Annotated in this window: 46 protein-coding genes and 1 tRNA gene (1 of these 47 running past the window's edge); 25 read left to right on the top strand and 22 right to left on the bottom strand. The window is 64.8% G+C overall.

The genetic code is table 11. From position 1 onward, the window contains the following. A protein-coding gene (locus EWV37_RS13870) for a PDDEXK family nuclease (RefSeq protein WP_095796818.1) crosses the window boundary here: on the bottom strand, positions 1-268 show its 5' end (the start). Its footprint begins 389 nt before the window's first position; 268 of the gene's 657 nt are visible here — the first part of the coding sequence; the start codon lies at positions 266-268; its stop codon lies beyond the left edge, outside the window. 915 nt (positions 269-1,183) lie between these two features. Here EWV37_RS13870 and rsmA point away from each other — a divergent pair. The 4 genes from rsmA to EWV37_RS13850 are packed head-to-tail and all read left to right on the top strand — an operon-like array spanning position 1,184 to position 5,035. Continuing rightward, complete coding sequence (gene rsmA, locus EWV37_RS13865; RefSeq protein ID WP_129702297.1) at positions 1,184-2,176, top strand: 16S rRNA (adenine(1518)-N(6)/adenine(1519)-N(6))-dimethyltransferase RsmA; 993 nt, start codon at positions 1,184-1,186, stop codon at positions 2,174-2,176. Continuing rightward, positions 2,173-3,186 carry a 4-(cytidine 5'-diphospho)-2-C-methyl-D-erythritol kinase gene (locus EWV37_RS13860; RefSeq protein WP_129702296.1) on the top strand — a complete coding sequence of 338 codons (1,014 nt, stop codon included), beginning with the start codon at positions 2,173-2,175 and terminating at the stop codon, positions 3,184-3,186. Before rsmA ends, EWV37_RS13860 begins: the two co-directional genes overlap by 4 nt. Before the next feature lie 43 nt (positions 3,187-3,229). Next, on the top strand, positions 3,230-4,735 hold the full coding sequence (locus EWV37_RS13855; protein ID WP_129702295.1) for an RNB domain-containing ribonuclease: 1,506 nt from the start codon (positions 3,230-3,232) through the stop codon (positions 4,733-4,735). Between the two features lie 6 nt (positions 4,736-4,741). Then, positions 4,742-5,035: an antibiotic biosynthesis monooxygenase family protein gene (locus EWV37_RS13850; protein ID WP_095796814.1), complete on the top strand. Its 294-nt coding sequence runs from the start codon at positions 4,742-4,744 to the stop codon at positions 5,033-5,035. Positions 5,036-5,078: 43 nt separating this feature from the next. On the opposite strand, the gene EWV37_RS13845 is transcribed toward EWV37_RS13850, so the two are convergent. Then, complete coding sequence (locus EWV37_RS13845; RefSeq protein ID WP_129702294.1) at positions 5,079-6,041, bottom strand: GlxA family transcriptional regulator; 963 nt, start codon at positions 6,039-6,041, stop codon at positions 5,079-5,081. 107 nt (positions 6,042-6,148) lie between these two features. Between EWV37_RS13845 and EWV37_RS13840 the strand changes: the two genes are divergently transcribed. Next, a complete protein-coding gene (locus EWV37_RS13840) occupies positions 6,149-6,787 on the top strand; it encodes an HD domain-containing protein (protein WP_129702293.1) in 639 nt (212 codons plus the stop codon). A 29-nt stretch (positions 6,788-6,816) separates the two neighbouring features. Here the strand turns inward: EWV37_RS13840 and EWV37_RS13835 are convergent, their stop codons facing one another. Together EWV37_RS13835 and EWV37_RS13830 are read right to left on the bottom strand one after the other, a co-directional pair. Then, on the bottom strand, positions 6,817-7,701 hold the full coding sequence (locus EWV37_RS13835) for an alpha/beta fold hydrolase (RefSeq protein ID WP_129702292.1): 885 nt from the start codon (positions 7,699-7,701) through the stop codon (positions 6,817-6,819). A gap of 39 nt (positions 7,702-7,740) precedes the next feature. After that, positions 7,741-9,585, bottom strand: a complete 1,845-nt coding sequence (locus EWV37_RS13830; RefSeq protein ID WP_129702291.1) for an ABC-F family ATP-binding cassette domain-containing protein — start codon at positions 9,583-9,585, stop codon at positions 7,741-7,743. 67 nt (positions 9,586-9,652) lie between these two features. Here EWV37_RS13830 and EWV37_RS13825 point away from each other — a divergent pair, with 67 nt between their 5' ends. From EWV37_RS13825 to EWV37_RS13810, 4 genes are all read left to right on the top strand, one after another. Further along, positions 9,653-10,381: a hypothetical protein gene (locus EWV37_RS13825; RefSeq protein ID WP_129702289.1), complete on the top strand. Its 729-nt coding sequence runs from the start codon at positions 9,653-9,655 to the stop codon at positions 10,379-10,381. A gap of 81 nt (positions 10,382-10,462) precedes the next feature. After that, positions 10,463-10,534, top strand: a tRNA-Gln gene (locus EWV37_RS13820). A gap of 65 nt (positions 10,535-10,599) precedes the next feature. Beyond that, complete coding sequence (gene glmU / locus EWV37_RS13815; RefSeq protein WP_129702287.1) at positions 10,600-12,075, top strand: bifunctional UDP-N-acetylglucosamine diphosphorylase/glucosamine-1-phosphate N-acetyltransferase GlmU; 1,476 nt, start codon at positions 10,600-10,602, stop codon at positions 12,073-12,075. An 86-nt stretch (positions 12,076-12,161) separates the two neighbouring features. Continuing rightward, complete coding sequence (locus tag EWV37_RS13810) at positions 12,162-13,142, top strand: ribose-phosphate diphosphokinase (RefSeq protein ID WP_095796808.1); 981 nt, start codon at positions 12,162-12,164, stop codon at positions 13,140-13,142. Positions 13,143-13,240: 98 nt separating this feature from the next. On the opposite strand, the gene EWV37_RS13805 is transcribed toward EWV37_RS13810, so the two are convergent. Together EWV37_RS13805 and EWV37_RS13800 are read right to left on the bottom strand one after the other, a co-directional pair. Continuing rightward, positions 13,241-14,914: a GH25 family lysozyme gene (locus EWV37_RS13805; protein ID WP_129702285.1), complete on the bottom strand. Its 1,674-nt coding sequence runs from the start codon at positions 14,912-14,914 to the stop codon at positions 13,241-13,243. A gap of 253 nt (positions 14,915-15,167) precedes the next feature. Continuing rightward, complete coding sequence (locus EWV37_RS13800; RefSeq protein WP_129702284.1) at positions 15,168-16,646, bottom strand: sugar transferase; 1,479 nt, start codon at positions 16,644-16,646, stop codon at positions 15,168-15,170. Positions 16,647-17,087: 441 nt separating this feature from the next. Here EWV37_RS13800 and EWV37_RS13795 point away from each other — a divergent pair, with 441 nt between their 5' ends. The 4 genes from EWV37_RS13795 (at position 17,088) to sufU (ending at position 20,491) form a co-directional block, all read left to right on the top strand. After that, positions 17,088-17,720, top strand: coding sequence for a 50S ribosomal protein L25/general stress protein Ctc (locus EWV37_RS13795; RefSeq protein WP_129702282.1), 633 nt, complete (start codon positions 17,088-17,090; stop codon positions 17,718-17,720). A 238-nt stretch (positions 17,721-17,958) separates the two neighbouring features. Further along, positions 17,959-18,543, top strand: coding sequence for an aminoacyl-tRNA hydrolase (gene pth / locus EWV37_RS13790; RefSeq protein WP_129702280.1), 585 nt, complete (start codon positions 17,959-17,961; stop codon positions 18,541-18,543). A gap of 170 nt (positions 18,544-18,713) precedes the next feature. Then, positions 18,714-20,009 carry an aminotransferase class V-fold PLP-dependent enzyme gene (locus EWV37_RS13785; RefSeq protein WP_129702278.1) on the top strand — a complete coding sequence of 432 codons (1,296 nt, stop codon included), beginning with the start codon at positions 18,714-18,716 and terminating at the stop codon, positions 20,007-20,009. Beyond that, complete coding sequence (gene sufU, locus EWV37_RS13780; RefSeq protein WP_129702276.1) at positions 20,006-20,491, top strand: Fe-S cluster assembly sulfur transfer protein SufU; 486 nt, start codon at positions 20,006-20,008, stop codon at positions 20,489-20,491. The genes EWV37_RS13785 and sufU overlap by 4 nt, the downstream gene beginning before the upstream one ends. A 120-nt stretch (positions 20,492-20,611) precedes the next feature. Here sufU and nhaA read toward each other — a convergent pair whose 3' ends face one another. Both nhaA and EWV37_RS13770 read right to left on the bottom strand, forming a co-directional pair. Continuing rightward, on the bottom strand, positions 20,612-21,892 hold the full coding sequence (gene nhaA, locus EWV37_RS13775) for a Na+/H+ antiporter NhaA (protein WP_238663288.1): 1,281 nt from the start codon (positions 21,890-21,892) through the stop codon (positions 20,612-20,614). A gap of 121 nt (positions 21,893-22,013) precedes the next feature. Beyond that, positions 22,014-22,511, bottom strand: a complete 498-nt coding sequence (locus tag EWV37_RS13770; protein ID WP_129702273.1) for a DUF2505 domain-containing protein — start codon at positions 22,509-22,511, stop codon at positions 22,014-22,016. A gap of 303 nt (positions 22,512-22,814) precedes the next feature. Between EWV37_RS13770 and EWV37_RS13765 the strand changes: the two genes are divergently transcribed. From EWV37_RS13765 to EWV37_RS13755, 3 genes are read left to right on the top strand one after another with little or no spacing between them, the layout of a single operon-like run. After that, positions 22,815-24,209, top strand: coding sequence for a glycosyltransferase family 4 protein (locus EWV37_RS13765; protein WP_238663287.1), 1,395 nt, complete (start codon positions 22,815-22,817; stop codon positions 24,207-24,209). Positions 24,210-24,250: 41 nt separating this feature from the next. Continuing rightward, positions 24,251-26,023, top strand: a complete 1,773-nt coding sequence (locus tag EWV37_RS13760; protein WP_238663286.1) for an alpha/beta hydrolase family protein — start codon at positions 24,251-24,253, stop codon at positions 26,021-26,023. Then, the gene (locus EWV37_RS13755) at positions 26,016-27,536 is read left to right on the top strand and encodes a lipopolysaccharide biosynthesis protein (protein WP_238663285.1); all 1,521 of its coding nucleotides are present in this window, start codon (positions 26,016-26,018) and stop codon (positions 27,534-27,536) included. Before EWV37_RS13760 ends, EWV37_RS13755 begins: the two co-directional genes overlap by 8 nt. Positions 27,537-27,542: 6 nt before the next feature. Here the strand turns inward: EWV37_RS13755 and EWV37_RS13750 are convergent, their stop codons facing one another. The 4 genes from EWV37_RS13750 to EWV37_RS13735 are packed head-to-tail and all read right to left on the bottom strand — an operon-like array spanning position 27,543 to position 31,842. Then, positions 27,543-28,619 (bottom strand): glycosyltransferase, encoded by a 1,077-nt coding sequence (locus EWV37_RS13750; protein ID WP_129702271.1) that lies wholly within the window; start codon positions 28,617-28,619, stop codon positions 27,543-27,545. After that, positions 28,594-29,976, bottom strand: coding sequence for a hypothetical protein (locus tag EWV37_RS13745; RefSeq protein ID WP_238663284.1), 1,383 nt, complete (start codon positions 29,974-29,976; stop codon positions 28,594-28,596). Before EWV37_RS13745 ends, EWV37_RS13750 begins: the two co-directional genes overlap by 26 nt. Then, the gene (locus EWV37_RS13740; protein WP_129702269.1) at positions 29,973-31,202 is read right to left on the bottom strand and encodes a glycosyltransferase; all 1,230 of its coding nucleotides are present in this window, start codon (positions 31,200-31,202) and stop codon (positions 29,973-29,975) included. Before EWV37_RS13740 ends, EWV37_RS13745 begins: the two co-directional genes overlap by 4 nt. After that, on the bottom strand, positions 31,192-31,842 hold the full coding sequence (locus tag EWV37_RS13735) for a YveK family protein (protein ID WP_238663283.1): 651 nt from the start codon (positions 31,840-31,842) through the stop codon (positions 31,192-31,194). Before EWV37_RS13735 ends, EWV37_RS13740 begins: the two co-directional genes overlap by 11 nt. A gap of 249 nt (positions 31,843-32,091) precedes the next feature. On the opposite strand from EWV37_RS13735, the gene EWV37_RS13730 reads away from it, so the two are divergent. From EWV37_RS13730 to EWV37_RS13720, 3 genes are all read left to right on the top strand, one after another. Next, a complete protein-coding gene (locus EWV37_RS13730) occupies positions 32,092-33,123 on the top strand; it encodes a glycosyltransferase family 2 protein (RefSeq protein WP_129702267.1) in 1,032 nt (343 codons plus the stop codon). 137 nt (positions 33,124-33,260) lie between these two features. Continuing rightward, complete coding sequence (cobA, locus tag EWV37_RS13725; RefSeq protein ID WP_095796796.1) at positions 33,261-34,397, top strand: uroporphyrinogen-III C-methyltransferase; 1,137 nt, start codon at positions 33,261-33,263, stop codon at positions 34,395-34,397. Further along, complete coding sequence (locus EWV37_RS13720) at positions 34,394-35,281, top strand: sirohydrochlorin chelatase (protein WP_238663282.1); 888 nt, start codon at positions 34,394-34,396, stop codon at positions 35,279-35,281. The genes cobA and EWV37_RS13720 overlap by 4 nt, the downstream gene beginning before the upstream one ends. 80 nt (positions 35,282-35,361) lie before the next feature. Here the strand turns inward: EWV37_RS13720 and EWV37_RS13715 are convergent, their stop codons facing one another. Further along, positions 35,362-36,204: a uroporphyrinogen-III synthase gene (locus EWV37_RS13715; RefSeq protein ID WP_095796795.1), complete on the bottom strand. Its 843-nt coding sequence runs from the start codon at positions 36,202-36,204 to the stop codon at positions 35,362-35,364. A 104-nt stretch (positions 36,205-36,308) separates the two neighbouring features. On the opposite strand from EWV37_RS13715, the gene mfd reads away from it, so the two are divergent. After that, positions 36,309-40,040 (top strand): transcription-repair coupling factor, encoded by a 3,732-nt coding sequence (gene mfd / locus EWV37_RS13710; protein ID WP_095796794.1) that lies wholly within the window; start codon positions 36,309-36,311, stop codon positions 40,038-40,040. Here mfd and EWV37_RS13705 read toward each other — a convergent pair. After that, the gene (locus EWV37_RS13705) at positions 40,031-40,273 is read right to left on the bottom strand and encodes a hypothetical protein (protein WP_129702263.1); all 243 of its coding nucleotides are present in this window, start codon (positions 40,271-40,273) and stop codon (positions 40,031-40,033) included. The genes mfd and EWV37_RS13705 overlap by 10 nt on opposite strands. A gap of 248 nt (positions 40,274-40,521) precedes the next feature. Here EWV37_RS13705 and EWV37_RS13700 point away from each other — a divergent pair, with 248 nt between their 5' ends. From EWV37_RS13700 to EWV37_RS13690, 3 genes are read left to right on the top strand one after another with little or no spacing between them, the layout of a single operon-like run. Then, positions 40,522-41,106: an FAD synthase family protein gene (locus EWV37_RS13700; protein ID WP_238663281.1), complete on the top strand. Its 585-nt coding sequence runs from the start codon at positions 40,522-40,524 to the stop codon at positions 41,104-41,106. Positions 41,107-41,128: 22 nt separating this feature from the next. After that, the gene (gene rfbB, locus EWV37_RS13695; protein ID WP_095796792.1) at positions 41,129-42,127 is read left to right on the top strand and encodes a dTDP-glucose 4,6-dehydratase; all 999 of its coding nucleotides are present in this window, start codon (positions 41,129-41,131) and stop codon (positions 42,125-42,127) included. Further along, positions 42,124-43,566, top strand: a complete 1,443-nt coding sequence (locus EWV37_RS13690) for a sugar nucleotide-binding protein (RefSeq protein WP_129702261.1) — start codon at positions 42,124-42,126, stop codon at positions 43,564-43,566. Before rfbB ends, EWV37_RS13690 begins: the two co-directional genes overlap by 4 nt. Positions 43,567-43,928: 362 nt before the next feature. On the opposite strand, the gene EWV37_RS13685 is transcribed toward EWV37_RS13690, so the two are convergent. Both EWV37_RS13685 and nirB read right to left on the bottom strand, forming a co-directional pair. Further along, positions 43,929-44,306: a hypothetical protein gene (locus EWV37_RS13685; RefSeq protein WP_095796790.1), complete on the bottom strand. Its 378-nt coding sequence runs from the start codon at positions 44,304-44,306 to the stop codon at positions 43,929-43,931. A gap of 92 nt (positions 44,307-44,398) precedes the next feature. Further along, positions 44,399-47,065, bottom strand: a complete 2,667-nt coding sequence (gene nirB, locus EWV37_RS13680; protein WP_129702259.1) for a nitrite reductase large subunit NirB — start codon at positions 47,063-47,065, stop codon at positions 44,399-44,401. A 233-nt stretch (positions 47,066-47,298) separates the two neighbouring features. Here nirB and nirD point away from each other — a divergent pair, with 233 nt between their 5' ends. Next, positions 47,299-47,631, top strand: coding sequence for a nitrite reductase small subunit NirD (nirD, locus tag EWV37_RS13675; protein ID WP_095796788.1), 333 nt, complete (start codon positions 47,299-47,301; stop codon positions 47,629-47,631). Between the two features lie 137 nt (positions 47,632-47,768). Here the strand turns inward: nirD and EWV37_RS13670 are convergent, their stop codons facing one another. Continuing rightward, the gene (locus EWV37_RS13670; RefSeq protein WP_129702257.1) at positions 47,769-48,587 is read right to left on the bottom strand and encodes a purine-nucleoside phosphorylase; all 819 of its coding nucleotides are present in this window, start codon (positions 48,585-48,587) and stop codon (positions 47,769-47,771) included. 746 nt (positions 48,588-49,333) lie between these two features. Here EWV37_RS13670 and EWV37_RS13665 point away from each other — a divergent pair. After that, on the top strand, positions 49,334-50,767 hold the full coding sequence (locus EWV37_RS13665) for an NAD(P)H-quinone dehydrogenase (RefSeq protein WP_095796785.1): 1,434 nt from the start codon (positions 49,334-49,336) through the stop codon (positions 50,765-50,767). A gap of 92 nt (positions 50,768-50,859) precedes the next feature. On the opposite strand, the gene EWV37_RS13660 is transcribed toward EWV37_RS13665, so the two are convergent. The 5 genes from EWV37_RS13660 to exaC all read right to left on the bottom strand — a co-directional run bounded on the left by EWV37_RS13660 (position 50,860) and on the right by exaC (position 57,522). Further along, complete coding sequence (locus tag EWV37_RS13660; protein WP_095796784.1) at positions 50,860-52,278, bottom strand: MFS transporter; 1,419 nt, start codon at positions 52,276-52,278, stop codon at positions 50,860-50,862. 213 nt (positions 52,279-52,491) lie between these two features. Continuing rightward, a complete protein-coding gene (locus tag EWV37_RS13655) occupies positions 52,492-54,270 on the bottom strand; it encodes an acetyl/propionyl/methylcrotonyl-CoA carboxylase subunit alpha (protein WP_129702301.1) in 1,779 nt (592 codons plus the stop codon). Positions 54,271-54,412: 142 nt separating this feature from the next. Continuing rightward, on the bottom strand, positions 54,413-55,051 hold the full coding sequence (locus tag EWV37_RS13650) for a Maf family protein (RefSeq protein ID WP_095796783.1): 639 nt from the start codon (positions 55,049-55,051) through the stop codon (positions 54,413-54,415). 449 nt (positions 55,052-55,500) lie between these two features. After that, positions 55,501-55,971: a DUF779 domain-containing protein gene (locus tag EWV37_RS13645; RefSeq protein ID WP_129702255.1), complete on the bottom strand. Its 471-nt coding sequence runs from the start codon at positions 55,969-55,971 to the stop codon at positions 55,501-55,503. A gap of 27 nt (positions 55,972-55,998) precedes the next feature. Next, entirely contained in the window at positions 55,999-57,522 is a 1,524-nt protein-coding gene (gene exaC, locus EWV37_RS13640; protein ID WP_129702253.1) for an acetaldehyde dehydrogenase ExaC, read from the bottom strand. Between the last annotated feature and the right edge of the window lie 149 nt (positions 57,523-57,671).

Here is a 57,671-nt window from a genome sequence, read left to right as displayed (position 1 = left end):
CCAGAGCTCGATGAACCTCTCTGACGGCACGAGATGCAGGCGGTAGTAACTCCAAAGCCTCTCGGATGGATTCGACCGTGAAAACATCCGGCTCAGAAGTTCCAAGGGGCTTCAGTCGGTCGATGCAGAGCATCGCATCGAGAGCAGCCGTGATGGACCATCGATCCATCATGGGCGCCGCGACCACCAGCGCCTCGACCGGATGAACAATGACCGAATCCCACGGGCCCTGATACGAACCAAGACTGTAAGACTTGGTCAACTTCACGTCAGGCAGGGAAGTGCGCCTCCGACCACCGTTCCACGACAATTGGTGAAGGTGTTTCTGATGGCGGCGAAGTTCACCACCGCGAAGTGGTTCGGGATGAGCAAAGATCCGGTTGGCCCAGGGGTAATGGTCCCCGTCGGGCAGTTTCAACAACTTGAGTGCGGTTGTACCGGTGATTCGGACGGTAGAACTCGGCGTACCCAAATGCCTTTGTAACAGCACGGTCCGCTGTAGGTGACTGACCGGCGCGTCTGCTCGGAACCAGTGACCGTAGGCGAGTTGGTGCATCTCCGGATCTCGGTGTAATCGTTCCGTGCGATTAGACCACCGGGCCGTTTCCGCCACGAGCGGCCGAGGTCCGCGATACAAGGTGGTTACATCAGAGCGGTTTGAGGGAGTGGAATCGGGCATGACCAGAATCTACGGAGTGAGCCACGACGATAGGTGTTTTCCACAGGTTCCGACCGCCCGAGTGGGGCCTGAACGGACCGGACTCGACACGTCCAGCTCAACAGCCCCAACGACCAAGCCCCGAGAGCCAAGCCCCAGCTCAACAGCCCCAACGACCAAGCCCCGAGGGGCAAGCCTCAGCTCCCCAGCTCCAATGACCAACCAACGATATTTATCCGTGAGTGCTGCTGACATCTCCGGAAAAGTAGCGCAGCGCGCGGAGGACACGAACATCTGAGGTCGAAGATCACGAAGATACCCGCGGTTTTACGACGATCCTCTGCCATGGGTGTATCGGCCCCAGAATCGCTACGAACCTCTTCCCCAGATGTTCACGGCTGCGGAACATCCCGCGAACTTGTGCCTCAAATGTCGCTCCCCGAGATGTCACTCTCTACACGTCGTTGCCCGCCGGGGCACCCCACCACCCACAACCCGACCACCCATTCAACGTAGGATGAACCGGTGACCGACCAGAGCCTTGACGGCCCGCTCCTGGGCCCCGCAGAAATTCGAGAACTGGCCGAGCGTGCGGGGATTCGCCCCACCAAGACGCTCGGTCAGAACTTCGTGATCGACCCCAATACCATTCGGCGGATCGTGGCTACGGCGCACCTCACCTCGGACGATCATGTCCTGGAGGTGGGGCCGGGACTGGGGTCGTTGACGCTGGGTCTGCTGGCGGCGTCGTCGGCGGTGACGGCCGTGGAAATCGACCCGCCGCTCGCGGCCCAGCTCCCGGAGACGGTCGAGCGTTTCTATCCCGAGGCCGCCTCGCGCCTCAACATGGTGCTCGACGACGCCGCCCGCGTCACCGCCCTGCCCGGCGACACCCCGCCCACGGCGCTCGTGGCCAACCTGCCGTACAACGTGGCCGTGCCGGTGCTGCTGCACATCTTGGAAATGTTCCCCACCGTGCGCCACGGACTGGTCATGGTGCAGGACGAGGTCGCGGATCGACTGGCCGCTGGACCGGGATCGCGGGTTTACGGAGTGCCTTCGGTGAAAGCGAATTGGTACGCGGCGGTGTCCAAGGCCGGTGTGATCGGTAAGAACGTGTTCTGGCCGGCGCCCAAGATCGCGTCGGGGCTGGTGCGCTTCGAACGACGTGACCCGCCGGCGGACGAGTCGCTGCGCAAGGAAGTCTTCGCCGTAATCGATGCCGCTTTCGCTCAGCGGCGCAAAACCCTGCGTGCGGCGCTGAGCGGCTGGGCCGGATCCGGTGCGAGGGCGGAAGAGATCCTGCGTAACGCCGGAATCAACCCGAGTGAGCGCGGCGAGAAACTGGACGTCAAAGCTTTCGCGCGCATCGCCCAGGCCGCGGCGACGATCGCACAGGCACAGGCACAGGCACAGACAAAGACACAAACACAGGCAGCAGCGCAACCGGATCACGAACGGAAAACTCCCGCCACGCCTGAGACGCAGCCCGAACCGACCACGGAGAACCCCGCATGAGCCCCGCCGGACTGCGGGCATCGGCATCGGCCCCCGCGAAAACGAACTTGGCGCTGCACGTTGGCGACCCCACACCGGACGGGTACCACCCGCTGGAAACCCTGTTCATCGCCGTGGACGTGCGCGAAACCGTGACCGCGTCGATCAACACGCACGTGGCCCGGCGGGGGAGCGGCGTAATGGTCACGGTGTCCCCGGCACCCGGCAGTGAGTACGCGGAGATGATCCAGTCCGGTACGGCGCGGCTTTCTGACATCCCGCTGGACGATTCGAACCTTGCGGTGCGTGCCGCGCTCGCGGTGAGTGAGGCCCATGGCGACAATCCGGGCATCGAGTTACGCATCGACAAGGCGGTACCCGTGGCCGGCGGCATGGGCGGCGGTTCCGCTGATGCCGCGGCGGCACTCGTGGCCGTGGATGCATTGCTCGCCAAGCACCTCGATCAGCCGCGGCTCGGGCGTCATAGGCTCATGAACATCGGGTCGACTCTCGGCGCAGATGTTCCTTTCATGATCCTGGGCGGCCTGGCCGAGGGCCGAGGCAAGGGCGATGACCTCCGCACCGTCGAGACCGATGATCAGCTGCATCTGGTGTTCGTTCCCCAGGATCAAGGGCTGGCCACTCCGGCGGTGTTCCGGCAGTGGGACCACGCGCACCGCGTTCATACGGCGCACAGATCACAACGCGCACCGGACCCGCTGAACCCCGCTCTCGTACGTGCTGCCGCCATCGGCGATGCTCCAGGTGTGGCCACTTGGGTCCGCAACGATCTTCAATCGCCCGCCCTGGAGTTGCTGCCGGAGTTGGCTACACTGCTCAACCACGGCGTGGACCTCGGTGCCCTTGCGGGTTGGGTCTCCGGCTCGGGCCCCACGGTGTGTTTCCTCGCGGAATCTGCGGAGGCCGCGGAGAACCTGGTCAATGGCCTACGCCGCGAGCATCGCCACGCTTTTTCGACCACCGGGCCCGTGGTGGGTGCCCAACTGATCCCCGAGTGGGGCACAATCTAGAACAATGCGCCCGCGGACGCGGACCTTGATGTGAGGAGACAGCATGCCTATTCGTCCCCACCAGGTTCAAGCCGTGCCCAAGCCACTGGTCGAAGGTTTGGAGAAACTTCGCCAGGACCTCGACATTCCCGAGGACTTTTCGCCCGAGGTTCACGACGCCGCTCAGCACGCCGCGCGACATCCTCGCCTTCCCCAACTGGATCGGACCGATCTGGACTTCGTGACGGTTGACCCTGAGGGGTCCCGGGACCTGGACCAGGCGGTGTTCATCGAGGCGACGGAGCCGGGCTTCACCGTCTGGTACGCCATTGCGGATGTTGCCGCTTTCGTGAGCCCAGGGGATCCCATTGACCTGGAAGCCCATGCCCGCGGGCAGACCTTGTACGGACCTCATCAGCGCACGCCGCTGCATCCGCCGGAGCTTTCGGAGGATGCAGCGAGTCTGCTGGAGAACGAGACTCGTCCCGCGGTGCTGTGGCAGCTCACCTTGGATGCGACAGGACATCAGACGGCGCGCACCGTGCAGCGAGCCTTGATCCGCAGCCGCGCACAGCTCACCTATCGCGAGGTGCAGGACGCACTGGATCATGGCACCGCCTCCGAATCCTTGCAACTCCTCAAGACCGTGGGTCAACTCCGCGAGCAGATCGAACACGAGCGCGGCGGCGTGAGCCTGCAGATCCCAGAGCAGGAGGTGGAAACCTCCAACGGAGAATGGCACATCGTGCATCGCTCCGCCTTGCCGGTCGAGGGCTGGAACGCGCAGATCTCGCTGCTCACGGGCATGGCCGCCGCGGAGATCATGCTCGAAGCCGGCGTCGGTTTGCTCCGCACGTTGCCACCCGCCGACGCCGCGTCCTTGCGCAAGTTGCGCGAGACCGCCAAGGCCCTGCTGATTGAGTGGCCGCCCGAAATGGACTACCCCGAGTTCGTGCGCACCCTGGACCCGGAACGCCCCGATCACGCGGCCATGCTGTACTCGTGCACCCTGTTGTTCCGCGGTGCCGGATATCTGGCCTTCAATGGTCAGACACCGGAAAACGCCCAACACGCCGCCCTGGCCACCCACTACGCCCACGTGACCGCTCCGCTGCGTCGGCTGGTCGACCGCTATGCGAGCGAAGTGTGCCTGGCAGTGTGCGCTGGGGAACCGGTTCCCGATTGGGTCACGGATGCCCTGCCCCAGCTGCCCAAGGAGATGGAAGCGTCCAACCGGAAGGCGTCCGCCTACGAGCGCGGCATCGTGAACATGGTGGAGACTTTCATGCTCTCCCCGCACGTGGGTCAGGAGTTCACGGGAACGGTGGTCGAGGTCGACGAAACCGGTGAGAAGGGTCGTTTCATCATCAGAAACCCCGCCGTGGAAGCCAGCGTCAAGGGCACGGGATTGCCGCTGGGGCAGGAGATTCGTGTGCGGCTGGTCGAGGCGGACACGGCAAACGCCCAATCGCGATTCGAGCTCGTGGAAGCCATTGATGGTGCGCCGTCGTACAGCGCGGCTTCATCCGCCGCAGCTAGTGTCGGAAGCACATCCACAACTGAAAGGTAGGCGTCAATGTCCGTCGTCAAGATCAATGCCATCGAGGTTCCCGAAGGTGCCGGCCCCGAGATCGAAAAGCGCTTTGCTGCCCGCAAGCACTCCGTGGATTCCGAGCCGGGCTTCGAAGGTTTCCAGCTGTTGCGCCCGGTCGCGGGGGAGAACCGGTACTTCGTAGTGACCACGTGGGCCACCGAGGAAGACTTCGTGGCGTGGCGCGACGGCAACGCTCGCCAGGCTCACGCCGGTGAGGCCAAGAAGCCCGTTGCCACCGGAGCCAGCCTTCTCGAGTTCGAGGTCGTCGAGCTCTAACGGCCCTTCAAATGATTCCACCGCCCGTTGACCCACATACCGGTCAGCGGGCGGTATTGAATCGGCCGCGGTAATAGCTGGGCGCCAGGCCGTAGCGCAGGGTGAACGACCGTCGTAGGTTCTCATCGCTGCCGAACCCGGCGAGTCGAGCGGTTTCCGTCACCGTGTGCCCAGCGTCCAACAGCGCCTTGGCCGAGTCCAGCCGCACGTGTTCAATGAATTTCGACGGCGTGAGGTTCAGTTCCGCCCTGAACAGCCGGGTCAGGTGGCGCTCACTGACATTGACCAACGCAGCCAGCGACCCCACGGAGTGCTCGGCACCCGGGTCCGATGTCACGGCGTCGACGGCTCTCTGTAACCCCGGGGTGGCCGGGCTCGGCCAACGTAAGGCGGCCGAGAATTGCGATTGTCCTCCCGCACGCTGCATGTAGACCACCAGCCCGCGGGAGACATTTCGCGCCAGTGCCTCACCATGGTCGGCGTTCACCAGGGCCAGCGCCAGATCGATGCCGGAGGATACCCCGGCGCTCGTGAACACCGGGCCGTCCTGGGTGTAAAGGGCATCCGGAAGCACATTGATCTCCGGATGCTCGCGCGACAACCGATCCGTGTGCAGCCAATGAGTGGTGGCGCGCCTACCGTCGAGCAGACCGGCTTTGGCCAGTAGAAACGCACCAGTACACACGCTCGCCACACGATGGGACCGGTCGGCCAACTCGCGTGCCGTGGCGATCAGATTTTCGGGAATCGGTTCGTCCACCAGGCATTCGCCGCCGGCCACCACCAGCGTGTCGATCGGGCCGCTTTTCAAGGCCGACGACGCCGCCTCGGTCACCAACGGCGTTCCCACCGTGGTCAGCACGTTGCCACCACTCGGTGAAACGTAGCTCAGGGAGTACTGCGCGCCGTGCAGATTCCCGTCCGAGAAGACCTCTGCGGGGCCGGTGACATCCAGCATTTTCACGCCGGGGAATGTCAGGAAGACAACGTTGTGGGAGTGGGCCATGGGACCAGTATGTCCGAATTTCAGGGATTGCTGGCGTCATGTCCATGGCTTCACGGAGCAATAGTCACCAGACTGATCAGTGAACCAATCGAAAAGGAGCAACACACATGACTGACACCATTGCAGGCATTTCCGTTCCCGATACCAAGCTGACCCGCGAGGTCACCGAGTACATCCGTGATACCGAGAACGATCTGCTCTACCACCACTCTCGTCGAGTTTTCTTCTTCGGTGCCTTCCAGGGCCAGGTGCGCAATCTGTCCGTGGATCACGAGCTGCTTTACGCGGGCGCCATGTTCCACGACATGGGGCTGACCCAGGGTTACATGGATTCCAAGCTCCGTTTCGAGGTGGATGGTGCCAACGCGGTCAAGGAGTTCCTGCTCGACCACGGCACTTCCGCTCAGCGTGCGCATGATGCTTGGCTGGCCATCGCCCTGCACACCACCCCGGGCGTTCCCGAATTCTTGTCCCCGGAGATCGCACTGGTCAGTGCGGGCGTGGAAACCGATGTGCTCGGTATGCACCTGGACGACCTCTCCGACGAACAGCGCAACGCCGTGGTGGAAGCCCACCCCCGTCCGGACTTCAAGAATCGGATCCTCAACGCCTTCAACGACGGCAACGTGCACCGCCCGCACTCCACGTTCGGCAACGTCAACGCGGACGTCCTGGAGCACTTCAACCCGGACTTCAAGCGCGACAACTTTGTGGAGATCATCAAGGCCAACCCCTGGAGCGAGTGATCTCCCAGGGCATCGCTGCCTGATGCCATCTAGTTGAGACCGTCCACTTCCTCGAGGAAGTGGGCGGTCTCTTCCATGAAGCGGTCGTGTTGCTCCAACTGCGCCCAGTGCCCGCAGTCCGGAACCATGACGAGCCGAGCGTGAGACATCGAAGCTGCCGCTCGACGGGATCCCTCTGGATCGACCAGCGGATCGTCAGCACCGTGGAAGAAGAGAGTGGGAGCGTCGATCTCGTCCACACGATCCGTGAGGTCATTGAGCATCCGATCGCGGCCGATTGTGGCTTGGTTGTAGCGGGTGTATCCCAGAGCACCCCTAGGGTCGCGAGCCAATCGAACGAACTCATCGATCACGGGCTTCGGCAGGGTGGCGGGATCTTTGACCATGGAGTTCAGACTGGCCCGCACAAATCGGTTGGCGAAACGGCCCAGGGGGAGGAGCGCCCAGTCCGGCAACCGCGATGCGTACCACGCCGCACGGTGAGCCGCAGGGGACTTGAAAGCCGGAACCAAACCACCCGGGGCGATCAGGACCAATCCCGCGACCAACGGGGAGTGTGACAGCGCCAGGTTGAGAGCGACGTCGCCGCCCATGGACACCCCGCACGCGATGGCGGAATCGATGCCCAGAATCCTCAGCGCCTCCGCCAGGAGATCCGCCATGTCGCTGGGACCGCCCACGGGGTCCACGGACATGCTGCGCCCGAACCCCGGGAGGTCGACCGCCCACACCTGACGGTCGACACCTAACGGTCCAAAGAGGCGGTACCAGGAGATCGCCGAGCAGTCGGTTCCACCGCCATGGATCAGCAGAAGCGGCTGTCTGTCGGAAATGGACGGTCCCGTCCGGAGCACTCCCAAGGAGCCAGCCGAGGTCTCGATATACAGCTCGTGGGTTGTTGCCGGGGTCAACATGCCCTCACCATATCCGGCCGACGAGCGTTGGCCCGAGGCTTACTCCAGCGCCTCGCCCAACTCCAGCCACCGCATCTCCAGCTCGTCCATCTGCTCTTGCAGCTCGGACTTCTTGGCGGACAGCTTGCCCAGCCCCTCGAAATCGGAGGGGTCTGCGGCGGCCATGGTCTCGTCCAGGGCCTCGGCTTCCTTGTTGAGCTTCTGCAGCTTGCGTTCGACGGCGCCCAGCTCCTTTTGCGCGGCGCGCGCCTCGGAGCCGGAGAGCTTGGGCTCGGAAGGCGAGCCTGCGGCGGCGTCGGCACCGGAACCCGAAGAGGAAGCCGCCATCGGGTTGGAGGCACCGGCAGAGCCAGCGGCCGATCCCGAATCGGACGAGGCCGAGAGCTTCAGGTATTCCTCCACCCCGCCGGGCAGGTGCCGGAACTGGCCGTTGATCACGGCGTACTGCTGGTCGGTCACACGCTCCAGCAGGTACCGGTCGTGGGAGACGACCAGGAGCGTGCCGGGCCAGGTGTCCAAGAGGTCCTCCATGGCGGCGAGCATGTCCGTGTCCAGGTCGTTGGAGGGCTCGTCGAGGATCAGCACGTTGGGCTCGTCCAGCAGGATCATCAGCAACTGCAGGCGGCGTTTCTGCCCACCGGACAGATCCTTGACCGGGGTCTTGAGCTGCGCGGACGTGAATCCGAGTCGCTCGAGAAGCTGGGTGGGGCTCATCTCCTTGCCCTCGGTCACGTAGCTGGTCTTCTTGCTGGCGACCACGTCCGAGACGCGGTCGTTGGCGACGTCGTCGAGTTCCGCCAGCTGCTGCGTGAGCGTGGAGATCTTCACGGTCTTGCCGCGCTTGACCCGCCCGGTGGTGGGGGAGACCGCGCCCGTGACCAGGCCCAACAGCGTGGACTTGCCCGCGCCATTGACACCCAGGATGCCTGTGCGCTCGCCAGGGGCGATCAGCCACGTGACGTCCTTGAGCACGTTGGTGGTGCCGTTGGCGCCCTCGAAGGACACCGAGACGTCCTCGATGTCCACCACGTCCTTGCCCAGCCGGGACACGGCCATGCGCGAGAGCGAGACCGAATCGCGGGGCGGGGGAACATCGGAAATCAATTGGTTGGCGGCGTCGATGCGGAACTTGGGCTTGGAGGTGCGAGCGGGTGCGCCGCGGCGCAACCACGCGAGTTCCTTGCGCATGAGGTTCTGCCGCTTCTGCTCGACCACGGCGTTCTGCCGGTCGCGCTCCACGCGCTGCAGTACGTAGGCTGCGTAGCCACCTTCGAATGGCTCGACCATGCGGTCGTGGACCTCCCATGTGTCCGTGCACATGGCGTCCAGGAACCAGCGGTCGTGAGTGACGACCACCAGTGCGCCCGAGTTCTTGGACCAACGGTTGTTCAAGTGCTTGGCCAGCCACGTGATGCCGTCCACGTCCAGGTGGTTGGTGGGCTCGTCCAGGAAGATGACGTCCCAATCCTGGGCCAGCAGGCTGGCCAGGGCCACGCGGCGCCGTTGCCCGCCGGAGAGCTCGCTGACGTCCGTGTCCCAATCCACGTCCGAGACCAGGCCGGAAATCACGTCACGCACCTTGGCATTCGAGGCCCAGACATGGTCGGGAACATCGCCGACGACGGCGTGCCCCACCGTCTGATTCGGGTCCAGCGTGTCCGCCTGGTCCAGCATGCCCACGGTGGTTCCCGAGCGCACGGTGACCCGTCCGCCGTCGGGATCGATGCGGCCGGCGAGCAGGCGCATCAGCGTTGATTTACCGTCGCCGTTGCGCCCGACAATGCCAATCCGGTCACCCTGATCGATGCCTATGGAGACCGCGTCGAAAACGGTCTTGGTCGGATACTCGAGGTGCAGATTCTCTCCGCCAATCAGATGTGCCACGCAGGCCAGGATACAAGCGTCAGGGTTATCCGGGAGAAGTGCCAGATTGGCGTGGGAGACTTGACCCATGCAAGAGACTTACGTGGCCGGGACGGTTTTGGATATTCCCCAGGACTTGGCGAGCGCCGTCGAACACGTTCGCGAGCACCCGGGGCCCGTGGAAATCACGCTGGGCGCGGACCGTCCAGTGGGTCTCCACATGGGAAGTATGGTGCGTCGCCAGGCAGGCGATCAGTTGCGCAAGGCCGGCGCCGATCCGCTGATCCTGCGCGCACCGGTGTCCGTGGACGAGGACATGCCTGACGAGGGCGTGATCGCCGAGGCCGACGCCGCTCTGGTCCTGGCCCACGGCGTGGGCGCCCAGGCGCTCGTGCTCGCGTTGGGCGGCGTCACCCACCGCGGTCGACAGCGGCAACGGCTGTACTCCATGGTGGCCGCGCTCGCAGAAGCAGCTTCGGCTCAGGACGTGCGACTGCTCATGCAGAACCACACCACCGTGGACGAGGTGGTCATGCTCCTGGTACTCCTGGACCGAGAATTCGATCAGGACACCCTGGACGTCACCGAACCCGAGGTCACCTCACTCGCTTGGGACGTGTCCCGCTCTCGAGGCGCAGGCCAGTCCGACGCGGATGCGTGGGAATTCGTGCAGCGTGCAGCCAAACGCGCTCCCGTGCTCGTGCGCGGACTGGAGCCGGGGGAGACCCGCCACCTCGCCCAGGCGTTACCGGGTTTCGAGGAGGCCATGGCCAACGGCCGCGTGGTCACGGTGGAACACTGCTCGGGATCGCACTGACCGAAGTTCGGGAAATGTTATGGTAATTTTCCGTGCATCCCGTGTGGTGCACGGTTGTGTTGTCACGACAGTGACGACCTTTCCGCCATGGTGTAATTGGCAGCACACCGGCCTTTGGAGCCGTGAGTCTAGGTTCGAGTCCTAGTGGCGGAACGCACGAACCACCCAGGTGCAGATGGGTTCCACCACCTGACGAGCAACCACGAGGAGTTAGCTCAGTGAGCATCGTCGATACCGCGGCCGATCAGAGCGCCGCGACCGGCGGGTCCAACCCCGCAGCAATCATCGTCCTGGCCGCAGGCAAGGGCACCCGCATGAAGTCCAAGACCCCCAAGATCTTGCATGAGATCGGGGGTCGTTCCATGGTGGGGCACGCCCTCAAGGTCGCCCGGGAACTGAACCCGGAGCAGCTCGTGGCGGTCATTCGTCACCAGCGTGATCTCGTGGAAGCGCACATCAATGAGCTGGATTCCGGCGTGTTGATTGCGGACCAGTCGGACGTTCCCGGCACCGGCAGTGCAGTGGATGCGGGTCTGGACGTTCTGGACCGTGAAGCTCCGGTGTCCGGCACCGTGGTCGTGACCTACGGCGACGTTCCGCTGCTCACCGCGCAGACCCTGCAGGACTTCGTGACCTACCACCGCGACCACGGCAACGCCGTGACGGTGCTGACCGCGGATCACCCCACTCCGGGCAAGTACGGCCGCATCCTGCGGGACGAGAACGGTCAGCTCGCCGAGATCAAGGAATTCAAGGACGCCACCGAGGAAGAACGCGCGGTCGTGGAGGTCAACTCCGGCATCTTCGCCTTCGACGCCGCCGTGTTGCGCGATTCCCTGGCCCAGGTGGATACCAACAACGCTCAGGCCGAGAAGTACCTCACGGATGTTCCCAAGCTCGCTCGGGCCGCGGGCCACCGGGTGGACGCCCTGAAGATGACGGACTACATGGAGCTCGAGGGTGCCAACGACCGAGAGCAGCTCTCGGAACTCGGCGCATACCTCAATAAGCGCACCCTCAAGATGCACATGGCCAACGGCGTGACGGTCGTTGATCCGGGTACCACGTGGATCGATGACACCGTGCAGATCGAGCAGGACGTCACCATCCTGCCCGGCACCCAACTGCACGGTGCCACGCGAATCGCCGAGGACGCCGTCGTCGGCCCGGACACCTCCCTCACCAACGTGACCGTGGGCAACGGCGCAACCGTGATCCGCACCCACGGCAGCGACGCCGAATTGGGTGCGGGCGCGTCCGTGGGTCCGTTCGCGTATCTGCGTCCGGGCACCGTGCTGGGCGCCAAGGGCAAGATCGGCACCTTCGTGGAGACCAAGAACTCGACCATTGGCGAAGGCTCCAAGATCCCGCACCTGTCCTACGTGGGCGACGCGACGATCGGCGAGCACTCGAACATCGGTGCGGCCTCCGTGTTCGTTAATTACGACGGCGTCAACAAGCACCGCACCGTGGTGGGCAACCACGTGCGCATGGGCTCGGACAACATGTACGTTGCGCCCGTGACCATTGGCGACGGCGCCTACTCCGGTGCCGGCACCACCGTCCGCAAGGACGTGCCCGCCGGCGCACTGGCCCTCACCGAGGGGAATCAAGTCATCGTGGAAGGATGGGTGCAGAAGCACCGTCCCGGAACCGATGCCGCTAAGGCTGCGGAAGCGTCCAACGGCTCCTAAAACTCTGACCGCGCATCCCAGGCCTGAACCGGGCACGAGACACGCGACCAGCGCTCCATCAAGCATTTCGAGGAAAGCGAGTTCACATGACCGGAATTACGAATGCGGGGTCGAACCGCATGGTTCTGCTCTCGGGTCGTGCACATCCGCAGCTGGCGCAGGACATCGCGCGCGAACTGGGCACCGAACTGGTCCCCACCGACGCGTACGACTTTGCCAACGGTGAGACCTACGTGCGATTCGGTGAGTCGGTGCGTGGCGCGGATGCGTTCCTCATCCAGTCCCACCCGGCACCCATCAACCAGTGGGTGATGGAACAGCTGATCATGATCGACTCGCTCAAGCGCGCATCGGCCAAGTCCATCACCGTGGTCAGCCCGTTCTACCCGTACGCCCGCCAGGACAAGAAACACCGCGGTCGTGAGCCCATTTCCGCTCGTCTGATTTCTGATCTGTACAAGACCGCCGGCGCTGACCGTCTGATGTCCGTGGACCTGCACACCGCGCAGATCCAGGGCTTCTTCGACGGCCCCGTGGATCACCTCATGGCCATCCCGCTGTTGAGCGACTACGTGCGTTCCGTGGTGGACGAGTCCAACGTGACCGTGGTGTCCCCGGACACCGGCCGTGTGCGCGTGGCCGAGCAGTGGGCCGAACGTCTGGGCGGTGCACCGCTGGCCTTCGTCCACAAGACGCGTGACATCAACGTTCCCAACCAGGCCGAGTCCAAGCAGGTCGTGGGCGACATCGAGGGCCGTACCTGCGTGCTTATCGACGACATGATCGACACCGGTGGAACCATCACCGGCGCTGTCCGCGTGCTGCGGGACAACGGCGCCAAGGATGTCATCATTGCCGCCACTCATGCGGTGTTCTCGGACCCCGCGGTGGAGCGCCTGGCCAACTGTGGTGCCATGAAGGTTGTCGTCACCGACACCCTGCCGGTTCCGAAGGAGCACCAGTTCGAGAACCTCGAGGTCATCTCGATCGCACCGTTGATCGCGCGTGCCATCCAGGAAGTCTTCGAGGACGGCTCGGTGACCAGCCTGTTCAACGGCCGGTCCTGACCCGCATGATCCGCGTCCGGTTCCCCTGAACCGTGACATGAAAAAGCCACCCGCCGGAATCCGGCGGGTGGCTTTTTCATGTCTGGCGGGTGGAACCCTTAGCGGGTGACCCACACGTGGTTGGTCGCGGAGGACCAGCGCACGGTGTAGCCCTTGGAGAAGCGCTGGTGCACTTGGTTGCCCACGCGGTACTCGTCGGTCACGGGGAACCCGTAGCCGCGCTCATGACCGCGCTTGCTCCAGAACTTACCGATGGCCCCATACTCCTTGATGGTGTTGGAACCGGTGGACGGTGTCCACATGACCTTGTGGGTGCGGCCGGTGGCCGTGGTGAAGCTCTGGTAGGCACCGCCGGAGATGGAGCGCTCTTCCGTGGACGGGAAGCCCAGTCCGCGCTCGCGACCGGTCTGCACGAACTTGTTGCCGATGCTCGAGGTGTTGCGCACCATGTGGGCACCGGTACGCGGGTGCCAGTACGCGGTGGCCTTCACGCCGTTGCGCACGAACTCCTGGTAGCGACCACCCGAAGCGGCAGCGCGCTCCGGGGTCACGGCCTGGCCCCACTTGGCGGCACCGCCGGTGGCGCGGTAAATGGAACCGATACCGCCGCTCACCGAGTAAGACTGGTTCACCGCATTGGTGCTCGGCGCGCGACCGCCCAGCGGCTTGTAGTTGCGAGAGCTGGCCATGGACTGCAACTGGGCCCAGGATCCGCGGTACTGGTTGGAGTCACCGGAGAAGGGGCCCGAGGCCGAGAACTGCCAAATGTCGTACGTGGACCAACCGTTGGGCATGGCCCCGGCACCGGTGGTGTTGTACGCGGCGATGTGCAGCGGGTGGGTGTTGAACTGCGCGGTGTTACCCGTGCAGGTGCGCCACCAGTCGGTGGTCGTGTAGATCGCGGGCAGGCGGCCGGTGCGCTGCTTGTAGCGGTCCGAGAAGGACTTGATCCACGAGTTCATCTGCGGCTGGGACATGTTGTAGCACGTGTTGCCCAAGCTCGAGTACGGGTTGTACTCGATGTCCAGCAGACCGGGCAGGGTCTTGCCGTCCGCGGACCAACCTCCGCCGTTGTTCACGAAGTAGTCGGCCTGGGCCGCACCGGAGGACACGCTCGGCAGGGCGAAGTGGTACGCACCGCGGATCATGCCCACGTTGTAGGAGCCGCTGTACTGCGACGCGAACGAGGGGGACTTGTAACCGGTTCCCTCGGTGGCCTTCACGTACGCGAAGCGCGCGCCCTTGGAGTACTCGGCACTCCAGTTCACGGTGGGCTGCCAACCGGACACGTCCATTCCCATGATGCCCGCGGGGCGCCACGTGTTGGCCTGGATCATCAGGGACATCGAACCAGCCGGGCCCACTGTCTGGGTGCTGGACGGATCGGATTCCGGGCTCTCCCGGGTTTCCGGGGTCACGGCACCGACCGACGCCGACGCCGCCGGGGCGGTTTTCGTGTCGAGTTCCTTTTCGACCTGCTCGAGTTCCGCTTCGGACTCGGGGGACAGGTTGGTGGTTTCATCCATTGACTTCATGCGCTGACCCATGGTGGCGCCGGGGTTCTTATCCCCGGTCTTGGGCGGTGCGCTCGGAAGCTTGGGATCTTTGACCACGGTGTCGAGTTCTTCGGTTTCCACGGACACCACGTTGCCGCGGTCGGGATCGAGGTTCTCAGTGGGGGTTTCGGCAGCAATGGCCGGAGCGAATGTGGTGAATGCCAGAATAGCCGCGGTAACGGCAGCGGGCAGGGCTGTCTTTCGGGGGGAGATCACACGAATTGCCTAACTGGGGGATGGTGCGCGGGGGCGCTTGGGCATTGGGGGCATCAAGATTCTAAACAACTTTCAGGGAATTAATGGATTAATTTTCGAGAATCGATCACGAAAGCATTTCAAGGCTGCAAATTTTCGGTTTCGTACACGACCGGTTCGCCGGGACTTAACCGAGGTTGCCCTTCACCGCGCAAGGCAGTGAAGGGCCACGAGGAAGTGTCGACGGCACGGTGACGGTCCGTCGAGAAGACGGTCAGTAGGCGCCGTCGGAGGCGAAAACCGCCTTGAAGGTCCGTAACAAAATGATCATGTCCTGAACCGGGGACCAGTTCTCCACGTAGTACAGGTCCAACCGGACGGACTGTTCCCAATCCAGATCGGAGCGACCGGAGACCTGCCACAAGCCGGTGATACCAGGACGCACCCGGAGTCTGCGGTAGACGTGCTTCTCGTACCGGTCCACTTCGGAGGCCAGAGGAGGCCGGGGACCTACCAGGGACATGGAGCCGCCCAAAACGTTGAAGAACTGGGGGAGTTCGTCCAGGCTGTAGCGCCGCATCCACTTTCCGGGGCGGGTGACGCGCGGGTCGTCCTTCATCTTGAACAGCACACCACCCTGCGACTCGTTGGCCGCCAGCAGCGCGGCCTTTCGCTCCTCGGCATCCACATACATGGAACGGAACTTGAGCATCCTGAACCGGCTGCCGTCAATGCCCACTCGCTCCTGTGCGAAGAAGGCAGGACCGCCGTCGTGCATCTTGACGATCAGGCCGAGTACGAGCAACACGGGCGACAGAATGAGCAGCGCACAAGACGCCCCCACGATGTCGGTGCCGCGCTTGATCATCTTCTTGGACCGAGTGAAACGCGGGGTGGCCACGTGGATGAGCGGTAGCCCGGCCAGTTGTTGCGTGTGGATGCGGGGGCCTGCAATGTCGGTCAGGCCCGTGTTCATGACCAATCGGATGTGCTCATCAGCCAGCGCCCACCCCAGGTGGCGGATCTCGCGCGTACTCAGGGGTACCGATGCGGTCATGACCAGGGTCTCGATGCGGTTCTCGCAGCACGCCTGCACGATTCCGGCCACGCTGGGACGAACACCGTGTTCCAACGTATTGACCGGCATCTCGACGTGAGCTAGTTCTTCGGGAACGTCCCGTCGTGAGCGCGGCATGTACACGGCCACCGGTTTGAAACCGGCATCCGGGCGGCGCTGGAGCTCATCCACCATCTCCACGGCGCCGGGGAAACGGCCGATGATCATGGTGCGGGACATAGCCTGGCCCTTGAAGCGCCGTTGCATCAGGTTGTGCCGTGCCACGAAGCGGCCGCTGATCAACGTGAGAAGACCGAGCGGGAGGGCGATGAGGACGTAACCGCGCGCCGTCGGAATGTCGAAGGCGTAGGACACGATAGCGATCGCGCCGAAAAGGACCAGGGTGGAGGTGACCACTTGTTTGGTTTCTTCGACACCATTACCGATCAAACGGACTCCGCGCGTGCCGCGCAACTCCAACCAGGCCCACCAACCCAGTCCGAGAATGACACCGACCAACCAATACGGAACGGGAATTGATTCGAGCGGGAGAAACCCGTCGCCCAAGCCGAAACGGATCAATTGGCTCACCGCCAACGCCACCGCTAACGCCAGGGCATCGGATATCCGCAGAGTCTGCTGGTATTTCTCACGCCACAACGCTTGCGTGTGGCGCACTGTTGGCTCCTTGAACATGATCGTCGGTCCCTCCCCCTGAAAACGGTCGACGAGAGTGCGTAAAAACTTGCACCGCGTCGGTACGGCTGTGATGAGTGAGGCGGCCGCACCGTGGAATCTCCCCCGAGATTCACGCTTCCCACGATAGCGTGATTCACCCGCGAACGGCCCCTGTCCAGGACATATGGGTACATAACGGGGGACGAGCCTGTGAGCGGTTCGGGAGATAAGGACCCGTGGTATTCTGGGAAAGTTGCCAAGGCGAGGGGGTGGCGTATTTTGCTGCCCCGTTATCGACGACGGCTGGTGGGATCGTGAACTCCCGTGACCTCACGGAACGGGAGCGCCATGCGGTACCGCACCACGTCGGTTTGCTGACCGGTTCAACGATTGGTGCGAGTGCCATTCGGCGGTCAGTGTGGTGACGAGCCGATAACCCACAATCGAAGGAGTCCCACCATGGTGGATATCATCAACATTCCCGGTACGCTGCGCACCGAGTTCGGCAAGGGCTACGCCCGCCGCGTGCGTCAGAACAACCAGATCCCCGCAGTGATCTACGGCCACGGTGCCGAGCCCCTGCACGTGGTCCTGCCCGGCCACGAAATGATGCTGGCTTCCCGTAACCCCAACGCTGTGCTCGAAATCGACGTTGACGGTGACGGCCACCTGGCTATGATCAAGGAAGTTCAGCGTCACGCTGTGCGTCCCGAGATCCTGCACATTGACCTGCTCACCGTGCGCCGCGGCGAGCGCGTGGAGGTCGAGATCCCGGTTCACGTCGAGGGCGAGGTCGCACCGACCGCCGTGCACAACGTGGAAGAGAACGTTCTGGTCATCGAGGCCGACGCGCTCAAGGTCCCCGAGTACGTCGTGGTCAACATCGACGCTCTCGAGCCGGGCGAGCACGTCTACGCCAAGGACATCACCCTGCCCAGTGGCGTGGCACTGATCTCGGACGAGGAATTGCTCGTCATCAACGTCTCCGAGCCGGTCCAGCAGGACCTGGGCGAGGAGCCGGAAGAGGGCGAAGAGGCTGCTGAGGGCGAGGAAGCCGCCGACGAAGAGGCCCCCGCCGAGGACGCAGAGTAAGTATTTCTTCACCCGCGCGGCCTTGCACGGGCGGCGCAGTGAAGTGATCGAACGCGGCGGCAGGTACCCACGGGTGCCTGCCGCCGTGTTTTCGTGAACGCGTGTTCCGAGTACGCAAGCCCCGAAGGCATTGAGTGGGCGAGGGGCGGGCACCGGTGACACGCGCTATAGGCGTCATATCCAGAGACAGCGTGACGGCGCTGCAACGACTTGAAGAACGAACCGAAGGAGGCCCCTCGTGGCTGATCGCACATTGGTGGTGGGGTTGGGAAATCCCGGCGACCGTTACGCGGGGACTCGACACAATGCGGGTGCCATGGTGCTGGCCGAACTGGCCGGCCGCGCCGGGGCCAAGCTGTCCGCCCATAGGACTCGCGCCGCGGTAGCGGAAACGCGGATGAGTCCCGGAGCGCCGAGGCTCGTCCTGGCTCAGCCCCTGACCTACATGAACACGTCCGGCGGACCGGTCTCCTCCTTGCTCAAGTACTACGACCTGGATCTGGACAACCTGGTGGTCGTGCACGACGAAATCGACCTGCCGTACGGTGCCGTCAAGCTCAAGCGCGGTGGGGGAGAAGGCGGCCACAACGGGCTGCGTGACATCACCAAGGCGCTGGGCACCAAGGACTACGTGCGAGTGCGGGTGGGCGTGGGCCGACCTCCCGGCCGAATGGACACCGCTGACTACGTGCTCAAGCGTTTCTCCGGCGCAGAGTCCAAAGAACTGCCCCTGCTGATCAGTGATGCCGCCGACGCCGTGGAGATGCTCACCGAAAAGGGTCTGGTCGACACGCAGCAGCATTTCCATGCCAAATTGTCGTGACGCCAGGCGGGCCACGGCCCGCGTGCGGCGCTCGGAAACGGAGCCGCACATCCCTACTGAGTTCGGGTGCTCAATCTGGCGTAACCACTATTAGTCACCGTCCACGCGCGGGGCTACGGTGGAGATGGCCGGTCCATTAGCCGATGAGCGACAGCTCGTGAGAAGGAGTCATGACCACTACCCCCCTGGACAATGAGCAAGTCCTGCAGCTGAAGCAGGATTTCCCGCTGCTCACCGAAACACAGGTGGCGGGTCATCCGCTGGTCTACCTCGACACCGGCGCGACCTCCCAGGTCCCGCTCCCGGTTGCCGACGCGGAACGGGATTTCACACTGCGCCACCGCGCCGCCGTTCACCGCGGTGCCCACACCCTGGCCGTGGAGGCCACGGACTTCTTCGAGGATGCTCGCGCCACGGTCTCGCGTTTCGTGGGCGCGGATCCATATTCCCTCGTGTGGACGTCCAACGCCACCGAGGGCCTCAATCTGCTGAGCTACGCGATGTCCAACGCGACCGCGGGTTCCAACGGCTCCGAGAACGCGGAGCGCTTCCGCGTGGGTCCCGGTGACGAGATCGTCACGACCCAGGCCGAACACCATGCCAACCTGATCCCGTGGCAGGAACTCGCCGCACGGACCGGCGCAACCCTGCGCGTGGTCCCCGTGAACGAGCGCGGTCTGATCACCCCGCAGGCGGTCGCGAACACACTCAGCGACCGCACCAAGCTCGTGGCCTTCACGCACGTCTCCAACGTGACCGGCGCGATCACGGACGTGCCCGGCGTCGTGGCCGAGGCGCAGAAAGTCGGCGCGCTCACGGTGCTGGACGCGTGCCAGTCCGTGCCACACATGCCCATCGACTTCCCGGCCCTCGGCGTGGACTTCGCGGTGTTTTCCGCCCACAAGATGCTGGGCCCCACGGGCATCGGCGCGCTCTACGGACGCCGCGAGTTGCTCAACGCACTGCCCACGTTCCTCACCGGCGGCTCAATGATCACCAAGGTCACCACGGAGCACGCCCGCTACCTCGACTCGCCCGTCCGCTTCGAGGCGGGCACGCAGCGCATCAGCCAGGCCGTCGCGTGGGCCGAGGCCGTTCGTTATCTCGAGCAGATCGGCATGAACCGCATCGAAGCGTGGGAAGCCGAGCTCGGGGGTCGGTTGGCCCGCGGGATCACGGAGATCGACGGCGTTCGCCTCCTCGGTCCCGAACCGGGCGTTGAGCGCGTGGGCCTGGCCAGCATCGATGTTGCCGGGGTGCACGCACACGACGTGGGCCAGCTGCTGGACGTCGCCGGTATCGCCGTGCGCGTGGGCCACCACTGCGCGCAGCCGCTGCACCGCGAGTTGGGCCTCACGGCCAGCACGCGCGCGAGCACCTATTTGTACAACACCACCGACGACGTCGATCGCTTCCTTGACGAGCTCTCGCGCGTTCGCGGCTACTTCCGGGCGGAGGGCGCATGAGCGCAGAGTTGGACCAGCTGTACCAAACGATCATCCTCGAGCACTCCCACAAGCGCAGCGGCGAAACCGACCAGGACGTGTCCTCGGCCGGGGAACGCAGCGGTGTTTCCCACCAGTACAACCCCACGTGCGGCGACGAGATCACCGTGCGCGTGGCGGTGGCGGTGACGGAGGGGGAGAACCCGACCGTGGAGGCCGTGGAATGGAACGGCGAGGGCTGCTCGATCTCCATGGCGGCGGCGTCGGTGTTGTCGGACATGGCACCCGGGATGAGTCTGTCCGAGCTGGGGAAAATGATCGAGCACTTCCGCGAGATGCTCAGATCGCGCGGCCAGGTGGCTCCGGACGAGGAGATCCTGGGTGATGCGGCGGCCTTCGCGGGGGTGTCCAAATTCGTGGCGCGCGTGAAGTGCGCAATGCTCAGCTGGGTGGCCGTGGAGGACGCGGTGAACCAGGCGGCGTCGAAGGCTCGAGCGAACTAGCTTGACGGACGCGGGAATGCGCCAGCAGCCCGCGAGCCTGACATGACGAACGGCCGGCGAGAACTCTTGAGGTTCTCACCGGCCGTTTCGTTGTGCTGTCGAGGCCCGGTCGCGCGGGACCTAGTTGTCGTAGACGTCCGGGTCCACGCCGTGCGCACGGACCTTCTTGTACTTGGCGTTGCGGGCGAGCAGCAGGCTGCCACCGATGATCGCGGCGAGCATGGAGCCGAAGAGGATGCCGACCTTTGCATGATCGTTGTGGGGGCTGCCGATGCCGAAACTCAACTCGGCCACGAGCAGGGACACCGTGAAACCGATACCGGCCACGAACGACATGCCGAACAAATCGAACCAGGTGTAGTCCTTGTCCTTCTCTGCGGGGCTGAACCGGTCCATCAGCCAAGCCGCACCGAAGATGCCCACGGGCTTACCGATCAGCAGACCCGCGACGATGCCCAGGGCCACGGGATCCGCGGCGGCGGACTTGATGCCGTCGATACCGCCCACGGCCACACCGGCAGAGAAGAACGCGAAGATCGGGATGACCAGACCGTTGGAGAGAGGACGGAAGCGGTGCTCCAGGGCGGGGGCCAGTCCCATCTCGGGATCCTCGTGGCGGATCACGCGGGGCGTGGTCTTCATGACGGGAACCATGAAGCCCAGCAACACGCCGGCAATTGTCGCGTGCACGCCGGCCTCGTAGACGCACCACCACGTGGCCACGCCCAGGGGCAGCAGGATGACCCAGGCCGCCCAGTGCTTGGCCATGAACCAGTTGGCGTACTTGTGAGTGAGCACCCAGAAGATGATGAGCAGTACCGCCGCACAGCCCAGAAAGAGGACGCGCACGGATTCCGTGTACACGAACGCGATGATGATGATCGCGATCAAATCGTCGACCACGGCCAGCGTCAACAAGAAGGTGCGCATGGCGGTGGGCAGGGCCGAACCCACGACCGCCAGGACGGACACGGCGAAGGCGATGTCCGTGGCCGTGGGGATGGCCCAGCCGTGCATGGCCGTTTCCTCCGCGCCGGCCGCGATATTAATGCCCAGGTATATCAACGCGGGCATGATCACGCCACCCACAGCGGCGACCACGGGCAGCATGGCCTTACGAATATTGCGCAGCTCGCCGTTGACGAATTCAGTTTTGAGCTCGAGGCCCGTGAGGAAGAAGAAGATGGCCAGCAGACCATCAGCCGCCCATTCGCCCACCGTGTGATCGAAACCGGGAACACCGATGCCCACGTGAGCGTCACGCACACCGAAATAGAAGTCACCCAGCGGTGAGTTGGCGATGACGAGCGCGGCCACCATCGCGATCAGCAACAGCAGGCCGCCCGTGGTGTCACGCCTCAGGAACGCTCCCAGATTGCCCGCGCGTGACGGATTGTTCACGGCCACATTCAACGCCAAACTCCATTCGATCTGCGGATATCTTGGGTCATCATATAGCCTCACCAACTAAAAACCGGGGGCCGCAGGAGCGACCCCCGGTTACTACCGAGTGCGTGACTGATCAGTGCTTGGCGATCCAGGACTCCGCGGCGCGAGCCTGCAGGGTCAGGGCCTTGCCGATGTAGGGCTCAGCGGCGGAGGCGATCTTCTTGCCGACCAGCGGGATGTTGGCCACCACGTCACCGGCCACGTCGATCACGGTCTCCTCGCCGGTGGGCTTCAGCGTCTGGGTGGCATTGGCGCCCACGGGCAGGCCATGAGCCTTGATCTCGGTGCGGGCATTACGGGAGCCATCGGCGGCCGGAGCGTCGTAGGTGTCCACCTGGTTGAGCTTGACGGCACCCTTGACGAACTTCTGGACGACATCGGGCAGCTTGTCCGCAGACATGGTCCGCACGGTGGTCACGGTGAACGCCGTGTTGGTGTCACCGGAAACCTCGAAGGATTCCAGCTGCGTACCCGCGCGGTCGCTCACGTGCCGGACGAAGGCCTCGTCGACAAAGGTCTTGAGCACGGTCTCCAGCGGAGCCTTGACGGTGGTGGAGGCGTTAACAGACATGGTTCTCCTTGAAATTGATGAACGCGGAACGCGTTGTGGCCAGCGCAACCAATCCTAGGCCCAAGACCAAACCGGACACCTGAGAGAAGCTGGAGTTGGGCTGTCCGCTAAAGATCGGACAGTCAGTTTGCCCCCAGGGCACTGCCGATCACGTGCTCAAACCTAGACTGAAAAAGACCCGCGGCGGGGGAATGTCGAGGGTCATAAATACGGGTGGGGATCCCGTGACCTGCGTGTTTTCATCACGCTGACCAGGCACGCCGCTGACCCATAAGCGGTGCGCGTTTCATCAGGGGGATATAGATGACCGGTTCCAGTTCGCCTGCCACGGGCACGTTGATGCAGCCGACGCGCCGCGAGAACCCCGGTGCTCGGCATGGAACGCGCACCCTGCTGGCTCCGCATCGAGAAGCCCACGATCCGGAGCCGCCGCGCGGGCCCGTGGTGCTGCACGTGGTCGAGGCGTTCGGCGGGGGAGTGGCCGCGGCGGTACGCGATTACGCCCGGGCCACCCCGGAATGCGATCACCATCTGTTGTGCCACTTGCGACCGGAGGCCGTGAACCTCGAGGACGAGTGGGACACTGATTTCGCGTCCGTGCGTTTCCTTCCCGGCGGCCACCTGGCCAATTTGAAAGCCACCCGCTGGGCCATCAGCGAGATCCACCCGGACGTCATCCACTCCCACTCCAGCTACGCCGGTGTGTATGCGCGCCTGGCCGTGGGGCACCTACCGCGTAAACCGGTGGACACGCTGTCCCCGCTGCGCACACCCGGGGCCCCCACGACCCGCGCCGAGCGACACGGTGACCTGTTGCGCGAAGGCCAGCGGCGGCGTCGTCTCCGTGCCGAGAAATTGGCCGAGCGCGGCCCACTGCGGCGCAAGGTACAGAAGTACTTCGACCCCGCACTGGCCCACATCAAGCAGGTGTACACGCCGCACGCGTGGTCGTTCTCTCGCCTGGACCATTCGCGACTGACCCGCCTGGGCTTCTGGGCCCTCGAAGGTGCCCTGGCCGCACGTACGGACGTGCTGGCGGGCTGTTCCAAGGCGGAGAACAACGTGGCCCACTGGGGACCGGTGTCCCCGCGCACGGTCTACGTGCCCAACGTGGCCGAACCGGACTCGGTCCGCAAGCCCACCAAGGGTGCGGACGAACCGCTGGTCCTGGCCGGTGCCGGTCGCCTCACGGCCCAGAAGGACCCGGTGTTCTTCGCGGAGACGGTCCAGGCCATTCGCGATGCCGGATTCCGGGTGGCCCCCATCTGGGTCGGTGGCGGTGACGAGGACGTGGAGCAGTTGTTCCGCGACTACGGCATCAAGGTCACCGGCTGGATCTCCCACGAACAAGTACAGGAGCAGCTCAAGACCGCGGACGTTTATCTGCACACCGCGCGCTGGGAAGGGTTCCCCATCACGGTGCTCGAGGCCGCCGCGAACCACATCCCGGTGATCGTGCGCCGCATCCGAGTGTTCGACGATTCCGGCCTGCCGCTGGTCGTGGACACCCCCCAGGACGTGGCCGCGCGCTGGAACGAGATCGTGGATCCGGAGACCCGGGACCACCTGTGCGGCTGGTCCCAGCAGGCGTTGTGGGAGAACTGCCGCAAGATTCAACGAGACCGACTGTGCGAGATCTACGGGGTGCACGTACCCCTCCTGGAGAAGAAGGCGCTGGGCGCACCGTCGACACCATGACGACTGATGCACTACGGGCACGAGAACTACAGGGGAGAGTTATGCAACAAGGCAACTATGCGGGAATTCCGGGACAGGCGATGTGGACCCGTCGCGGAACCGACGCACTTCAAACGTGGATCCACACCCCCGTGGACGGGCAGGCACGAGGGCTCGTGCTACTCGCACCACCGGTGGGTCGCGAACACATTCAGGCTTATCGCTCCAACAGGCAATTGGCCATGCTCTTGGCCTCGGAGGGCTACTGCGTGGCCCGGGCGTGCTACCGCGGAGTGGGAGATTCGCACGCGCTGGAGCCGGATCAGAACGTGGTGGAAGCCTGGCGGCAGGACCTGCTCGATACCGCGGCCCACGCGCGTCAGGTGTGCGGGACGGAGGAGCTTCCCGTGTGGGCCATCGGTCACCGGATGGGAGCCACCCTGCTCGCCGGGATCGCCGAGCACTTCGATCACGTGATCGCGTGGGAACCCGTGGCGGGGTCCGTCTTCGTGAAGCAGTGGTCCCGACTGCGCAATGCGACCCTGCCCGATATCCCCGTGGGCGACCGCGTGGACCTCATGGGGCTGTGCCTGGGGAACGAGCAGGCCGCGCAACTCTCCAGTCTGCGCGACCCCCGCAAACTCGCGAACCTGCCGGAGCACGTGGCGATCTTCCGTGAGAAGGATCAACCGCGCGCCAAGGTCATGTACGGCGTGGAGTCCCTGGACACCCGCGTGCACTACGACATCCTGGATCAGCTGATCCGCATGCTTCCGCGCCCCGTACTCACCCCCGTGGGAGGCGACGGCCGCGGACCACTGCGCAATGAATTCACCGCTCCCACCGGGGTCGAGTGTGCCGAGGAGATCGTGCGGGTCGAGCCCAAGGACTACATGGGCGTACTCACGGGCCCGGTGCTCACCGACAAGCCTGGCCGCCCGATTGCCTCGTGGACGGATAAGCCCGTCACGTTCTACGCCCCGGGTGCCTCCGAACCGCGCGACGGTTCCGCACTGTGGTCCGAGACCGCGCGGGAACTCGCCGGACACGGGGTAGCGAGCCTGCGTGCCGATCGCGACGGCGCCGCGGATCGCGCCGAACTCTGGGCGGACCGCGATCCCAACCCGTACCGGCACGCCAATGCCCAGGCCATGCGCGAGCAGGCTCAGTGGCTGAACAACCACTTCAACTCGACCGTGGTGGCCACGGTGCTGTGCTCGGGCGCGTGGGACACGCTGTGCGCCGCCCGCGAGCCTGAGGGCATTCCGGTGGAGGGGATGATCCTGCTCAACCAGAACGAATGGCGCATGAAGCAAGAGTTCTTCGACGAGCTGCGTAAGACGTACGACGCCGACGCCCGACTGCACGCCGCCGCGCTCACCTCCCGGCAGGCCAAGGAGGAACTCGCCCGCCCGGCCACGCCGCGCAGGGACGCGGTGAAGGACAAGGTGGCCGGGGCGGCGTCGGCGGCACAGAGCGTCCTTGGTGCCGTCAAGGAAAAAGGCTCCTACGCGCTGCGCCACTACGCGCCCGAACCGGTCTGGAACCTGATTGCGCGGCACCCCGAGGCATCCATTGCCGACTACATCCTGGACCGCGCTAGTCGCAATGCCCGCGTGGTGCTGCTGGTCGGACCGCAGGACGAGCCCCGCTACCGCGAAACCCTGACCCCGCGAGCCGTGGCGCGGCTGACCGGGCGCGGCCGCGACATCCGCGAGGAGTACCTACCCAACGTGGACCATTCCATCCTGTCCCGCACCGCCCGCGACGTGGTGGTCACACGAGTCGTTGAACTGCTCTCGCAGTGGGAAGGGCGGTCGCCCGCGAATGGCTAAGCACTCACTCCTCACCGACAAGGCCACCGAAGCCGGCGAGTCCCGCCTGGGCGCCAACATTGCCTGGAACTACATCTCGGGGTTCACCAGCGTCTTCGGACTACTCCTGCTCTACCCGTTCGCAATCACGATCGTGGGGGCGGAAGCGTACGGTCTGTGGGTGTTGGCCTCCAGCGCGATTCAGCTGCTGACGATGTCCGATTTCGGCCTGGGAACGGGCATCGTCCGCACCCTGACCGACATCCCGGACAACGCTGAACATCGGCGGGATCGGCGCAGTTTCGTGGCGGTGGCGCTCGCAGTGTTCTCGGTCCTGTCGGTGGTGCTCACCGCCCTGTACTTCGTGGCTTTCCCGCTGTACCTGACCACGGTGGACGTCCCGGAACAGGACCGCAATGCCGTGCTACCGCTGGTGATTGCGGCGGGTGCCACGCTGTTCTTCTCCGTACTGGGGCGCGCGTGCAATTCGATTCTGTGGGCCCTGAACCGCCCGGACATCGAACGTAAGGCCGCCGTGGTCGCCATCCTGGGGCGAGCGGCGGGTTATGCACTGCTGATCCCGCTGAAGGGTGGGCTGATCGCGATCGTGATGGTGGAGTGTGTTTCGCTGTTGCTTCCGCCGCTCGTGTGTTTCTGGGCCGTGTACCAGCGGTTTGGGCTGCCCCGGATGATCCGCGGTGCGTGGCGACTGCAGGGCAAGCCGTTGTTGAAGATGTCTTCGGTGCTCTCCATCGGTTCGCTGTCGCTTCTGGGTGTCTATCAGTTGCCGCTGTTCATCGTGGGCCCCACGCTGGGTCTGCAGGCGGCCACGGCGTTCGGCGCGCTCATGCGTGTGTTCCAGAGCGCCCGGTTGATCATCAGTTGGATCGTGATGCCGTTCGCGTACCCCATTAAAAAATCTGCGCTGGGGGAGGCCGGGGAGCACATCCGGGTGGCTTTCACCGTGTCCCTGCTGGTGGGACTGCTGATCAGCGTGCCGCTTGCGGCGCTTCCCAATGAGCTGCTGACGGTGTGGCTCGGCTCCGAATTCGCGTTCGCGGCTCCGGCTCTGGCTGTGGTGGTCGTGGGCGTGATGGCCGAGGCCATGGGCCAGGTACCCAACCTGATCATGACCCTGCGCGGGAACCCGTTGATCGCCTCGCTCATCAGTCTGGCTGTCCTGTTGCTGACCCTGCCGGCGGTGTGGTTCGCGTCCGGTACCGGAGACCTGGGCTACGTGATGCTGGCTGCTGTGGCTCCGCTGTTATTGCTCGTGCCCGTGCAGATCTACTTCAGCGAGCGCACCGAAACCAGCGGTTCGTGGGCCAAGCACGTGCTTGTATGGCTGGGCATGGTGTTGGTCGCCGCTGCTGCGGCCGTGGCTTTCGCGCTGCTCGCCCAGGTTCTTGGAGACGTTTTGAGCATCGGCGTGTGTGCGTTCGTCCTGGGCGTCGTGTTCCTAGGCGCGTTCAAGCGGATCCGACGCCGCGACGACGTTCTCAACGAGCGCGACGCCGCCCAAGCACCGGCCTGAGCACCCTCAGAGCAGCTGCACGTACAGCTGGCGGTAGGTATCGGCCGTGACCAGCGCGTCGAATTCGGTGGCGGCCTTGTCCCAGCTGGCCTGTCGCATGCGCTCGCGGTCCTCCGGCGACTGCTGCACGTGCCAGGTCATGGCCTCAGCCAACGCCTCGGAATTCCGCACGGGCACCACGGCGCGCTCATCCACGGTGAGGTCCTTGGCATCCCCGGTATCGGTGGTGATCACGGGGACCCCTTCTCCAATGGCCTCGATGCCGGCCATGGGCAGCGCCTCGTGGTAGCTGGAGAACACCACGGCGTGGGCGGTACGGATCAGCTCGCGCACGTTGTCGACCGGTCCCAACAGAGACACGGCGTCGCGGATGCCCAGCCGGTCGAGTTCGCGGGTGAGCTCCCGGTTGTCGTTGTCCACCCCGTGCCCAGCGCACACCAGGGTGGCCCCGGGGACCCGTTCGCGCACCCTCGCGAACGCGCGGAACAGGTTGGGGTGGTCCTTGGGCTCTGCAAAGCGAGCCAGGTGCACGAAGACCGGGTCCCCTGACGGTTCCGGGGCGGGAGCACTGGCCGTGGCGCTGCCGTTGTGCACAATCCGCATCTGATTCACCGGGAACCGGTAGCCCAGCTTCGCGGCAAAGTCCTTGGCGGAGGCCGAACACGCCACCACGGCTTCGAATCGTCCGGAGAGTCCCGCCACCGTCCGCCAGACCACCTTGGCCACGGGGTTGGAGGAGACATCCAGACTCGAGTGCAGCGTGGACACCCTCGGGCGACCGTGTGGAGTGAGCTCATTGATCAGATCGGACTGGTGCAGGTGCGAGTGCACCACGTCGATCTTGTGCTTCTTCACCAAGCGGAGCACGTCGCGAACGCCTTTGGCCGGCACCACGGACTTGCGGGACATTCCCGAGTACGTGGTGCTCGTGGCCACCGACTCGAGTCGGGAGGACAGCGACGCCGGGGAGAGCAGGACCAGCAGGTGTGCCTCGTCCCCGGGGCGGGTCACACGCAGCAACTGCTCGATCAGCGTCTGGGCGCCGCCGGTGTCGGCGTCATTGACGATGTGCAGAATGCGCATGAGGCAACCTTTCGGTGGGATGGGTGTTCGAGCTTGATCGCGGGTCGGTCGAAGAAGGCGCCGGCGGATCCGGCCAGGAACGGGTCAGCTCCAGCCCCAGGCAGATACCCGCCATGCCCCAGATCCAGAAGGCGGAGTCGTAGCTGATGGTCAGGCCGGAGATCACGGCCCACACGATGAACGCGCACACACCGAGCCACAGCGGATTCCGCCCACCGGCGCGCAGGATCAGCACGGACATGATCAGCACCAGACCCAGCCCGAAGAAAATGCCACTCTCCAGGATGACCCGCCCCGTCACGCTGTAGATGTCCGGCAGCGGATTGTAGTGCTGCAGATCGCCCAGCGGCATGCGGTGGGTCAGGAAGATCTCATTGGTGTTGCCGCGGCCCACGCCCCACAGGAACACGGCGGGGTCCGCGAAGAAATACCGCACGGAGGCGGCGATCGACGAATAGCGATCGGACCAGGACCAATTGAAGGATTCACTGCGGTCCTGGAGCGTGCGTGCACCGATGGCCACGGCACCGGCGAGTCCCGCGGGCACCAGAATGATGCTGGCCCACGCGTTGCGGGCGGCGTACGGGGCAATCGCGGCGATCAGCACCACGCCCAGCACGACCACGGCGCTTCCGGAGCCTGAAATGGCCACGGCCCACAGCACCAGCGTCAGGGCGACGCCGTCCCGCAGGTTGATGGTGCGGTGGTAGTGGCGCACCAGGATCACAAGTGCCATGGCCATGAGCGACAGTGAGCCCACCATGAACGAGGTCTCCGGGAACATCCCGAACGGTCGGCGCACGTACGTCAGGAACGTCTCGGTGAACTCGGAGACATTGGCGTAGCCGGGCAAGTCGTAGAAGGACTCGAACGGCACGGTGTCGAGGATGTCGAAGAAAATGTACTTCTGCACCAGTGCGTACGCGGCGCTGAGCAGAATGGTCCAGCTCAACCACGCGATCGCCCGGTAGCGCAGGAACACGATGGCCGCCGCAGCACCCGCGAAGGGCAGGGTGAACACGACCCACGTCACGGACCCGGCGACCTGCCACGGTTCCGGGCTGATGAACATCCGCACAGCCGCGGCAAAGAACGGAGCGGTCGCCACGAGCAGCGCGGTCCACATGATGGGCATGTACTTGGCGCAGCGGGCAATCAACGCCACGGCCACCACACTGGTCAGGGGCAGGTTGGTGTTCGACCCCGTGGGTAGCGCGGCGAACGGCAGAGCGGACAACACCAGCAGCGCTCGCGACAGGTTGCGGTCCAGACGCGTGCCGGTTTCGGGCAGGGCACCGCGCTTGGGCAGCCGCACGTGCTTGGGGGCCCAGATGGCCCACAGCGGCCGCTGCCTCACGCTCGCTCCGCGCTCATCACCGCGGCCACGGACGGCGCCCAGTCCTGGTGCTTCGAGGCCGACGCCGCCGCCGCGTGCGTTCCGTGCCCCGAACCCTCGCCCACAGGCTGGCGCGAGCTGTCGCGTGAACCAGACACGGCGGCGTCGAACGCCGTGCGCAGGGCTGCACCGAAAGCATCGGTGTCGTGCACGTCCGCGGCGGTGAAGTGCGGGTAGTCGCCGGCTTGGGCGCGCAGGGACGCGAGGTCCGAGGACACCACGGGCACCTCGGCGCCCACGGCCTTGGCGAGCACGCCGCTGTGCGCGTCGAAGTGGGTGTAGGGCAACACGATCACCGCAGCGTTGAGGATGAACGCGTTGAAGTCTTCGCGGGACAGGAACTCGTCCGCGAAGTCCACGCAGCGGTCGGCCGCAGCACGGCGCGCGAGCGAATAGGACAGTTCGGGACTCTCTGCGGCACCGCGCACGAGCAGCGGGATGCCCGCGCGCACCGCCGCGTCCATGGCCAGCTCGATGCCCTTGTTGGCGCGCAACTCACCGATGCACAACGCGTAGGGCGTGCTCGGAATCGCACTGGATGCTGGAGCGTCGGCCAGTTCGAGACGTGAGGACACCGGCAGGTCCACCGCGGTCACCGGCTTGGCCGTGTAGCCGCGCACGATCTCCCCCTGGTCCTGACCGTGGGTGATCACCTGATCGGATCGGCGGGCGCACGAGCGCTCGAGCCACAGCAGCACGCGTTCGCGCACGGCCGGGTTCGTGAGGTCAAAGTGTGGTTGGGCGTTATGCACGAACACCGAGACCGCCTGACCTCGGGATGCGCACAGGACGCGCGGCAGCGGGTATTTGGTGGAATCCAGCGCCAGCACGGCACGGCCGTCGGCCTGTTTGGCGACCGAGCGGACGGCGGCGTGCTCCCGCAGCAGATCCGCGACCTGAAGAACGGGCTTGACGAGTTTGCCGAGCTTGGACTCGGGGGACTGGGGGCGCCGCGGCGGCACCGTCTCCACGACCTGAATCGGATGATCCGATCCCCAGCCAAGGTACTCCCGGGCACCCGGGCGGGACACGAGCCACACCCGGTCGGCCTGTGGATCCTCCAGCAGCGCGAGCGCGAGGTCAGCGGCGTGCTCGAGCTGCCCTCCGTACTCGGTGGGGCACACCACCACGGCATCTCGCGGGGTGGTTCGTGTGGGTCGTGACGGATTGTCGTGCTCAGCGCTCATGAGAGCCTCCGGCTTGCAGTCGTCGTAAACGAGAGGACGGCTTATCACCGCGCACCAGGACGATCAGCAATCCGAGAACCAGACCCACGAAGAAACCCAGGGCGGTGTTGAGCACCAGGGAGGGCGCGGCGGGATTCTCCGGGGTCGCCGCGCGTTGCACCACGGTCAGATTGACTCCGGCTTGTTCGCCGCGCTGCGGTCCGGACTCCAGCGACTGGCCGACCTCCACCAGACTTTCGGCGGTGGCCTGCGCCAGGCGCGCGGTGTCCTCGGGTGCATCTCCCGTGGCGGTGATCGTGATCATCGCGGTGTTGGGCTGATTGGTCACGGTCACGGCGGATTCGGCCAGCGATTCCGGCGTGGCGTCCAGACCGAGTTCATCCACCACCGGTTGCAACACCGAATTGGTCGTGGCCACCTGCGCGTACGAACCGGCACGGGCCATGGCGAACTGTTCACCCATCTGCAGGTCGGTGACCGACTGAGGGTTGGCCACGTTGACGAACACCTGCGCCTGGGACTCGTAGGACTTCGGCATGATCAGGGCAGAACCCGCGCCCGCGATGAGTCCCAGCACCGCGGTCAGAACAACGATCCACCACTGCTGTTTCAAGCAGCGCATGTACTGATTGAGATTCACTCATCTCCCCCTTGAATAAATGCAAACGCTCACGACCCGCGCGAAAGCGGTACGGACCGTTCCCCAAAGTGTTCGCATTCAAAACTGTAACGACACCCCCCAACATCTGGCGCGGCGGGATCGTTGATTTCACGGATTCGTGCCCTTATGTGTGGACGAATCATCAGGGGCGCCGCGCGGTGGCCACTTCCTAGACTGGAGGCGAGACACGTAGGGGAGAGCGTGCTCGTCACTACAGGGGGAATCAACGTGAACGACAACAGGGAAACCGAACTCGAATACCCGCTCATCAGCGTGGTGATTGCGGTGTACAACGGCCAGGACCTGGTGGGTCAGGCCATCAGCAGCGTGCTGCGGCAGACCCATCCGAACATCGAGCTGTTCATCGTGGACGACGGGTCCACGGACCATACATCGCAAGTGCTCGAAGGCTTCGAGGCACTCAGCCGGCCCGGCCGCGAGGTCCGTGTTCTTCGTCAGGACAACGCGGGCTGCGGGGCCGCTCGCAATCAAGCGCTGACCATGGTGACCGGGGATTTCATCACGTTCCTCGACGCGGACGACACGTTGCTTCCGAACCACCTCAGCACGCTCTTGGAACGCTACGAGGAACTCGACACCAACGAGAGCGCGTCCCGAACCGTCGTCTATGCCAACGCCTTCCAATGCACCACGGGCGGGATCAACTCCGGGCGTCTGCAGTACCGCGAGAAGATGCCCGAAGCCGATCAACAGCGCTCGGTGATTCTGGAATACAACATCGGTAGCCTCTACGGATTGTTCCCGCGCTGCTTTTTCACCGAGGTGGGAACTTTCGACCCGGAACAGGTCTTCGTGGAGGACTGGGAACTGTGGCTGCGCGCCATCTACTCCGGCTGGCGTTTCGCCCGCGTGGACGAGGTCACGAACATTATTTCGTGGACCGGGGGCTCCATGCAGTCCCAGCGCGATCGCATGGCCGCGGGTGAGGAGCTGGCCCTGCAGAAAACCCTGCGGCGTTTCGACGGAAAATTCAGCACCGAAGAACGTGCCAAACTGCTGCGGCGACTCAACTACGGGTCTCCGCTCGCGGCGGCGTCGGAAGCGGAACAGGCACTGCGTGACGGCCGCGGGGACGACGCCAAGGAGCATCTCAAGCGCGCTGCCGAGATGATGCCCACGCAGCGTCGCGTGCGGGTCAAGTCGGCCATCGCCCATTTACCGGGCGGCACGCGCTGGTTGGTCAACCGGCAACGATCCGTGGACCGCAGCGTGGGGTACAACGAGCAGATGCGCCGCTGAGTCGGCACACGAGTCACGCGAGGTAATGCACGCGGCCAACGCACGCGTGGCCTGCGGGATTGGGAGCTCGCACCGATAGCATCGACTGCGACCCGCCCCGGATGCTCGGGGTTCAGCCTCGATTCCCGGGAGAGTTCATGCACGCCCACGTCGACCTCGGTTCCGTCACGGTCGCCCTCCTGGGGCCTCGACGACTGACGACGACGCTGCGCGACACCTACCAGCGCGCCGCCGCCGGGGTCGTGGAATTCGACCGCCCGGAGGACGTGTCATCGCGATCACTGAGTGGGGTGGGCTACGCGGTCATCGCTGTTCCCGAGACCACGGATTCCGCCGACGCCCTCGATGGCGCTGATGTCTGGCGCGGCGCGCTCGCCACCGCTGGTGCCGCTTTGCCGGTGAGCGTGGAACGAGTTGCCGAACGAACCCGCGGCAGCATCACCCTGGTGGGAGGCGGCCCCGGTGATCCGGGACTGATCACCGCCGCGGGTCTCCACGCGCTCGCGCACGCGGACGTGATTTACGCCGATCGCCTGGCCCCGGCCGTCACCGACGAACTGGCTCCCGGGGTGCGGGTGGTTCCGGTGGGTAAGCGCCCCGGACACCACCCCGTACCCCAGTCCGAGATCCAGACCCAGATGATCGAAGCTGCTCTGGCGGGGGAGACCGTGGTCCGGTTCAAGGGTGGCGACCCCTTCGTGTTCGGGCGCGGGGGCGAAGAACTGCTGGCCTGTCGTGAGGCGGGTGTTGACGTCCATGTGATCCCCGGGATCACCTCCGCCGTGGCCGTTCCCGAGAACGCCGGCATCCCGGTGACCTTCCGTGAACTGAGCCGGTCCTTCACCGTGGTCTCCGGACACGACCCCCTGGACGAGAACGAGCTGGAGCACCTCGCAGGGCTGTCCCGCTCCGGGGCGACCATCGTGCTGCTCATGGGCATGGCCACCCTGCCACAGACCGTCAGCGGGCTGGCCCGTCACGGACTGGCCGGGGAGACACCCTTGGCCGTTCTGGAGAAGGGCTTCAGCCCCGAGGAACGCAGCACCTATACGACCCTCGCCACTGCCGTGGTGGATGCCGCCGCCGCGGGCTGCGCCTCTCCCGCCGTCACCGTGATCGGCCCCGTGGTGCACGCGCTCGCCGACGGCGCTCGGCCGGGCTCGGGCGTGCCGGCGTCGGAGATGCCTACTTCAGACGCCCCTGTTTCAGCTGCGTCGAACGGGGACACACCGGACGCGGGCACACCGGACCCGGGACGGGAAGCGCGGTCATGATGGCCCGTGATGAACCGGCCGCACAGGCCAATGGTGCTGTCCAACGAACCGCGCATGCGCGGCCCGTTCTGCTGGCTTGCGCTCACGGCACCGGGAACTCCGAGGGCCAGGCCGCCGTGGCGCAACTCGTCGAGGGGATCCGCGCGGAACTCGAATCGGTCCGCGTGATCGACACCTGGGTCGACGTCCAGGAACCGAGTCTGACGGACCGCACCCGCGAACTGGCGCGCGAGCCCGCCGTGATCGTTCCGCTGCTGCTTTCGGCCGGGTACCACGTGTACGTGGACATGGCTCGGGCCATCAAGGGGAACCCGGATCATCGAGTGGCTGCGGCCCTCGGACCCGATCCGCGCCTGTCCGTCATCATGGCCCGACGTCTGACCGAGGCCTTGCGAGAACAAGGTGCAGCGCCGATCACCGAGAACGACACCGTGATCATGGCCGCCGCTGGATCCTCCGAACCTGACGCCGTGCGGGATTGTCGAGTCACCGCTGATCACCTCGCCCATGAGCTCGGTGTGCCGGTTCAGGTGGCCTTCCTCTCGGCGGCAGAACCCACCGTCAGCGACGCGGTCGCGGAGGCCCGCGAATCAGCAGGCAACTTGGCAAGCAACCGGGCCAGTGGCCTAGAAAACGGCCAAGAGCGTGGATCAGAGAGTGGATCGGGGTCCTGCCAAGTGGGCGGCTCAGCGACTGGCCGAGTGAGCACAAGTGGCCGAGTCCTGGTGGCCACCTATCTCCTGGCACCGGGGTTCTTCCACAACAAGACCTTGAAAGCTGGCGCAGACATCACCGCTGCACCTCTACTCTTGCCGGATGCACCCACGCCGCCCGAACTCACCGAACTCGTGATCGAGCACTACGAACAGGCCGTTCACGGATAACCGGATCAAGGTTGTGTCGGCACGGGCTCATGCACAGGCACAGGCACAGGCACGAGCGTCAGCTCAGTAGCCACCACGCCCTACAAGCCGTCTGCGGAGCCCTCCGCGCGGGCGTGATCGCACACCGCACGCACCATGGCACCCAGTCGGAACCGTTCGGGCACTACGGCCAGCACGTCGGCCTCTTCCAACGGCTGCACACACACGGGACCGATGGCCACCGCGGTGCAATGACCACCCCTCAATGCACTCACCAGCGATTCGTACGTGCCCGCGGCGCGGGCGGCGTCGAACAACGCGTCCGCGGCCGGTGCGGCGGTGAACGTCACGTAGTCCACGTCTCCCGAGGCAATCGAGCGGGTCAGGTCGGCCAGCCTGGAGCCTTCGTCTGCTGAGGCCCACTGATAGGGGGCCACGGTGAGCACCCGGAAACCGGCATCGGACAACCGCGTGAGCTGTTCCTCATCGGTGATGCCGTGTACCTGAACCGCCACGGTGCCGCGTGAATCACGAGCGATTAAAGCGTCCACGATCTCACTCGTGCGCCCCGACTGGCCCGTGTACTCGCACGGGATCTGCTTCGATTGCAGCTGCCCCTTGGCCTTGGCACCGCGCGCGTAGACCGCCGTTTCGCGCAGTAAGTGCACCAGGTCGTCACGCAGATCGGCGGTTTCGGCCACGGCCAGCCACCGTTTGAGCCCGTAGCCGGTGGTGATCACGACCGTCTCCGGACGCGAGGCGAGGATGTCGCGGGTGGCGGCCAGAACGGCGTCGTCCTGGTCGGCGGGGACCAGCTTGAGTGCCGGCGCGTGCAGCACCCGGGCGCCTTGCCGTTCGAAAGCGCCCGCCTGTTCATCGGCGCGCCGGTGCGCGGTGATGGCCACGGTGCGGCCGGTCAACGGTGCCTCTGCGTGAGCGTTCATGTCTCCAGCGTACGAGCTGAGCGTGTCTGCGGCGGCGAGTAGGCTTGGGCGCGTCCCCGACACTCTCAGGGGATTTTACCGTCCACACCAGGAGTAGCCCGCACATGTCCCTGACCGGTTTGCACACCGCGCTCACCGAGGACCGCACGTTCGCCAACATCTTTGCGCAGGCGTCCCGCCCGCCGGCCGAACGGTCGAGTGAGACGATCATCAGCGCTCCGGACGGCCTGCGCGCACCCATCCTGGCCCAGATCGTGGCGGGTCTCCACGACGACGCCGCTGGGTCACCTTCCGGTCCCGCCCCCGTGACCTTCGTGGTCACCGCGACCGGCCGTGAGGCCGAGGACCTCGAGGCGGCACTTGCCTCCTATCTGCCGGCAGAGCAGATCATGAACTTCCCGTCGTGGGAAACGCTGCCCCATGAACGGCTGTCCCCGCGTTCGGACACCGTGGGCCAGCGGCTCAGTGTGTTGCGTAAGCTGGCGCACCCGGGATCCGACGAGGCACCGCTGCGCGTGATCGTTGCGCCCGTGCGTTCCGTCCTGCAGCCGGTCGTGGCCGGGCTCGGTGACATGCAGCCCGTGACCCTGGTGGCCGGTGAGGAATACGCCTTCGATCAGCTCATCAAGGACCTGGCCAACGCTGCCTATTCGCGCGTGGACATGGTCACCAAGCGCGGTGAGTTCGCGGTGCGCGGTGGCATCATCGACGTCTTCCCGCCCACCGAGGATCACCCGGTGCGCCTGGAATTCTTCGGTGACGAACTGGACGAAATGCGCTGGTTCGCCGTGGCCGATCAGCGCACGGTGACCGGGGTGGATCACCCCACCAGGATCGTGGCCTCGCCGTGCCGCGAACTGCTGATCACGCCCACGGTGATGTCCCGCGCGGCCAAGCTCAAGGATCAGCTGCCCGGTGGCCGGGAGATCCTCGAACGCATTGCCGGTGGTCAGTACGTGGAGGGTATGGAATCACTTGCTCCGCTGCTCGCGGACGACATGGTCCCTGTGCTGTCCTTGGTGCCCGAGGGATCCATGACCGTGGTGATCGAACCCGAGAAGGTGCGCGCCCGCGCCCACGACCTGGTGGCAACCAATCAGGAATTCCTCATGGCCGCGTGGGAATCGGCCTCCGGCGGCAGTGATGCTCCGTTGGATCTCAACACCGCAGTCGAGTCCGAGGACGGGCAGGAACGCAGCCTGGCCGCCGGATCGTTCCACGAGATCGCGGAGACCCGGCAACTCGCCCTGGACCGATCCGTGGGCTGGTGGTCGATCACCGGACTCAACGTGAACGCCGTGAGCGTGGGTGACATCGACGCAGATTCCACCGAGGAAGAAGTTCGCCTGGCGGACACGGACGCGGACACCCTCAACGTCGCGGCACGGGAACCCGCGCGATTCTCCGGCGACGTGGACGCCATGTTGCAGTTCATGGCGGGTCGCATGGCCGAGGGTTGGCGGGTCGTGCTCGTCACCGACGGACCCGGTCCGCTCGACCGACTGAGCGAGTTGCTGCACGGTGCCCAGATTCCTGCCGCCCATTTCGAATCCATCGACGAGGCGCCCGAGTCGGGGTTGGTGGAACTCACCACGGCGCGTGCCGGTCGAGGGTTCGTTTTCGAGGGGCCGCGGATCGCGCTGCTGACCGAGGCCGATGTTCTGGGTCGTTCCACGGCGTACACCACCCGGGACATGCGCAAACTGCCGCAGCGGCGCAAGCGTAACCAGGTGGACCCACTCACCCTGCAGAAGGGTGATTATGTGGTGCACGAACAGCACGGTATCGGTCAATTCATTGAACTCGTGCAGCGCCCGATCGCCGGTGCGATAATCACCCCGGGTCAGCCCAAGCCCATGCGCGAATACCTCGTGCTCGAATACGCGCCGTCCAAGCGCAACGGTCCCCGGGACCGCTTGTTCGTGCCCACCGACCAGCTCGATCAGGTGAGCACGTACGTGGGCGGGGAAGCGCCGTCGTTGTCCAAGATGGGCGGCTCGGACTGGAACAAGACCAAGCGCAGCGCCAAGAGGGCCGTCAAGGAGATCGCCAACGAGCTGATCCGGTTGTACTCGGCTCGCATGGCGTCCAAGGGGCATCCCTTCGGGCCGGACACCCCGTGGCAGCGTGAGCTGGAACAGGCGTTCCCGTACATCGAAACCCCGGACCAGCTGACCACGATCGACGAGGTCAAGGCGGACATGGAACGCCCCATCCCCATGGACCGCTTGATCTCCGGCGACGTGGGCTACGGCAAGACCGAAGTGGCCGTACGTGCCGCGTTCAAGGCCGTGCAGGACGGCAAACAGGTAGCGGTTCTGGTACCCACCACGCTGCTTGCCCAGCAGCACACCGAGACGTTCGCCGAGCGGTTCTCCGGATTCCCGGTGCGCCTGGCTACTCTGTCCCGGTTCCAGACCGCCAAGGAATCCAAGGCCACGCTGGAAGGCTTGCGATCCGGCGCGGTGGACGTGGTGATCGGTACCCACCGGCTGCTCAGCAAGGAAATGCAGTTCAAGAACCTGGGCCTGGTCATCATCGACGAGGAACAGCGCTTTGGCGTGGAGCACAAGGAGAAGCTCAAGGCCATGCGCACCGACGTGGACGTGCTGGCGATGTCCGCAACGCCCATTCCGCGCACCCTGGAGATGTCCATGACGGGCATCCGCGAGACGTCCACGCTGGCCACCCCGCCCGAGGAACGCCACCCCGTGCTCACCTACGTGGGCCCCTACACCCAGAAGCAGGTGTCCGCGGCCATCCGGCGTGAGCTGATGCGCGAGGGCCAGGTGTTCTTCATTCACAACCGGGTCTCGTCGATCGACGCCCAGGCCAAGGCACTCGCGGAACTCGTACCCGAGGCGCGGATCGCGGTGGCACACGGGCAGATGACCGAGTCCCGGTTGGAGCAGATCATCGTGGACTTCTGGGAGAAGAAGTTCGATGTGCTGGTCTGCACGACCATTGTGGAAACCGGTCTGGACATCGCCAACGCCAACACCCTGATCGTGGACGGCGCGGACCGTTACGGCCTGTCCCAGCTGCATCAGCTGCGCGGCCGTGTGGGGCGTGGCCGCGAACGCGCCTACGCGTACTTCCTGTATCCGGCGGAGAAGCCCCTGAGCGAAACTGCCCTGGAGCGGCTCAAGGCCGTCGCGGCGCACAACGAACTCGGTTCGGGTATGCAGTTGGCCATGAAGGACCTCGAGATCCGTGGTGCGGGCAACCTGCTGGGTGGCGAGCAATCCGGTCACATCGCAGGTGTCGGTTTCGACATGTACCTGCGTCTCGTGGGCGAGGCCGTGGCCGAGTACCGCGGTGATCAGGACCAGGCGCCGTCGGAAATGAAGATCGAACTGCCCGTCAACGCGCACCTGCCGCACGACTACGTACCGGGGGAGCGGTTGCGCCTGGAGGCATACCGCAACATTGCCAATGCCGCCACGGAAGAGGCCGTGGTGGAAGCCGGCGAGGAGCTTCAGGACCGTTACGGACCACTGCCCACCCCGGTCAAGAATTTGTTGGACGTGGCGCGACTGCGCATCTTGGCGCGCGCTTCGGGACTGACGGATGTGGCCACGCAGGGCAACATGATCAGGTTCGCGCCGGCTGACCTGCCGGAGTCGCGAGAGATGCGGCTCAAGCGCATGTACCAGGGTGCGCAGATCAAGGCGATCCCGGGAACCGATCGGCGCATGGTGCTCATTCCCAAACCCAAGACGGACCGGATCGGCGGCAAAGACCTCGTGGACGAAGCGATCCTGGCGTGGGCACGCGAAGTGCTTGACGCGATCTTCCCGGTGACCACGACGCAGCCTCCCAGCGATCAGGACTGAGCTGACGCCCGTGCCGTGTGCTGCACGTCAGACATGCTGTGCGGTGCATGCGCGGAGGTGGCCACCTGCGGGCGCGCGTTGCTGACGTAGTTGTACACCAGCGCGCCCAAGGCCACCAGGATCACCAGAGTCAGCAAGGTCGTGACTATTGTGGCCGCTCGCGAACCGTTCGAATCATGGTGAGATCTGTGTCGCTGGATCGTGTTCTCGCTCAACTGAATGTGCCCCATCATCTGTTCTCCCCCGGGTGCTCCCCTTACCGTCCCGGACCTTCACTATGCTCCGGCAACAGGGGTGGGGGCCAGAGGGAATCGCGAATTTGGGGATAAATCCGCGCAAGTGTGGACAGCTTGAACACGGGTTTGTCCACCATTCGGCGGTTCATTGGGTGAACAGTCTCTAAATTCTTCTCTCGCTTGCTACCGTAGAAGAAGCACTCTGCTCGGTGGGGACCGTGCAGTGTTGGTCTTGAGGGGGAATTATGGCGGCTGAGCGCACCACCACATCACTTTCCGAAACGATTTCGGAGCACGACCGCCACGGGCACAGTGGTTTAGGACTGTCCGCTGCGGAATTACGGGGCTTACCCCAAGACAGCGTGGTGGGATATGCGGCCGGTGCATTTGACCTGTTCCACGTGGGGCACCTTAACATTCTTCGCCAAGCCAAGCGACACTGTGATTACCTGATTGCCGGAGTCGTCAGTGACGAAATGTTGGAGCTGACCAAGGGCCGTGCCCCGGTGGTACCCGCGGCCGAACGCGCCGAGATCGTCTCCCACGTGAAGTTCGTGGACGAGGTCCACATCGAATCCGTCGAGGACAAGCTCGATACCTGGGCCCATGTGCGGTTCGACCTGTTCTTCAAGGGCGACGACTGGAAGGGCACACCGCGCGGTCGTGACCTGGAGGAACGTTTCTCGGAAGTGGGGGTGGAGCTCGTGTACTTCCCGTATACCGTGCATACCTCCTCTACGCGGCTGCGCACGGCACTCGATCTGTTGAGCACCCCTCAGGCCAGCAAGGCACCGCAGACACTCAAGGATGGTAGCCAGGTCAGCTCCTGACGTGCCCCTAGGATTGAGGACCATGGGCAAATTACTCGTCACCGGGGGCGCCGGTTTCATCGGATCCAATTTCGTTCGTCACATCCTCGAGAACACAGAACATTCGGCGACGGTATTGGACAAACTCACATACGCGGGAAATCGGGCGAACCTAGACGGTCTTGATCCTCAGCGCTGCGAATTGGTCGCGGGAGATATTACGGACGCTGAGCTCGTGGATTCTTTGGTCCGCGATTCTGACGCGGTGGTGCATTTCGCCGCGGAATCGCACAATGACAATTCTTTGCGCGATCCGTGGCCTTTTGTTCATACCAATCTGATCGGCACGTACACGCTGGTTGAGGCGGTGCGCCACCATGGAACCCGGTTCCACCATGTATCCACGGACGAGGTGTTCGGGGACCTCGAGCTGGATGACCCGGCCAAGTTCACGGAGGAAACTCCCTACAACCCGTCCAGCCCATATTCCTCGACCAAGGCGGGATCGGACCTGTTGGTCCGTGCGTGGGTGCGCTCCTTCGGCGTTGCGGGAACGCTGTCAAATTGCTCCAACAACTACGGTCCGTACCAGCACGTTGAGAAGTTCATTCCGCGTCAGATCACCAACGTGCTCAGCGGCAGCAAACCCAAGCTCTACGGTGCGGGCCACAACGTGCGGGACTGGATCCACGCGGACGATCACTCCGCCGCCGTGCTGCGCGTCCTGGAAGCCGGCGAGATCGGCCGCACCTATCTGATCGGCGCTGATGGCGAGGCGGACAATCTCACGGTGCTGCGAACCATCCTGCGGCTCATGGGCCGGCCGGAGGACGAGTTCGACCATGTCACCGACCGCGCCGGTCACGACCTGCGCTACGCCATCGACGGCGAACGCACTCGCCAGGAGCTGGGCTGGGAGCCGCAGTTCACGGACTTCGAATCCGGCCTGCGGAACACCATCGAGTGGTACACCGAGCACCGCGATTGGTGGGAACCCGTCAAGGAAGCCACCGAGGCCAAGTACCGGGAGGCCGGTCAGTGAGCGCTACGCAGGTCCAGGTCCACACCACGGCGATCGACGGTCTGCTGATCGTCGACCTCCCGCGCCCAGGTGACAATCGCGGTTGGTTCAAGGAGAACTGGCAACGCGCCAAAGCGGTCGAGGCGGGGCTTCCGGACTTCGTTCCCGTGCAGAACAACATCTCCTTCAACGGCACCCGTGGCACTACGCGCGGCATCCACGCCGAGCCGTGGGACAAATACGTCTCCGTGGCCACCGGGTCCATTTTCGGCGCGTGGGTAGACCTGCGTCGCGGTCCCAGCTTCGGCACCGTGGTCACGCACGAGATCACGCCCTCCACCGCCGTGTTCGTGCCACGAGGGGTGGGCAACGCGTTCCAGACCCTCGAGGACGCCACCGCCTACACGTACCTGGTGACCGACCACTGGTCCGCTGACGTGCAATCGGCCTACAGTTTTGTGAACCTTGTGGATCCCCAGTTGGCCATCAATTGGCCCATTGCGCTGGACCAGGCGGAACTGTCCGAGAAAGACCGCAACCACCCGCTGCTCGCAGCCGTTGAGCCATTGCCGCCCGCGCCGGTCCTGGTGATCGGTGCCGGTGGCCAGTTTGGTTCCGCGCTCACACGCGAGCTGACGGAGCGGGACTTGCCTTACACCGCCTACACTCGTTCCGACCTGGACCTCGCCAACCCCGACGGCTGGCCCGAGGACGTCCGCACGGGAGAGGGGCTGCGCCGCTATCGCGCCGTTATCAACGCCGCTGCGCACACCGCGGTCGACGCCGCCGAGACTCCCGAGGGCCGCGTTGACGCCTGGGCCGCCAATGCCACGGGCGTTCGTGCCCTGTCCGGAGCGTGTCAGCGCGGGGGAGTGCCGCTGGTGCACGTGTCCACGGACTACGTGTTCGACGGCCAGTTGCCGCTCGGGCAGTTCTACGCGCCCGACGCCGCTCCGGCACCCGTCTCCGTGTACGGCCAGTCCAAGGCCGCGGGCGAGTGCGCGGTGACCGCGTGGCCCAAGCACTACCTGGTGCGAACCAGCTGGGTGATCGGCTCCGGACACAACTTTGTGGCAACCATGGCCAGGCTCGCGGAGAACGGCGTGGACCCTTCTGTGGTCTCGGATCAGCATGGCCGCCTGACGTCCGCGGCCGATCTGGCCGCGGGACTGCTGCACCTGGTCGACAGCGGAGCTCCGTACGGCACGTACCACCTGACCGGTTCGGGCGAGCCGACCACGTGGGCGGAGATCGCCCGCTGGACGTTCGAGGAACTGGGCCACGATCCGCAGCGGGTGACCCCGGTGACCACCGAGGAGTACACGGCGGGCAAGACCGGCATCGCTCCGCGACCGACCAACAGCTGCCTGGACATCTCCAGCCTCGACGTCGTGGGCTTCACGCCCCGGGACAGTGCGGCGGTGGTGCGCGAGGCGCTCGAGCGCCGAACCGAGGACTGAACCGAGGCCCAAGCCGAGCGGTACCGAGGACTGGACCGAGCCGTACCGAGGATTGAGCCGAGCCGTACCGAGGAATGGACAGAGCGGTCTCGAGGACTGGACCGAGGACCGAGCCGAGCGGCGTCGTCGGACCGTGGCATTCTGTGCGCCGCGGGAGCCTGGCCAGACGTTTCCTGCACCGGTAGAGCCCCTGTGGGGTCCCGCGAAGGTCCTCACGCCCCTCGAGGTGATCCTTTCGGCTCTAGCGGCCCCTTAGCCGCGCCGTCGTCGGCCTGGCGTCCACTCCACAGGCCCGCACCCGCGATCACAACGAAAGAACCCCGCCACCGGAACTTCGGTGACGGGGTTCTTTGCGGTGAAACTTAGTGGTTGACCTGGGCCCCATTGGGCACGTTGGGGCGCTGGGCCATTTCGTGCGGGCCGGCGGGCAGGTCCAGCGTGAGCTCGGTGCCACCGGTGGAGTGTTTGGCCGTTGCACCGGAGGTGATGGTGGTGGGCACGAACAACGCGAGACCGTATGCGAGGATGCCCAGCAGGAAGATCCACCAGCTGTTGGGGTAGCTGGCGAACATCCAGAGGCTGGCCACAATGGTGATCATGCCGCCGAGAAGCAGGATCAAGCTCTTGATCGTCTCGCCCTCACCCGAGAAAGTGCGGGGCTTGATGGCGTGGCTTCCGCGTTCGGCCGAGCGACGAGTAGTCTCCTGCTCGTTGACGGAGGCTTCATCTCTTCTGACCATGAGTGCACCCTTTCAGACTGCAACCGCGAGGGGTAAATAAATTCTTTGTCCAGTCTAGACGGTTGACCGCCCCGTTGCTGACATTCCGCCAGTTACGGGGTGGGTGCGCCCACCGGAATTTTTGCCCCGGTGACCAAGACCGGCCCTTCACCGGATTCGGACGCCGCAATTTCCTGCGCGGTGGCCGGACGAATCTGGTCGCGCTCCAGAACATACATGCGTGCACCGTTGTCCTGGGTCTCGGGTTCGTTGACGAACGGGCGGAATCGTCGCAAGCGATCCGGGTCCTTGAGGGTCTCGGCCCACTCATCCCGGTACTCCTTGACGTGGGTTTCCATGGCACGGTCCAAATCTGCGCAGATCCCCAGGGAATCGTCCATGATCACGGAGCGCAGGTGGTCCATGCCGTCACCGTTGTATCGCTCGTCCAGGTCTTCCATCCAGCGGGCGGTGCGCTGCAGCTTGTCCGCAGTCCGGATGTAGTACAACAGGAAACGGTCGATGTAGGTGATCAGGGTTGTCTCGTCCAGACCCTGCGCGAACAGCCGACCGTGCACCGGGTTGGCGCCGCCGTTGCCGGCCAAGAACAGGTTCCACCCGTCGGTGGTGGCCACCACACCAACGTCCTTGGCCTGTGCCTCCGCGCACTCGCGAGCGCAACCGGAGACACCGAATTTGAACTTGTGGGGTGAGCGCAGCCCCTTGTACCGGTTCTCCAGGTCGATGCCCATGGCCACCGAATCCTGCACACCGAACCGGCACCACGTGCTGCCAATGCAGGACTTCACGTTGCGCAGTGCCTTGCCGTACGCGGAACCGGACTCGAAGCCGGCGTCCACCAGCTGCTTCCAGATCAGGGGGAGCTGTTCCAAGCGGGCACCGAACAGCCCGATGCGCTGGGCCGCAGTGAGCTTGGTGTAGAGGTTGAACTCCTGGCCCACGCGGGCGATGACCGCCAGCTTTTCCGGTGTGATTTCGCCACCGGGGATTCGGGGGACCACCGAGTACGTACCGTCCTTCTGCATATTGGCCAGCGCCCGGTCGTTGGTGTCCTGCAGGGTGCCGCGGCCGGAATCCAGGGCGTAGTCGTGGCGGATCGAGTGCAGGATGGACGCCACGGTGGGCTTGCACACTGCACAGCCGTCTTCGCCCGTGCCGAAGCGCTCGAGTACGGCGGGAAAGTCGGCCAGGCCGGTGACCAGCACGGCCTCGAAGAGTTCTGCGCGGGACATCTCGAAGTGCTCGCACAGCGACTTGGACACGGTGAGGCCCAGCTTGCCGAGTTCCTGGCCCAGCGTCTTCTGCAGCATGGGTACGCACGAACCGCACTGGGTGCCGGCGTTGGTGCAGCCCTTGAGCGCGGGAACGTCGTGGTTACCATCGCGCACGGCCTCGCGCACGGTGCCGAACGAGACGGCATTGCAGGAACACAGGATGGCGTCGTCGGGCAGTTCGGTGTCCGGTGCCTCGGAACCGGCGGCGGAAAGGTAAGCGCCGGGTTCACCCGGAAGCGCGCGGCCCAGGAGGGGGCGCAGGGAATCGTAGGGAGCGGCGTCGCCAACGAACACGCCGCCCAACAGGACCGAGGCATCCGAGGACGTCACGATCTTCTGGTACAGGCCTCGCGCGGGATCCGCGTAGACGATTTCCAGGCAGCCCTCAGTGGTGCCACCGGTATCACCGAAGCTCGCGACGTCGATCCCCGAGAACTTGAGTTTGGTCGCGGTGTCGAAGGACTCGACCACCTTGGAGCCGCCGGTGAGCTGTTCGGCGACCACGTCCGCCATGGTGTTGGCCGGTGCCACCAGACCCCACGTGCGGCCCAGGATCGAGGCGACCTCGCCGATGGCCCACACGTGCGGCACGGAGGTGGCGCAGCGCTCGTCGACCACCACGCCGCCGCGGTCGGCCAGGTGGAATCCCGCGCGGCGGGCCAGACCCTCGCGGGGACGAATACCCACGGCGAGGATCACGAGGTCCGCCGGGATGTCATCGCCGTCCTTGACGGAGACCGACACGACCTCGCCCCCGTCCGTGTTGACGCCGGAAATGAAGGTGGAGCAGTGGACGTCGATGCCCACTTGGCCGATCAGTGCGTTGACCGCCTGCCCGCCGCCCTGGTCCATTTCGGTGCTGAGCAGCCATTCGGCCACGTCCAGAATGGTGGCTTCCGCGCCCAGTTCCTTGAGGCCGGCCGCTGCTTCCAGGCCCAGCAGACCGCCGCCCACCACGACGCCGCGCGGGGCACGTCCCAGCTTCTCCTGCAGTCGGTCGATGTCCGCCACGATGCCCTTGACGTCATCCACGGTGCGGAACTTGTGGGTCTTCTGACCGCCAGGAATGTTCAGTGACGCCGCATTGGAACCGGTTGCCAGGATCAACTCGTCATACGGGTAGCGCTGACCGCTCACCGAAATGATGCACTGCTCATCCAGATCGATGTCCGCCGCACGTTCACCCACGTGCAGCTCCACGCCCGGGTGCTCCCAGATCTCGCCATTGGCCAGAGTCAGGTCCGTGGAAGTGTCGCCGAAGAGCTTCTCCAGACCCACGCGGTCGTACGGCACGTACTTTTCCTCCGAGAGCACGGTGACCGTGTCATCACCCAGGCCGCGGGACACTAGGCTCGTCACGAAACGGTGCGCTGCCGGTCCACCGCCGACCACCACGATCCTGCGCGCATCGGGGGCGGTTGCCGTCGGTTCGGGAGCGTTGCCGGTGCTGGTTTCGACGGTGACGGGCGGGGTGGTCTGACCCATGCTGACGACCTCTCGGTGTAGGAGTCCCCGGGATCGGTGACGTTGGCCGGTAACCCCGGGGTCGTACAGTGTTTGCGCAGGTGCCGAATATGTTGCTCGGCAAATGCTGCTTTAATTGAAACACGGTTGACCGTCGCACGCAGGCGATGTTGCAGTGAGCATCTTGTCGATTGCGTCACGGTCAGCCGGGTCCACGAACGAACCCCGCACCCAGCACGGAAGGTACAGAAACCATGGCCACTGCCACTTGGCACCGCGTGTGCTCACTGTCGGATTTGGAGCAGGACTGGGCCGAGGCCGCCCTGATCGATGGTCAGCAGATCGCGCTGGTGCGCACCGTGCGCGACGAGGTGTTCGCTTTCGCCCATGAGGACCCCAACTCCGGCGCCCTGGTCATGGCCCGCGGCATCGTGGGCCGCACCGGCGAGCACGATTCCATCACCTCGCCGCTCTACAAGGAAACCTACGATTTGCGCACCGGCGAGTGCCTCACGGGCCAGGACTTCACCCTCCCGGTGTACCCGGTCCAGATCGCCGACGACGGCGCCGTGAACATTCAGGTCTGACGCGCGCCTCTTCTACGCACGCCGCCCGCGCGACCTCCTTCTGGGGAGGCTGCGCGGGCGGTTTACTAGTACGACGACGCTCGAGGTGACCTTGGCCGCGTGGCCGGGGGAGCGACGTCGTCCAAGAGCGTGAAGCCCTAGAGCTTGGCCACGATGTCCGCGAGCAGGCGGGAGATGCGAGGACCGGCGGCGGCGCCGGCCTCGATAACTTCTTCGTGGGAGAGCGCGGTCTCACTGATACCGGCGGCGAGGTTGGTCACCAGCGACATGCCGAAGACCTCCATGCCGGCGTGACGCGCGGCGATGGCTTCGAGGGCCGTGGACATGCCCACCAGATCGGCACCGAGGACCTTGGCCATTTGCACCTCGGCCGGAGTCTCGTAGTGCGGGCCGGGGAACTGGGCGTAGACGCCCTCGTCCAGACTCGGATCGACCTCATGCGCGATCTCGCGGAGGCGAGACGAGTAGAGGTCGGTGAGGTCCACGAACGTTGCACCCTCGAGCGGGGACGTGGCCGTGAGGTTGATATGGTCGCTGATCAGCACCGGGGTGCCGGGCTGCCACGCGGGGTTCAGACCGCCGCAACCGTTGGTCAGGATCATGATTTCGGCACCTGCGGCGGCTGCGGTGCGCACACCGTGGGCGACGGCGCGCACGCCCTTGCCTTCGTAGTAGTGGGTTCGCGCACCAATCACCAGGGCGTAGTGACCGTTGGCGAGCTTGATCGAGCGCAGGGTACCCACGTGGCCTTCCAGCGCGGGGCGTGAGAATCCGGGGATCTCGGTTGCCGGGATTTCGTGCTCGGTCTCACCGATGAGCTCGGCGGCCTCACCCCACCCGGAACCCAGGGTCAGGGCGATGCGGTGGTTCTCCACGCCGGTGCGCTCACGGATGGCGTCAGCGGCACGGCGGGCAATGTCAAAGGGATCGGCGGTAGCCGTTGCATTCTCAGTCACGCGCCCCACTCTAGAACAGGGGCGGGCAAGAGTGCGCGTGCACCCCGGAGCCGGACCGCCCCGCGTGCGCCCAGTGCGCCGGGAACATGTGGGGCAGAGATCCGCGGGGAACGTGGCGGTGGTGAACATCTCCGGCAGAGGTCCGCGGGTTCGAGGTGCCCGTGAACATTTACGGCAGAGATTAGCGGGCAGTGTGGCGGTATCGAACATCTGGGGTAGAGATGCGCGAGTTCGAGGTGTCCGTGAACATCTGAGGCAGAGATCGGCGAGTCAGGAAGGACCGCGAACATCTGGGGTCGAGATGTGCTGCTCATACCCTCGTTTTCTTACGGACCTCTGCCTGAAATGTTCATGGTGCGGATCTCTGCCTCAGATCTCGGGTGGCGGAGAGCCGCGGGGTCCAAGGGGTGCGTGGGTGTAAGGAGCTGGAAAGGTGCGGAGTGCACGGGTGTAGGGAGCCCGCGGGGTACAGGGTCGTGCGGCGCGAGAACCCGGGGTACGGGGTCGCGTGGCGCAAGAACCGCGGGGTACGGGGTCGCGTGGCGCGAGAACCCGGGGTACAGGGTCGTGTGGCGCGAGAACCCGGGGTACAGGGTCGCGCGGTGCAAGAGTCGCGCGGTACGGGGGAGCGGCAGCGCGTGGGCAGGCACGGGTAGCCACGGTGACGTGCTTGAAACGACACCGCACCGAACCTTCACGGAACCGAGGTCCCGGTCACGGTTACTCCCCGTTCAATTACTGCAACAATGGGGGACGTGAGTGTGCAGACTGAATTTGCGAATCCGAAACTCGTAGTCATTGGTGGCGGCCCCGGCGGTTATGAAGCGGCCCTGGTTGCTTCGTCCCTGGGTGCAGAGGTCACCGTGATCGAACAACAGGGCATGGGTGGCTCAGCGGTGCTGACCGACGTGGTCCCGTCCAAAACCCTGATTGCTTCCGCGGACACCATGAATCGCTTTGCGGAGGCCAAGGATCTGGGCGTCCACATCGTGGGTGGCTCTGGGGACGGTGATGAGATCAATCAACTGTCGGTGGATCTGGAAAAGGTCAATACCCGCCTGTTGCGCCTGGCGGCGACGCAGTCCCGTGACATCAAGCGCGGCCTGGAACGCCAGGGTGTGCACCTGGTCAAGGGCCACGGTCGGTTGACCAGCTCGAACACCGTGCACGTGGAGACCGATGAAGGGCTCGAATACGACCTGGAAGCCCAGTTCGTGCTGCTGGCCGTGGGTGCTTACCCTCGCGAGTTGGACACCGCCAAGCCTGATGGTGAGCGGATCTTCAATTGGAAACAGGTCTACCAGATGCGGGAGATCCCGGAGAAGCTCATTGTGGTGGGTTCCGGTGTCACCGGCGCGGAGTTCGCGTCCGCCTACAACGGGCTGGGCTCGGACGTCACCCTGATTTCCTCCCGCGACCAGGTCCTGCCGGGTGAGGACTCGGACGCGGCGGCGGTTCTGGAGAACGTGTTCGAGCGCCGCGGTTTGACCGTGCTGTCCCGCTCGCGCGCGGATTCCGTGGAAAACACCGGCGACGGCGTTCTGGTCACCCTCGCCGACGGCCGCAAGGTCCAGGGTTCCCACTGCCTGCTGGCCGTGGGCTCCATCCCGCACACCACAGATCTTGGCCTCGAAGAGGTTGGCGTGGTCACGAACAAATCCGGTCACATCGTGGTGGACGCGGTCTCCCGGACCACCGTGCCCGGTATTTATGCCGCTGGCGACTGCACCGGTGTGCTGCCGCTGGCATCCGTGGCCGCGATGCAGGGCCGCATTGCCGTGGCCCACCAGCTGGGGGACGCCGTTCGTCCGCTACGCACCGACCAGGTTGCATCCAACATTTTCACCTCCCCGGAGATTGCATCCGTGGGCGTGGGTCAGAAGGACGCCAAGTCCGATCCGTCCGTGATCGAATACGCCGCGCTTCAGCTGAGCACCAACCCGCGCGCCAAGATGATGGCCGTGGACGACGGTTTCGTGAAGATTTTCGCCCGCCGCGGCACCGGCACCGTGATGGGTGGCGTAGTCGTGGGTCCGCGAGCGTCCGAGCTGATCTACCCGATCGCCCTGGCCGTCACGCACAACCTTAGTGTGGACGATCTCGCGGATACCTTTGCCGTGTACCCGTCGCTGTCCGGCTCCATTTCGGAGGCCGCTCGCCGGTTGCACGTGCACCACTGATTCACAAACTGACGACGCCGCCCCGGCGACCTTTCACACGAAAGGTCACCGGGGCGGCGTCGTACGTCATGGACGATGGAGCGGAAGGTGCGTTACTTCACGACCTTGCGACCCACGGTGTACATGTCCACGTTCTTGGTCTCAGGGGAGAACCAGAGGGCGATCAGGGTGACGACCGCGGCGAAGGACAAGTACATGCCCACCGAGCCCACGCCGAAGTTCGCGTTCAGGATCACCGCGATGTACGGGGTGATGGCTGCGCCCAGGATGGAAGCCACGTTGTACGCGATACCGGAGCCGGTGTAGCGCACGTTGGTGGGGAACAGCTCGGGCAGGATGGCGGACATCGAGCCGAAGGTCAGGCCCATCAGTGTCATGCCGACCGCGAGGAAGAACAGCACGCGGCCCATCGAGACGTTCTCACCGGTGCCCACGAGCGAGGGGTCCATGATCAGGCCGAAGCACAGACCGAACACCACGATCGCGGAGGTGATGACGAGCTGCGAGGAACGGCGGCCGTACTTGTCCGCGAGCCAACCGGAGATCGGTACGGTGATGGCGAACAACAGCACCGCCAACAGCTGGATGATCAGGAAGTCGCGGTACTCGATACCCAAGCCGCCGGCGTCCGGGGAGCCGATGCCGAAGGACAGCACCCACGCGGTCATCAGGTAGAACAGCACATAGGTGGCCAGCATGATGAAGGTGCCCTGGATGATCTGGACCCACGAGGTCTTGAACACCTCGGTCACGGGTGCCTTGACCTTCTCACCCTGCTGTTCGGCCTTCTTGAAGACCGGGGTCTCCTCGAGCTTGATGCGGACCCACAGACCCAGCAGCACCATCACCACGGAAGCGATGAACGGAATACGCCAGCCCCACACGAGGAACGGGTGGTCGCCCACGGCGTGATGCTCGGCGGTTCCGAACTGCATCACGATGGTCAGGATCAGGAAGAAACCGTTGGCCAGGATGAAACCGAACGGTGCACCCAGCTGGGGCCACATGGCCGCGCGGGCGCGCTTGCCCTCTTCCGCGTACTCGGTGGCCAGCAGGGATGCGCCGGACCATTCGCCGCCCAGACCCAGGCCCTGGCAGAAGCGCAGGATGGTCAGGATCAGGGGAGCCCAGATACCAATGGAGTAGTAGGTGGGCAGCAGACCAATTAAGAACGTCGCGATACCCATGGTCAGCAACGCGCCGATCAGGGTGGCCTTACGGCCGATCCGGTCGCCGTAGTGACCGAAGATCACGGAACCGATGGGACGGCCGAAGAACGCGGCAGCGAACGTGGCCATGGACGCCAGAAGCTTGGTGGTCTCGTCCTCACCGGTGAAGAACAGGGCGGGAAACACGGCCACGGCGGCGGTCGCGTAGACGTAGAAGTCGTAGAACTCGATGGTGGTGCCGGCCAGGGACGCGACGATCACGCGCGAACGTGGAACGCGCTCCGCGAGTGACTTATCCGATTCGGGCCCGTGGGAACCCGGTTCAGTCACGGTTGTAGACATGGTGAATCCTCAGATGGGAAGGGGTTTGAATATGTACACGCTAGACCCGTTGTTCCACACTGTGAATTCGAGTGTCCAAAATATGAGATTGGCATTGACACTGGCTGGCTGGCTTCGTCGCCACTCACGCAGGGAGGTTCCTCTCAGTCAGAACGGCGGCCCCCTGTAAAGGGAGCCGCCGTTCTCACTGACTGGTGCTGATCAGCTGAAGCGTCAGTCGGCGATGTTCGCCAGAACCGTGCCGGCCGAAACCGTATCGCCCTGGGAAACCGTCAAGTCCTTGATCACGCCGGACTTGTGCGCGGTCAGGGGCTGTTCCATCTTCATGGCCTCGAGCACCACGATCAAGTCACCCTCGGAGACCGTGTCACCGTTGTCCACAGCGATCTTCACGATGGTGCCCTGCATGGGCGAGGTCAGTGAATCTCCCGAGGCACCGCGAGCCGCTGCGGAGCCGCCGCGGTTGGCGCGGGCCTTGCGCTTGGGCGGGGGACCGCCATTGCCACCGACGCGTGCTGTGCCGGGCAACTGAGGCAGGGTGACTTCCAGGCGCTTGCCGCCCACCTCGACCACCACGGACTGACGCTCGGGTTCCTCGGAGGAGGGTTCGAACGGTGCTTCGAAGGGCTCGATCTCGTTGTTGAATTCCGTCTCGATCCAGCGGGTGTGCACCGAGAAGGGGGCGCCGCTCTCGGGTGCGAAGGCGGCGTCGGAAACCACCGCGCGGTGGAACGGGACCACCGTGGGCATGCCCTCGATCAACAGCTCGTCCAGGGCGCGGCGCGAGCGCTGCAGTGCCTGCTCGCGGGTGGCGCCGGTGACGATCAGCTTGGCGAGCATCGAGTCGAAGCTGCCGCCGATGGTCTCGCCGGCCTCAACGCCGGTGTCCACGCGTACGCCGGGGCCGGTGGGCAGGGTGAACTTGGCCAGAGTTCCCGGCGCGGGCATGAAGTTGCGGCCGGCATCCTCGCCGTTGATGCGGAACTCGAAGCTGTGGCCTCGCACCTGCGGGTCGTCATAGCCGAGCTCTTCACCGCGGGCGATGCGGAACTGCTCGCGGACCAGATCCAGACCGGTGACCTCTTCGGAGACCGGGTGCTCGACCTGCAAGCGCGTGTTGACCTCGAGGAAGGAAATGGTGCCGTCCTGGCCGACCAGGAACTCGCAGGTTCCGGCGCCCTGGTACTGGGCTTCCTTGAGGATGGCTTTGGAAGCCTCGTACAGACGTGCGTTCTGTTCCTCCGAGAGGAACGGCGCAGGCGCTTCTTCCACCAGCTTCTGGTTGCGGCGCTGCAGTGAGCAGTCGCGAGTCGAGACGACCACTACATTGCCGTGGCCGTCAGCGAGGCACTGGGTTTCCACGTGGCGCGGGGCGTCCAGGAAGCGCTCGACGAAGCACTCGCCGCGGCCGAAGGCCGCGGTGGCCTCACGCACGGCGGAGTCGAAGAGTTCGGGGATGGCATCGCGTTCGCGGACCACCTTGATACCGCGGCCACCGCCACCGAAGGCAGCCTTGATAGCGATCGGCAGGCCGTGCTCATCGGCGAAGGCCAGCACCTCGTCCGCGGAGGACACCGGATCGGCGGTACCCGGAACCTGGGGAGCGTTGACCTTCTCGGCGATGTGGCGGGCGGCCACCTTGTCACCCAGCTTGGAAATCGCCGCCGGGGGAGGGCCGATCCACGTCATCCCGGCGTTGATCACGGCCATCGCGAAGTCCGCGTTCTCGGAAAGGAAGCCGTAACCGGGGTGAACCGCGTCAGCACCGGCGCGAGCGGCGGCGTCGAGAATCTTGTCGATCACCAGGTAGGAATCCGCGGCGGTGGTGCCGCCCAGTGCGTAGGCCTCGTCCGCCATGCGAACGTGCATCGCGTCCCGGTCGGTGTCCGCGTAAACCGCCACGGAGGTGATGCCTTCGTCGCGTGCGGCGCGGATGACGCGCACCGCGATTTCACCGCGGTTGGCCACCAAGACCTTGGTGATGGGGCGCATGTCGGTGGAGGCCTGCTGCTCCGTGGAGGTGGTTGTCACGTGAATAGCTCCTTGTCGATACTCTCCAGAAGATTAGTGCCCCGTACTGGAGATCACCTAAGCGAACGCTCGGATGCGGGCTGAACTGTAGATCTTCTACAAATCATGACGTGGTGGGCTGTGGTGTTGGCCGCCACCAGTGACTCGGGCTGACGTGGCGGGCGGCCAAGAGGTCACGCAGCGTGGAGATGCTTAAACCAATCACCGCATTAGGGTCCCCGTCCACCCGCTCGATGAACACAGAGCCGCGGCCGTCCAGCGTGAACGAGCCGGCGACCTGCAGGGGTTCCCCGGTGGCCACGTAGTTCGTGATTTCTTCGCGGGACATTTCCGAGAAGTAGACGTCCGCAGAGCTGATGGCACCCTCTCCGTGGCTTTCACCGTTGCGGCGATCCACGAGCCAATGGCCGGTGTGCAGGGTGCCTTTCCGTCCGCTCATGGCGGTGATGCGCTCCACCGCCACATCCGCAGTGTAGGGCTTGCCGTAGCTCTCGCCGTCGAGTTCGAAGACCGAGTCGCACCCCAGAACCACACGGCCCTCGGCAATCTCCAGACTCGCCACGGCTTCCGCCTTGGCTCGCGCCAGCAGCAGTGCCGTGTCCGAGGGGCTCAATGGCCCGTGCTCGGCGAGTGCGGCGTCCTCGTCCACGTGCGAGACCACGGTCTCGTACGGAAGGTGTGCGCGCGTCAGCAGGGATGCGCGCGCAGGAGACTGCGAGGCCAGAATGAGAACAGGACGCATGGGTTTCAATATACGAGTCGAACGACGAAGACCCAAAGGCGGTGACGCATGCGGGAGCGCAGCCACCGCCCAGATCCGTCCGGAAATCCTTGTCAACTATTTTCTGTTGACATCATTGACACGTCACGGCTAATAGGTTACTTTTGAGTAACCCCAGCGATGACGGATTGAGTGCGCACTTGGCGTCCTCCCTCGGGGTCACCCGGCGGTGGTTGATGTTTCATTCCCGGGGAGGCGAAACAAGGCCTACACCGCCGGTTCACGGGGGATGTGGGAGCATGCGGAGAATACCGTGGCCAGTCGTGCAAGGCTGGCGCGATGTATCAGGGGACACAAAGTAATCCCCGCGTGCTCCCGCATGAACTTCTCATGAAGCGCGTGGATGACCCAGGGCCGGCGGGTGAAAGGTGGCCTCGCGGTTGTTGACCTACAGGGTGCGTGTTGCGTTCTTACGGGCCTGACTCGACCGGCGGCACGATGCAGAGTTCGCTGCGCGTGAGAAACCTTTTGCCCGTGGGCGCTTCCAGGGAAAACCCCCCGCCCCGACCCGGAATCGCATCGATGATCAAGCGCGTGTGACGCCACACCTCGAATTGTTCGGTCGAGATCCAGAACTCCAAAGGGCCCAGCTCCCCACCGGACGGAGACGGCAACTGGGCAACCCCCAGCAGCGCATCCGCAGCTCCCGTTCGGAATTCTCCGGCGGGAAAGCACATGGGGGATGAACCGTCGCAGCAGCCGCCCGATTGGTGGAACATGAGCGGTCCGTGTTGGTCCCATAGTTCCTGCAGCAAGGCCACGGCGGGCCCGGTGAAGCCCACCCGAGAGGTGGTGTCGCCGGGCACCACCGGGGCGGTCTCGAGCACCACGTGGTACTCAAGACCGCCCAGGTCTTGCGGTTCAAAAGGTTGTGCGCTCATGGCACCTCACTACCTTTCGCTCAGGGTTTAGAAGAAGCCCTGCGGGGTCTCGGTGTAGGACACGAGCAGGTTCTTGGTCTGCTGGTAGTGGTCCAACATCATCAGGTGGTTCTCGCGGCCGATGCCCGAGGACTTGTAACCACCGAACGCAGAGTGTGCCGGATAGCTGTGGTACTGGTTCACCCACACGCGACCCGCCTGAATGGCACGGCCCGCGCGGTAGGCGATGTTGCCGCTACGCGCCCACACGCCGGCGCCCAGTCCGTACAGCGTGTCATTGGCAACGCTGATCGCCTGGTCGTAGTCGCTGAACTTGGCCACCGACAGCACCGGTCCGAAGATTTCCTCCTGGAAGATGCGCATGTCGTTGGTGCCCTCGAACACGGTGGGCTGGACGTAGAAACCGCCGCCCAGATCGCCGTCGAGCTCGGCACGCTCGCCGCCGATCAGCACCTTGGCGCCCTCCTTCTTGCCGATGTCCAGGTAGGAGAGGATCTTCTCCAGCTGGTCGGTCGAAGCCTGCGCGCCGATCATGGTGTCCGTGTCCAGCGGATTGCCCGCCTTGATCCTGGACACGCGGTCGATGCCGTCCGCCAGGAACTGGCCGTAGATCGACTCCTGGATCAGCGCACGGGACGGGCACGTGCAGACCTCACCCTGATTGAGCGCGAAGAACGCAAAGCCCTCCAGGGCCTTGTCGTAGAACCCGTCCTTCGCAGCGGCAACGTCCTCGAAGAAGATGTTGGGGGACTTGCCGCCCAACTCCAGGGTCACCGGAATGATGTTCTCGGACGCGTACTGCATGATCAGGCGGCCCGTGGTGGTTTCACCGGTGAATGCGATCTTGCGGATGCGCTTATTGGAGGCCAGAGGCTTACCGCACTCCACGCCAAAGCCGTTGACGATGTTGACCACACCGTCCGGGATCAGATCCTTGATGAGGTCCATGAGCACCAGGATGGACGCCGGGGTCTGCTCGGCGGGCTTGAGCACCACGCAGTTGCCGGCCGCGAGTGCCGGGGCGAGCTTCCACACGGCCATCAGGATCGGGAAGTTCCAGGGAATGATCTGACCGACCACGCCCAGAGGCTCGTGGTAGTGGTACGCCACCGTGTCCACGTCCAGCTGGGAGAGGTGTCCCTCTTGCGCGCGGATAGCGCCCGCGAAATAGCGGAAGTGGTCGATCGCGAGCGGAATGTCCGCGTTGAGGCTCTCGCGCACCGGCTTGCCGTTGTCCCACGTCTCCGCGACGGCAATGGCTTCGAGGTTCTCCTCCATGCGGTCCGCGATTTTGTTCAGCATGAGCGCACGTTCGGCCGGTGACGTGGCATTCCACGACGGCGCTGCGGCCCAGGCGGCGTCCAGCGCGGCCTCGATGTCTTCGGCCGTGCCGCGACCCACCTCGGTGAACGGCTGACCCGTGATGGGCGTGATGTCTTCGAAATACTGACCCTTCACGGGCGCGACCCAATCGCCGCCGATGAAGTGCTCGTAGCGGGGCTTGAACGTGACCTTGGCGCCGTCTTTACCGGGTTGTTGGTAGACCGTCATGGTGTGAATCTCCTAGGTCATTGTGGTGATGTAGCTCACAGTCTAATGGTTCTGTTCGGACAGACAAGGAGCCGACGAGACTCAGCTAAAAGGTCCGGGAACGGGAGCGGGTGCCTCACGTAAGAATGTCCGCGTAGTTCCCTGGGGTG

The sequence above is a fragment of the Kocuria carniphila genome, assembly GCF_004136555.1.
Classification (GTDB): domain Bacteria; phylum Actinomycetota; class Actinomycetes; order Actinomycetales; family Micrococcaceae; genus Kocuria; species Kocuria carniphila.
Note: the sequence above shows the minus strand (reverse complement) of the source record. Positions and strands in the feature narration are given on the sequence as shown.

What these genes read in the sequence shown, in the direction of transcription:
- EWV37_RS13810 (WP_095796808.1), top strand. Translation starts at nt 12,162, where the DNA reads ATGACCGGAATTACGAATGCGGGGTCGAACCGCATGGTTCTGCTCTCG.
- EWV37_RS13700 (WP_238663281.1), top strand. Translation starts at nt 40,522, where the DNA reads ATGGCGGCTGAGCGCACCACCACATCACTTTCCGAAACGATTTCGGAG.
- EWV37_RS13850 (WP_095796814.1), top strand. Translation starts at nt 4,742, where the DNA reads ATGTCCGTCGTCAAGATCAATGCCATCGAGGTTCCCGAAGGTGCCGGC.
- EWV37_RS13750 (WP_129702271.1), bottom strand. Translation starts at nt 28,619, where the DNA reads ATGCGCATTCTGCACATCGTCAATGACGCCGACACCGGCGGCGCCCAG.
- EWV37_RS13705 (WP_129702263.1), bottom strand. Translation starts at nt 40,273, where the DNA reads ATGATGGGGCACATTCAGTTGAGCGAGAACACGATCCAGCGACACAGA.
- EWV37_RS13765 (WP_238663287.1), top strand. Translation starts at nt 22,815, where the DNA reads ATGACCGGTTCCAGTTCGCCTGCCACGGGCACGTTGATGCAGCCGACG.
- EWV37_RS13835 (WP_129702292.1), bottom strand. Translation starts at nt 7,701, where the DNA reads ATGTTGACCCCGGCAACAACCCACGAGCTGTATATCGAGACCTCGGCT.
- sufU (WP_129702276.1), top strand. Translation starts at nt 20,006, where the DNA reads ATGAGCGCAGAGTTGGACCAGCTGTACCAAACGATCATCCTCGAGCAC.
- EWV37_RS13755 (WP_238663285.1), top strand. Translation starts at nt 26,016, where the DNA reads ATGGCTAAGCACTCACTCCTCACCGACAAGGCCACCGAAGCCGGCGAG.
- rfbB (WP_095796792.1), top strand. Translation starts at nt 41,129, where the DNA reads ATGGGCAAATTACTCGTCACCGGGGGCGCCGGTTTCATCGGATCCAAT.
- EWV37_RS13665 (WP_095796785.1), top strand. Translation starts at nt 49,334, where the DNA reads ATGGGGGACGTGAGTGTGCAGACTGAATTTGCGAATCCGAAACTCGTA.
- EWV37_RS13795 (WP_129702282.1), top strand. Translation starts at nt 17,088, where the DNA reads ATGGTGGATATCATCAACATTCCCGGTACGCTGCGCACCGAGTTCGGC.
- EWV37_RS13660 (WP_095796784.1), bottom strand. Translation starts at nt 52,278, where the DNA reads ATGTCTACAACCGTGACTGAACCGGGTTCCCACGGGCCCGAATCGGAT.
- cobA (WP_095796796.1), top strand. Translation starts at nt 33,261, where the DNA reads ATGCACGCCCACGTCGACCTCGGTTCCGTCACGGTCGCCCTCCTGGGG.
- mfd (WP_095796794.1), top strand. Translation starts at nt 36,309, where the DNA reads ATGTCCCTGACCGGTTTGCACACCGCGCTCACCGAGGACCGCACGTTC.
- EWV37_RS13685 (WP_095796790.1), bottom strand. Translation starts at nt 44,306, where the DNA reads ATGGTCAGAAGAGATGAAGCCTCCGTCAACGAGCAGGAGACTACTCGT.
- nirD (WP_095796788.1), top strand. Translation starts at nt 47,299, where the DNA reads ATGGCCACTGCCACTTGGCACCGCGTGTGCTCACTGTCGGATTTGGAG.
- EWV37_RS13655 (WP_129702301.1), bottom strand. Translation starts at nt 54,270, where the DNA reads ATGCGCCCCATCACCAAGGTCTTGGTGGCCAACCGCGGTGAAATCGCG.
- EWV37_RS13845 (WP_129702294.1), bottom strand. Translation starts at nt 6,041, where the DNA reads ATGGCCCACTCCCACAACGTTGTCTTCCTGACATTCCCCGGCGTGAAA.
- EWV37_RS13770 (WP_129702273.1), bottom strand. Translation starts at nt 22,511, where the DNA reads ATGTCTGTTAACGCCTCCACCACCGTCAAGGCTCCGCTGGAGACCGTG.
- EWV37_RS13860 (WP_129702296.1), top strand. Translation starts at nt 2,173, where the DNA reads ATGAGCCCCGCCGGACTGCGGGCATCGGCATCGGCCCCCGCGAAAACG.
- EWV37_RS13785 (WP_129702278.1), top strand. Translation starts at nt 18,714, where the DNA reads ATGACCACTACCCCCCTGGACAATGAGCAAGTCCTGCAGCTGAAGCAG.
- EWV37_RS13650 (WP_095796783.1), bottom strand. Translation starts at nt 55,051, where the DNA reads ATGCGTCCTGTTCTCATTCTGGCCTCGCAGTCTCCTGCGCGCGCATCC.
- EWV37_RS13825 (WP_129702289.1), top strand. Translation starts at nt 9,653, where the DNA reads ATGCAAGAGACTTACGTGGCCGGGACGGTTTTGGATATTCCCCAGGAC.
- EWV37_RS13855 (WP_129702295.1), top strand. Translation starts at nt 3,230, where the DNA reads ATGCCTATTCGTCCCCACCAGGTTCAAGCCGTGCCCAAGCCACTGGTC.
- EWV37_RS13840 (WP_129702293.1), top strand. Translation starts at nt 6,149, where the DNA reads ATGACTGACACCATTGCAGGCATTTCCGTTCCCGATACCAAGCTGACC.
- EWV37_RS13720 (WP_238663282.1), top strand. Translation starts at nt 34,394, where the DNA reads ATGATGGCCCGTGATGAACCGGCCGCACAGGCCAATGGTGCTGTCCAA.
- EWV37_RS13715 (WP_095796795.1), bottom strand. Translation starts at nt 36,204, where the DNA reads ATGAACGCTCACGCAGAGGCACCGTTGACCGGCCGCACCGTGGCCATC.
- nirB (WP_129702259.1), bottom strand. Translation starts at nt 47,065, where the DNA reads ATGGGTCAGACCACCCCGCCCGTCACCGTCGAAACCAGCACCGGCAAC.
- EWV37_RS13740 (WP_129702269.1), bottom strand. Translation starts at nt 31,202, where the DNA reads ATGAGCGCTGAGCACGACAATCCGTCACGACCCACACGAACCACCCCG.
- EWV37_RS13800 (WP_129702284.1), bottom strand. Translation starts at nt 16,646, where the DNA reads ATGTTCAAGGAGCCAACAGTGCGCCACACGCAAGCGTTGTGGCGTGAG.
- EWV37_RS13760 (WP_238663286.1), top strand. Translation starts at nt 24,251, where the DNA reads ATGCAACAAGGCAACTATGCGGGAATTCCGGGACAGGCGATGTGGACC.
- exaC (WP_129702253.1), bottom strand. Translation starts at nt 57,522, where the DNA reads ATGACGGTCTACCAACAACCCGGTAAAGACGGCGCCAAGGTCACGTTC.
- EWV37_RS13645 (WP_129702255.1), bottom strand. Translation starts at nt 55,971, where the DNA reads ATGAGCGCACAACCTTTTGAACCGCAAGACCTGGGCGGTCTTGAGTAC.